Source organism: Arthrobacter sp. AL12 (assembly GCF_029960645.1).
In the GTDB taxonomy this organism is placed as follows: Bacteria; Actinomycetota; Actinomycetes; order Actinomycetales; family Micrococcaceae; genus Arthrobacter.
The window spans coordinates 148452-206122 of sequence record NZ_JASBQY010000005.1; the positions used below are offsets into that span (position 1 = coordinate 148452).

Sequence of the window (57671 nt, forward strand, 5' to 3'; positions counted from 1 at the left end):
GCCAATTGAGCTAAGGAGGAATGAAGCGGATATAAGCCTAGCAAACTCCCTGCCAGGAAGTGAAATTGCCCCTGCGTGACTCGCTGCGGGACGACGCCCCGCGGAACAACACGGCGGGCCGACCGGGCTCGGAGGTCAGGCCTCCGCGCGCAGGGACCGCCTCTGCATCTCCAGCTGCATGAGCTCGCGGTTGAGCCGCTGGAACTCCTCCGGGTCGGCTGTCGCGTCCAGCCGCTGCAACTGTCCCATCTTCTCGGCTTTGACCTTGGTGATCTGCAGCTCGAACAGGCGCGCCAGAATGTCCTTGCAGTAGCGCACGACGCCGTCCGCGGTGCTGGCCGGCAGCGGGACCACCGCCAGCTCGGACACGAGCGGTCGCAGCGGCTCGGGCACCTCCTGCAGCAGCTGTTCCACCCACCGCACCGGATCACCCGCGAACGCCAGCCCGGTGGCCCGGATGGCCTCGTGGATGGCCAGGTACGCCGGCGTCGAGAATCTCGCCTCGGAGAAACGCTGCCAGGTCTCGCCTTCAAGCATCCCGGGCTGCTGGAGGGCAACCTCCAGCGCCTGCCGTTCCATTGCGGCCACGGGGTCGCGCGGGTCGGGACGGTTGAAGGACGGCAGCGTGGCCGACCCGGTCAAGGGAGCCACCCCCGGCGCGGATCCCCCGCCGGTCACCGTTGCGTACCCGGAGCTCTGGCCGCGGCCCTGGTAGGAGCCGGAACCGGCTCCGCCCGACGGCGCCTGGGCGGCACGCTTGGCGGCAGCGCCCACGGCCCGGCTGACTTCCTCGACCGGCATGCCCAGCCAGCCGGACAGTTCCCGGGCGTACGCCGGACGGATGCCGGCGTCGCGGATCTGCGCGACGACCGGGGCGGATTCCCGTAAGGCGGCGATCCGGCCCTCGACCGTGTCCAGGTTGTGCCGTTTCAGCGCGGCACGGATGGCAAATTCGAACAATGGACGGCGGGTGGCGATCAGGTCCCGGACGGCGGCGTCGCCCTTGGACTGACGCAGCTCACAGGGATCCGCGCCGTTGGGCTCCACGGCCACGTAGGTCTGCGCCACGAACCGCTGGTCCTCCTCGAAGGCCCGCAGGGCCGCCTTCTGGCCGGCCGCGTCGCCGTCGAAGGTGAAGATGACTTCGCCGCCGCTGCCGTCGTCGGAGAGCAGGCGGCGGGCAATCTTGATGTGTTCGGTGCCGAAGGCCGTGCCGCAGGTGGCCACCGCGGTGGTGATCCCGGCGAGGTGGCAGGCCATCACGTCGGTGTAGCCCTCCACCACAACGAGCTGACGGTCCTTGGCGATGCTGCGCTTGGCGAGGTCGATCCCGTAGAGCACCTGCGACTTCTTGTAGAGCGCGGTCTCGGGGGTGTTGAGGTACTTGGGGCCTTGGTCGTCCTCGTAGAGTTTGCGGGCACCGAAGCCGATGGTGTCCCCCGCGATGTCGCGGATGGGCCAGATCAGCCGGCCGCGGAACCGGTCGTAGATCCCCCGCCCGCCCTCGGAGAACATTCCCGTGAGTTTGAGTTCGGGATCCGTGTAGCCACGGCCGCGGAGGTGTTTGAGCAGCGAGTCCCAGCCCTGCGGGGCGTAGCCGACGCCGAACTGGTCGGCCGCGGCGCGGTCGAAGCCGCGGTCGTGCAGGAAGGTCCGGCCCTCGGTGGCTCCGGGGGTCAGCAGCTGGGCGCGGAAGAACTCGTCCGCGACCTTGTGGGCATCGATCAGCCGCTGCCGGCGGCCGACGTCCTCGCGGTTCGGTCCGGAGCCGCCGTCCTCGTACCGGAGTTCGAAGCCGATCCGGGCGGCGAGCTTTTCGACGGCCTCGTGGAAGGAGGTGTGGTCCAGTTTTTGGACGAAGGAGATGACGTCGCCGTCCTCGCCGCAGCCGAAGCAGTGGTACCTGCCCACCTGGGGGCGGACGGTGAAAGAGGGCGATCGCTCGTCATGGAAGGGGCACAGTCCCTTGTAGGAGCCCAGCCCCGCCCCCTTGAGGGTCACGTAGCCGTCGACGACTTCCTTGATGTCCGTACGCTGGCGTACTTCGTCGATATCTTGACGTTTGATCAGGCCGGCCACAGTGCCATCCTAGTACCGCGCCCCGACAGGACTGGCGCATAGCAGGGCACTGCGGGCAAGGTCACCAGGGCCGTCACCACAGCGAGGGCAGGCTGCCCACGAGCCGCTCGTACATGGCCAGCGCGGAACCGTCGGTCAACGACGCCACCTGGTCGATCACGACACGCAGCCGCGCGCCGTCGTCCTCCGCGTCGCGCCAGTCGGCGGCGAACATCGGCTCCAGGTGGCGGTCCGCGGTGGCGCTCAGGGCCGTCACGAGGGCGTGCAGGACCTCGCGCTGGCGCTCGTAGATCGGCCGCCGGTGTTCGGTGGTCATCACGAAGGTGGTGGCCAGGCCCTTCATCACGGCGATTTCCATCACGGTTTCTTCCGGCACGATCAGCTCCGCGTTGTAGCGGGTCAGGTTCTCCGGGCCGTAGACAGCGCGGGTGGACGCCAGCGCGCTCTGGCAGAACCTGCCGATCAGCTGGCTGGTCATGTCCTTGAGCGCCGCCATGGACTTGCGGCTGCCGTCGGCCTCGCGCACCCAGACGGCGGTCGCTTCCAGCCGGGCCAGGGCCGCATCAATCGCGGCCGGGTCGTTCTGCGGCAGATACCACTGCTTGGCGTAGCCGACCACCCGGGCCCGGTGGTCCGGATTGTCCATCCAGCGCAGCTGGAAGTGCCCGGCGACGATGGCGTCCTCCACGTCGTGCACGGAGTAGGAGATGTCGTCGGCGAGGTCCATGACCTGCGCTTCGAGGCAGGAGCGGCGCTCCGGGGCGTCCTCGCGGATCCAGTCGAAGATCGGCAGGTCGTCCTCGTAGGCGCCGAACTTGCTGGTCCGCTCCCCGTGGATGACGGGCGCGTTCGCCGCCGACCACGGGTACTTCGCCGCGGCGTCTAGGCTGGCGCGGGTGAGGTTGAGCCCGGCGGGGCTGCCATCCGTGGTGAGGACCTTGGGCTCCAGCCGGGTCAGCAGGCGCAGCGTCTGGGCGTTGCCTTCGAAGCCGCCGATGGCGTGGGCGACCTCGTTCAGGGCCGATTCGCCGTTATGGCCGAACGGCGGGTGGCCGAGGTCGTGGCTGAGGCAGGCGGTGTCCACGACGTCGGGGTCGCAGCCCAGGGCACGGCCCAGCTCGCGGCCCACCTGGGCCACTTCGAGGCTGTGGGTCAGGCGGGTCCGGACAAAGTCGTCGGTGTCGGGTGCCACGACCTGGGTCTTGGCACCGAGCCGGCGCAGCGCCGAGGAGTGCAGCACCCGGGCCCGGTCGCGTTCGAAGTCGGAGCGGTACGTGGACTTGGGCGGTTCCTCCACCCAGCGGGCGGTGTCCCGGGCGACGTACCCGTCGAGCACGGGGGCGGTGGTCCTGGTTTCAGCCACCGGACACGTCCAGTTCCGCGTGGCTGATCTCACGCGACTGGGCGGCGTCCATGTTGCGGTCCAGCAGCCAGTCCTTGGGCAGTGCGGGCTTCTTGGGCGAGCCGGCCCGGCCGCGGGGGCCCTCGGCGTCCCCGCCGGGGTACGGCGAGTCCAGGTCCAGCTGGTCCAGGGTGTCGCGCAGGACCTCCAGGCTGGTCACCATGGCTAGTTTGGTCCGCAGTTCACTGCCGACGACGTAGCCCTTGAAGTACCAGGCCATGTGCTTGCGGATCTCCCGGAGCGCCTTGCCTTCATCGTTGCCGAACGTCTCGACCATCAGTTGCGCGTGGCGGTACACACCTTCCGCCACCTGCCGCAGGGCCGGTTTGTGGCGGGCGTCGCTGCCTTCGAAGGCGGCCATGAGGTCGCCGAACAGCCACGGGCGGCCCTGGCAGCCGCGGCCCACCACAACACCGTCGACGCCGGTCTCGCGGACCATGCGGATGGCATCCTCGGCGGACCAGATGTCGCCGTTGCCGAGCACCGGGATGTCCGGCAGCGCCTCACGCAGCCGGGCAATCGCGGACCAGTCGGCCTGGCCGGAGTAGAACTGGGCGGCGGTGCGGCCGTGGAGCGCGACGGCGGCGACGCCGGAATCGCGGGCGATCCGGCCGGCGTCGAGGTAGGTCAGGTGGTCCTCGTCAATGCCCTTGCGCATCTTGATGGTCAGCGGGACGTTGCCCCGGGAGGCTTCCTTGACCGCGGTCTGCACGATCGAGGTGAACAGATCGATCTTCCAGGGCAGGGCCGAGCCGCCGCCCCGCCGGGTGACCTTGGGCACGGGGCAGCCGAAGTTGAGATCGATGTGGTCCGCCCGGTCCTCCTCGACGAGCATGCGGACGGCCTGGCCGACCGTGACGGGGTCCACACCGTAGAGCTGGACGGACCGGACCTTCTCGTCGTCGTCGTGGGCGATGATGCGCAGGGATTCCGGCGTGCGCTCCACAAGGGCGCGGGAGGTGACCATCTCCGCGACGTACAGGCCGCCGCCGTATTCACGGCAGAGCCGGCGGAACGCGGAGTTGGTGATCCCCGCCATGGGCGCCAGGATCACGGGGGTGTCCACCGTGATGGGGCCCAGCTTCAGGGGCGGGAGTTCCAGCTTGGCGGCGGGAGGGGTAGCTACAACAGTCACCTGTTCATTGTCTCAAAGCCGGGCAAATCGGCCGGATCCGCTCCCGCTATGTGGAAAACCCCGGGTCAGTCCGGTGCGGCAGCGCGCCGCCCGCGGCGCCCTGCCGGCGCCGCTGCGAAGGCACCGTCGGGGGCGGCATCGGTGACCCCAGGCCTGCTCCCGGCGGAACCCCCGGCCCGGGAGCCGGCGTCGTCCGCTGCGCCGGCGGGGGGAACGACGGCGGCGCTGCGGCCCGTTCCCGCGGCCCCGCCGGGGGCCTTGATACCGGTTGCCTTCACCACAAGGACCGCGATCACCGTGGTGACCGGGATCGCCAGGACCAGTCCGACGGAGCCGACCAGGGTCCGGATCACTTCCTCGGAGAGCTCGGCGCTGGTGAGCGCGTCACCGAGCGGCCGCTCGTAGAGCATCACCAGGATCAGCACCGGCAGGGCCGCGCCGGCGTAAGCGAACGCGATGGTGTAGACGGTCGAGGCGATGTGGTCCCGGCCGATCCGCATGGCGGAGGTGAATAGCTGGCGTGCCGAGGTTTCCGGGGCCAGTTCCCACAGTTCCCAGACGGCCGAGGACTGCGTGATGGTGACGTCGTTGAGGACGCCCAGTCCGGAAATGATGAGGCCGCACAGGATGATGCCGGAGATGGAGATATTGCCCGAGATGTTCGCGAGAGTGGCGGAATCGTGGCTGCCGACGCCGGCGAGGTTGGCGGCGTCGGTGGCCCAGGCCGCCAGCAGCGCGGTAATCGCCAGGCCGAACATGGTGCCCAGCAGCGCCGTCGAGGTCCGGGCGGAGAAGCCGTGGGCGAAGTAGAGCACCCCGATCATGATCACCGTGGACCCCACCAGCGCCAGCAGCAGCGGCGGCTTGCCCTCCACCAGCCCCGGGAGCATAAAGGACACCAGCACACCGTAGGCGCCGACGAGCCCGATCAGCGCGCGCAGCCCGCGCCAGCGCGCCACGGCGATCACGACGGCGGCGTAGAGCACCGCGAGGAAAATGATCGGCAGGGTCCGGACAAAGTCGACGAAGACATAGGCCGGCGTGCCCTGCGCTTCGGCGCCCTGGACCTTCGAGAGGTTCAGGTAGCGGATGTTGTCGCCGACCTTGACGCCGTGTGACTTGGCGACGTCGGGGTTGATGACGACCTTGACGGGGTTGCCGCCCTTGTCCGGGACCGTGAACGCAAAAGTGCATTCCGATCCCTGCTGCGGGGCCGCGTCCATCCCGGCCTGTCCCGGCGGGAGGGCGTCCATGCAGCTGCCGGTGACCACGCGCTGGATCTTGCCGGTGTCGAATGTGACGCCCGGCGCGGCCGCGTAGGGGCTCGCGAGCGTGATCCCCTCCTTGCTGCCCGAGGGCCACAGCAGCGCCATCGCCACGAGGGTCAGCAGCGTCAGCGGGATCAGGATGGCGGCCAGGATGAGGTTGGCCCTCTTCCGTGCAACGAGCGACTGGGGTGTCGGATGCGCGTGTCCTTGCGGGGTGTGTGAATGTCCGGCGCCCATCAGCAGTTCAACCTCATGCCGAAGACTTTACGGCGTTTCCCGGCCCGGACCTGACGCATGACGTGCCGGGACGCCTGCCCGGCGCCGGGCGGGCTAGGCGGGCGGGATGTTCTGGTTGACGTGGAAGAGGTTCTGCGGATCGTACTTCGCTTTGACCTCCCGCAGGCGCTGGTAGTTCGGCCCGTAGTTTTCCGCAACCCGGCTGAGGTCGTCGCCGTCCATGAAATTGATGTAGCCGCCGGGAGCCGAATAGGGCCGCAGCGCGGCCGCGTAGCCCCGCACCCAGGCGATGTTTGCCTCGTTCTCTGCGGGGTCCATCCACTGCGCCGCGATCACGGGCGAAAACTTCACGTTCCGGTTGGCGAACGCCGTATCCGTGGCGCCCACCCGCTGGACAGCGCCATCGATGGGGTAGATATGCACCGCGGTTTGCACACTGGGGACCTTAGCGCCGTGTTCGATGTGCGCGGCGATGGCTCCGTCATTGAGCTCCGCCAGGAAATCCGCTTTCCAGTACGCCTGCATGCCGGGGGGCTGCAGCGGGTCGAAAGCTGTGTTCAAGGCGGGGTACGGCATGGGCCCCACCATGGATCCCGCCGGCTGCGCGACGTCCAGGAACGGCTGCCAGCGCGCCGGTCCTTCCGCCGGATCGCCGGTCCACATGCCGACGACGACGCACACCGGCTTGCCATGCCACCCCTCGGGCAGGAACGGCACCGGCGGGCCCTGATGGAAGGCGAGGAAGGCGCCGAACTCCTCCGGGGCGGTGGCCATGTGGTCCCGGTAAAACCGTGCCACCGTCTCCGCATGCTCGATGGGGTAAATGATGATGCCGGCGTGGACCATGTCTACGGGGTGCATCCGGTATTCGAATGACGTCACGACGCCAAAGTTCCCGCCGCCGCCGCGGAGTGCCCAGAACAGGTCCTCGTTGTCGCTTTCGCTGGCGGTAAGGAACTTTCCCTCGGCCGTGACGACGTCGGCCGAGAGGAGGTTGTCGCAACTGAGCCCATATTTGCGGCTTAGGTAGCCGATGCCGCCGCCGAGGGTCAGCCCGGCGATGCCGGTCGAGCCGACAATGCCACCAGGCGTTGCCAGCCCGAAGGCATGCGTCGCGTGGTTGAAGTCGGCCCACGTCGCACCGGCCTCCGCGCGCGCCGTCGCGGCTGCGGGATCGATCCGGACGCCCGTGGTCTTTGAGAAGTCTATGACCAGGGCGTCATCCCACGTCCCAAAGCCGGGCGCGCTGTGTCCTCCTCCGCGGACCGCCAAGTCAAGGGAGTTGTCCCTGGCGAAGTTGACGCAGGAAATGACATCGGCCACCTGGGCCACCTGGGCCACCGCTGCCGGCCTCTTGTCGATCATGCCGTTGAAGACCGCGCGCGCCGCGTCGTAGCCGGCGTCGGCGGACGTGATGACCTGCCCTCGGACTTGCTCGCGCAGGCTATCGAAGCTGATTCCGTTCATTTTTTGTACCGTCGATTTCGTCGTGGTTTCCGACCCGGACGGTCACGTGTGCTCCCAGCCGGCATGGCGCCCGGAGGTTTACGAGCACAGGCTTACTCCTCCGCTTTTGCTCCGTCAAGGGGAATTAGCCGGCACCGGAGTCCCCGTCCGCCCGTTCGGGCGGCGCCCGCGGCACACGCCCGTCCGCCGCCGCCAATCTTTCGGGCCAGCCGCTCCGAATGTTCACTGCGGGCCCTGCGCCCTATGGTTGGAAGTGACGGACAAGATGTGGAGGATTGGCGTGGCCATACGCAAGATCGACGACCGCGAACCTGAGCCGGCGGGCTCCGGGGCGGACGCCAAAGCCGTTTTGAGCATTGCCCGGGCCAGCGGCGAGACCCGGGGTGTCGCCCTGGTGCTGCACGGCGGGCGGTCCAAGAGCTTCGAATCCGTCCGCGGCAGGCACCTGAGTCCCGCCCGGATGCTGCCCTTCGCGCGGGCACTTCAGAGCGGCGGCGCACGCAACGGGCTGGCCGTCTGGACCCTCCGGAACCGGTACCGGGGCTGGAACGGGAAGGACATGTCCCCCGTCCAGGATGCCCGCTGGGCGCTCGCCCACATCAGCCGCGAACATCCCGGCGTTCCCGTTTACCTCCTCGGCCACTCGATGGGCGGACTGACCGCGCTCTGCGTCGCGGACCACCCCCAGGTGGAGGCCGTCGTCGCGCTGGCGCCCTGGCTCGATGCCCAGACCCCGGTGGAGCGCGTGGCCGGCCGCCGGATCCTGATTGTCCACGGCACCAAGGACCGCTGGACCAGCCCCGCGAACTCGCTCGCCTACGCCCGCCGGGCAGACGGCGTTGCCAAGTCAGTTGATTACGTCGCGCTCAAGGGTGCCGGGCACTTTATGTTCCGCCGGGTGGGCCTGTGGAACTCGCTGGCCAACGGCTTCATCCTCGACGCCTTCGACGCCAGTTCCGGCCGGGACCTCGGGCGCGGCGCCGATGCGTTCCGCAGCCTCCTGCCTGCCTCCGGCGCCGGCCTGCCGGTCGTGCTGTGATGCCGGACTTTCCGCTCAGCGTTTTCCCGTTGGGGGCCTTCCTGGCCAGCCTTCCGTGGGTGGCGGCGGGCCTCGTGGTGCTGCTGGCCGGCACCTTCGCCGTCGCCGTCCGCCAGAGCCGGCATTCGATCATCGACACCGTCTGGGGCCTGGGGTTCGTCGTCGTGGCCGCCATCTCCTGGTTCCTCTCGTCCGGACAGGGCGACGGCGGCCGCCGCCTGCTGCTTCTGGCGCTCGTGGCGGTGTGGGGCATCCGCCTCGCCCTCCACATCGGCCTCCGCGCCCGCGGCGGCCACGAGGATCCGCGGTACGTGGACCTGCTCTCCCCGGCCCCCGGGTCCCGCAACGTCTACGCCCTGCGCAAGGTCTACCTGCCACAGGGCCTGATCCTGTTCTTCGTCTCGCTCACCGTCCAGGTGGGGATGTTCAGCACCGGCAGCCTCGGCTGGCTGGCCTGGCTGGGCGTGCTGCTCTGGGTGGTCGGCTTCGTCTTCGAGACCGTTGGCGACCGGCAGTTGGCACAGTTCAAGGCCGATCCGGCCAGGCGCGGCACCGTGCTGGACACCGGGCTCTGGCGCTACACCCGCCACCCGAACTACTTCGGCGATGCCGCCGTCTGGACCGGGCTTTTCCTCGTCGCCGCTGATTCCTGGCCGGGGGCTCTGACTGTCCTCTCCCCGGCCCTGATGATCTGGCTGCTCGCCGGCAAATCCGGCAAGCCGCTCACCGAGAAGGCCATGTCCGCCCGCCCCGGGTACAGGGAATACGTGGAATCCACCTCGGGCTTCCTTCCCCTGCCGCCGCGCCGGCCGCGCGGCCGCGGGCACCGCCCCGGTGCACACCAGCCGGACCGGCACCAGCAGGACGGCCGCTAGAATGCCGTGGCGGCCCCGGCCCAGCGACCGTTTCTACCGCGTCATCGTCCGCACCGGACTGGCGCTGCGGCGGCTGTTCCGGATCCGGGTCATCGTCACCGGACGCGAGCACCTCCCGGCGCAGGAACCCCTCGGCCATGCCCCGCGCGGCTCCTCCCGCCGCGTCGTCCCCGGCCGGGGCGCCGTCGTCGCCATCACACACTTCGGGTACCTCGACTTCGCGTTCGCCGAGCTGCTGCTGTGGTGGCATGCGAGGGCCCAGATGCGCTTCCTGGTCACCCAGGCGGCGGCCGACCACTGGTTTGCCGGGCCCGCAGTCAGCGCCGCCGGGCACGTCGCGGTGGGGTACGACTCGGGGTCCCACGCCTATGACGCCGCCGTCGCCCGGCTCCGGGCCGGCGAGTACATCGCGATCCTGCCCGAGGCCGGCGTGAGCCGCAGCTTCCGGGTGCGGGAATGCAAGACCGGTGCCGTGCGGATGGCCGCCGAGGCCGGGGTGCCCATCATCCCCGTGTCCGTCTGGGGCGCCCACCGGCTGATGACCCGCCGCCACGGCTTCTCCCCGGCCCGCGCCTGGCGCGCCCCCGTCCGGATCCATGTCGGCGAACCGGTGGCCGTTGACCCGGCCCAGGACGCCCGGCAGACCACCGAAGCACTCCGCCGGGCCCTCCAGGCCGGGATCGATGCCTGCATCGCCGACTTTCCCCTCACGCCTTCCCCGGGCGCGTGGTGGATGCCGGCCGACCTCGGCGGCGGAGCACCCACCGACGAGGAACGGCAGCGCCTGGATGAGGCCGAGGGTCCGCGGCGCGCCGGCGGCCGGCGCCGATATGCCCGGTTACCACGGTCGTCCTGACTAAACTCTCCCGGGTACAAAATCGCACTCAATGGAGAGGTACCCCTCTGTGGCAAACACGGTCCTGACGACCAGCGGAATCGGCGAAGAACGCGGTCTCGCCCGGATAGCCCAACGGATGGCGGCGTGGACCGAGAAATGGTTCCCGGACGCCTACATCTTCGCCCTGGCCGGCGTCATCATCATCGCGGTGGCCGCCCTGGCCATCGGCGCCTCGCCCCAGTCCATCGCTGATTCCTTCGGCAACGGGTTCTGGGACCTGACAGCGTTCACCCTGCAGATGGCCATGGTGGTGCTGACCGGCTACGTCGTGGCCACCTCCCCACCCGTGGCCAAACTGATCAACCGGCTGGCCCTCATCCCGGCGACCGCCCGCACCGCCGTGAGCTTCGTGGCGCTGATGTCCATGTCGGTGTCCTTCCTCAACTGGGGCCTCAGCCTCATCTTCGGCGGCCTGCTGGCCCGCGCCATCGCCCGCCGCAAGGACCTGACCGTGGACTACCGCGCGCTCGGCGCCGCGGCCTTCATGGGCCTCGGCGCGGTCTGGGCGCTCGGCCTGTCCTCCTCCGCGGCGCAACTGCAGGCCACCGCGGCCTCGCTGCCGCCGGCCCTGCTGAAGATCACCGGCATCCTGGACTTCGGCACCACCATCTTCACCTGGCAGTCGCTGCTCACGCTGGCCATCCTGATGGCACTGACCACGGTGATCGCGCACTTCTCGGCCCCCGAGGGCGGCTCGATCCGCACCGCGGAGGACCTCGGCGTCGACCTTGACGACGAACCGAGCGAATCGGAGCCGCGCTCCCGCCCGGGCGAATGGCTCGAATACAGCATGATCCTGCCCATCCTCGCCGGCATCCTGACGCTCGGCTGGCTGGTCTCGCAGTTCCTGACCAAGCCCTTCCTCACCGTGGTGAGCAGCCTCAACGGCTACCTGCTGGTCTTCCTCATCCTGGGCCTGGTGCTGCACGGGACCCCGCGGAACTTCCTCCAGGCAGTCACCAAGGCCGTCCCGGCGACGGCCGGCATCCTGGTCCAGTTCCCGCTCTACGCCGCGATGGCCGCGATCCTGACCAAGGCCACCGGCCACGGCGGGATGACCATCTCCACGCATCTGGCCGAATTCTTCACGGAAATCGGCAGCGGCGGTGGCTTCGCCGTCGTCATTGCGCTGTACACGGCCCTGCTGGGCCTGCTGGTCCCCTCCGGCGGCGGCAAGTGGCTCGTGGAGGCACCCTATGTGATGCAGTCCGCCACCGATGTGCAGATGAACCTCGGCTGGACCGTACAGATCTACAACATTGCCGAGGCCCTGCCGAACCTGATCAACCCCTTCTTTATGCTGCCGCTGCTGGCGGTGCTGCGGCTGCGGGCCCGCGACCTGGTCGGCTTCACGTTCCTGCAGTTCGTCTTCCACCTGCCGGTGGTGCTGCTGCTCGTCTGGCTGCTGGGGATGACGTTCGACTTCGTTCCCCCGGTGATGCCCAAGTAGCCGGCGAGGTTTTGCTAACTGCGCCGAACGCAAACTGACCCGCAGCTGTGGCCGCTTTAACGCTTCATAACGGCCACAGCTGCGGGTCAGTTGGGTTAAGGGTGCCTACGCCGGGTCGGAGAGGACCAGGGTCTCGGCGCCCTGGACGCGGGCTTTGCCGCTTTCCAGCAGCGGCTCGACGACGGCGCGCAGCGCCTCCATCGAGTCGTCCAGTTCCAGCAGCACCGGGTGCTGGAACGCAATCAGCGCCAGCAGATCCCGGACGGCGGCCTGCGCCTCCTCCGCGGAGAGTTTCGGCTCGTGGCCCAGGAACACATCGGTGGGCTGGCCTGCCGGGGCAGCGCCCTGCCCTGCTGCCTTGTCCCCTGCTGATCTGTCCCCTGCCGTCTTGTCCCCTGAAGGGTCTTCCGCGGGGGCCAGTTCGGCGTAGCTGATGGCAAACGCCTCAAGCCGGCCCTTCCTGCTGGCCGGCACGCCCTGGCCGAAGGCGCTGGCCTTCGGCGCCCGCAGCACAATGGCACCGTGGGCCCCGCTGAGCTCGTCGAGGAACAGCCGCTGGACCGTGCCGATGCTCAACTCCCCGGGGCTGTCCCAGCCGTGCACGGAGGTGTAGTACCGGCCCACGACGTCGCTGAGTTCCACCGACCCGGTGGCCAGGTCCTCGACCTGCTCGGAGGCGGCAGCCTCGGAACCGTCACCGAAAACCGGCAGGCGGAGGGCGCCGGGTTCGACGACGACGAGCCTGGAGCGCTGGATCGGGGCCAGCCCCGCCGCCTCGGCGAAGGTTGCGCCGGGCGTTCCCGGTTCCACCTTGGTCCGGAGCCGGGAAACGCCCGACGGCGACTGCGCCGCCTCGTGCCGGAGCATGGTCAGCAGCGTGGAGCCGACACCGGTGCGGCGGTGCTGCCGGTCGACCTCGATGTAGGCCCAGAGCCGTTCCGGATGCAGTGATGCCTCGTGGACGACGCCGGCCGCGACCGGGATGGCCACGCCGTCGACGACGTCCTCGGCCACGATGCAGCGGCGCCACGGCTTGTTCCCCGACGGGGCCAGGGTGCCGCGGAACTGCCGGGCCTGCTCGGTTTCGGGCCCGCCCCAGATTTCCAGCAGGGCCAGGTCATCGCCGTCGCGCCATTGACGGTATGCGATCGCCACGGTCAGGCGCCGATCAGCCGTGCGGCCAGATAGCCCTCCACCTTGTCCAGGGACACGCGGTCCTGGCTCATGGTGTCGCGTTCGCGGATCGTGACGGCCTGGTCGTCCAGGGTCTCGAAGTCCACGGTGATGCAGAACGGGGTGCCGATCTCGTCCTGGCGGCGGTAGCGGCGGCCGATGGCGCCGGCGTCGTCGAACTCAATGTTCCAGCTCTTGCGCAGCTGGGCGGCGAGGTCCTTGGCCTTCGGGGACAGGTCCTCATTGCGGCTTAGCGGCAGCACGGCTGCCTTGACCGGGGCCAGGCGCGGATCGAGCTTGAGCACCGTGCGGATGTCGACGCCGCCCTTGGCGTTGGGCGCCTCATCCTCGGTGTAGGCGTCGATCATGAACGCCATGAAGGAGCGGGTGAGGCCGGCCGCCGGCTCAATCACATAGGGGATGTAGCGCTCGTTGGTGACCTGGTTGAAGTAGCTCAGGTCCTGGCCGGAGGCCTTGGAGTGCGTGGACAGGTCGAAGTCCGTGCGGTTGGCGACGCCCTCGAGCTCGCCCCACTCGGAGCCGTGGAACCCGAAACGGTATTCGATGTCCGTGGTGCCCTTGGAGTAGTGGCTGAGCTTTTCCAGCGGGTGTTCGAAGAAGCGCAGGTTTTCTTCCCGGATGCCGAGGCCGGTGTACCAGGACATCCGCTCCTTCATCCAGTACTGGTGCCACTGCTCGTCGGTGCCGGGTTCGACGAAGAACTCCATTTCCATCTGCTCGAACTCACGGGTGCGGAAGATGAAGTTGCCCGGGGTGATCTCGTTGCGGAAGGACTTGCCGATCTGGCCGATCCCGAACGGGGGCTTCTTGCGCGAGGTGGTGAGCACGTTGGAAAAGTTGACGAAGATGCCCTGGGCCGTTTCGGGGCGCAGGTAGTGCAGGCCCTCTTCGCTGGCTACCGGGCCGAGGTAGGTTTTGAGCAGGCCGGAGAATTCCTGGGGTTCGGTCCATTCGCCGCGGGTGCCGCAGTTGGCGCAGGCGATGTCCTTGAGGCCGTTCTCGGCGGGACGGCCTTTCTTCTCCTCGAACTCTTCCTCGAGGTGGTCGGCGCGGTAGCGCTTGTGGCAGGAGAGGCACTCGACCAGCGGGTCGGAGAACACGTCGACGTGGCCGGACGCTTCCCAGACCTGGCGCGGCAGGATGACGGAGGAATCCAGGCCGACGACGTCTTCGCGGCCGCGGACCACGGACTGCCACCACTGGCGCTTGATGTTTTCCTTCAGCTCAGCGCCGAGGGGCCCGTAGTCCCAGGCAGAACGAGAGCCACCATAGATTTCACCGGCCTGGAATACGAACCCCCGGCGCTTGGCGAGGGAAATGATCTGGTCGAGGACGGATTTTGCTGCCATGGGAACTCCACTTTCTACAGGGCCGCTGGGTGCGGTCCGCGGTTTCAGCCCCGGGACCCCGGCTGGTTGCCGGACGGGGCACTACAAAACGCAAATTTTAGGCACGAACCCTGCTCACCGCACCAAGCCCACATCCCGGACGGGGTGCTGGCTGATGGCGGTGCAGGAAGCTGCGCCTCCTAGCCTACCGGCCTGTCGGCTCCCGGCGCCGCCGGCCCAGGGCACCCTTGGGCCAAGGCAGACTGGCGAGCACAATTGCGGCGAGGGTCAGGAGGGTCCCGAGCACGGTGGGCAGCGCCACCACGGTGCCGGGCGCCGGGAACGCCAGGTCCAGTCCCAGCGAGCCCAGCAGCTGGCCCGCGATCATGCCGAGTCCGGTCACCAGCACTCCCAGGCTGCGGACCAGCAGGGCCCCGACGCCGATAAAGACACAGCCCATGGGCCCGCCCAGGTAGTACCACCACTCCCCCGGCAGCGGGTTGCCCGGACCCGCGACGGCGGTCTTGACCAGCCAGGCGGCCCAGAGCATGACCGCGCCGGCGACGAAGTTCATCAGGGTCGCGGCGATGGGCGTGCCGTAATGCACGGCGGCGGTGCCGTTCATGGCCTGCTGGAAGCTCATCAGGAAGCCGGCAAGCACGGGAAGCAGCACCGGAACGACCAGCTCCGCCGCCCCCGGCCCGGCGCCGGAGAAGCGCGGCGATACGGCCCAGGCGACGGCGGCGACGGTCAGGATGCTGCCGATCACCCGGATGCCGGTGATGGATCTCTTGCCAGCCGGGCCGATCCCCATCCGGTCCACGAGCAGCCCGCTGAGGGTCTGCCCGGTCACGGAGGCGACAGTGAACAGGGCAACGCCCAGCAGACCCACCGTGAAGGACTGCGCGAAGACGAAGAACCCGCCGATGCAGCCGGCCAGAACGTAGTACGGCGGGAATTTCCGTTCCCGGACCGCCGGCAGGATCGCCCGAAGCCCGGCCCGGCCCCGTGGCAGCGCCAGTGACACGGCGAACATCAGCACCAGCCCGGTGGTGAAGCTCACCACTGCGGCGGCGATTCCGTCCGCGAGCGCCACGCCGAGCGCGCCGTTGATCCGGCCCTGCACCGGCATGAGCAGCCCCGCTGCCACCGCGAGGGGCAACCCGGCGAGGAACGGAAGCCGCGGCTCGTGCGTCATTGTTGCCACTTTCTGTCAGGCATCATTACTTGTATGAGCAACCCGGAAATTGAAGAGATCCCCATCCGCGACGACATGATCCGGCTGGGCCAGCTCCTTAAGCTGGCCAGCCTGGTCGAAGACGGGGTGGAGGCCGCGGAACTGATCAAGAGCGGGCTCGTGAAGGTCAACGGTGAGATCGACGAGCGCCGCGGCCGCCAGCTCCACCACGGCGACACCGTCACGGTGAACAACCGGACCGTGCGGATCAGCACGCCCGCCGGGGCCTGACCCCGCCGTCGGACACCGGGCGGTTGGCCGACAGACGGCCGGCCGCCCGGCGTCGTACGGCTACTTGGTCAGCACCCCGTGGGTGAGGAACTCGGAGACGTGACCGATTTCCTGCTGGTTAATGCCGTGCCACATCCCGGTGTACAGCACCTTGGTGAGCTTCACGTGCTTGCGTACCCAGCCCATGGTGAACTCGATCTTGTCCGGCGTGATCACCGGATCCTGCTGGTCGCGGCCCCAGAACATCGGCACCGTCCCGTCCAGTTCGGCGTCGTGGAAGCTGGGGTCGCTTCCGGCGTCGACGACAAAACCTGACAGCCCGACGACGGCGGCATAGTCCGCGGGCCGCCGCCGCAGCAAGGTGGTGGCCAGCGCCATGCCCATCGAGAAGCCCAGCAGCGTCACGGAGGTGTGGTGCGGCCGGACCGAATCCAGCCAGTCCTCCACGTACGAGGCGGACTCCTTGACCGCGTCCAGGGAATACTCGATCGATGCGGTCAGCGGAAACCAGGTGAATCCGGCGCCGGATACCATCGGGGCGCGCACCGAGGCCACCGCAAATTCCTGCGGGAGCATGTCCGCCAGGCCCAGGAGATCCTCTTCGTTGGCCCCGTAGCCGTGCAGCAGGAGCAGGAGCGGCTTTCCGGCACGCTCCTCCTCGGGCTTGGACCATAGGACAACGGGGGCGGGGAAGGCAGCGGCTTGAGTCATGGCTCCATTCTTGCAGTTACCCGCAGGTAACAACCTACGGTGGCGTAGCTTTGCAGGAACAGTGCACGATAAGAAGGTGAGCGAAACCGAAGCCATGGAGAACTCTCCAGAGAACGCCTTGACCCACCCCTGGACCCGCTATGTGGCCATGGGAGACTCCTTCACGGAAGGCATCGGCGATCCCGAACCGGCGAATCCGGGGGGTTACCGCGGCTGGGCGGACCGGGTGGCCGAGGAGCTCAGCCGCGGGCATGAGGGCTTTGCCTATGCCAACCTCGCCGTCCGGGGCCGGCTCCTGCAGCAGATCGTGGACCAGCAGCTGGCCCACTGCCTGTCCCTGCGGCCTGACCTGGTGACGCTGTCCGCCGGCGGGAACGACCTGATCCGCCCCGGCGGTGATCCGGACGCCCTGGCCGAGAAGCTGGACTCGGTGGTGCAGATCCTCAGCCTGGCCGGCGCCACGGTGGTCCTGTTCAACGGCCCCGACACCGGTTCCTCCGTGCTGGGCCGGGTGCGCAGCAAAGTCGCCATCTACAACGAGAACCTCCGCACCATCGCGGCCCGCCATGACGCCGTCATCGCGGACATGTGGTCCCTGCGGCAGCTGAACGATCCGCAAATGTGGGATGCGGACCGGCTGCACTTTTCGCCGCTGGGTCATCACACCATCGCGGCCATGGTCCTGGATTCCCTCAACGTCGAACACACCCTGGAGCCGCTCTCCCCCAAGCCGCTGCCGCAGCGCAGCTGGCGGCAGGCACGCTCCGGAGATCTGGTCTGGGCGCGCGAATACTTTGTGCCCTGGGTGGTCCGCCGGCTCCGGCACCGTTCCTCCGGCGACGGCGTCACGGCCAAGCGGCCGCTCCCGGGCCCGGTCTTCGGCCCCGGAATGCCGCTCGGTTCGGGCGAGGGGCGGCCCGGCGCCGAAGAGCCCGCGCGCTACTGACCGGGGTCCTGCCGGGCACGTGGGTGCCCGGGTGCCGGGGGCCCGGGCACTACAGTCCAAGTGCGGGCGTTAAGCTGGGGGAACACTTCCTGAGAGGCCCGGTACCGTGAACAATCTGTTCTTTTGGATCATCGTTTTGTCATTCCTGATCCCGATCGCGATGCGCTATTACAAGAAGTCTGTGCGCGGCCGGAACCAGAACCAGGGTACGCCCGGCGGCCCGGACCAGTTCGGGCAGTTCCCCGGCGACGCTCCCGGCCCGTATCCGGGGCAGCAGAACAAGCAGCCTCGGGACGGTTTTACCCAGCGGGACTATTACGGCGCCTTCGGCCAGCTCGGCGCTCCCCAGCAGCCCGCACCGCCTGCCAACCAGCCGTACCCCGGCCAGCAGTACCCGGGCCAGCCTTACCCCGGCCAGCAGGGCTACCAGTCCCCCGTCCCCTACGAGGACAGCCCGGGGTACCCCGGCAACCAGGCCCGGCCCTTCCCGCAGCAGGACGCGCAGCAGTTCAACGCCCCCCGGCCCAATGCTCCCCAGTCGAACACCCCCCAGTCCAACACCTGGCAGCCCGGCAGCCAGCAGCCGTCGGGCCCCGCGGTGCCCCCGCCGCCGTCGGCCCCGCAGGGCTTCCGGGCCCGCAAGCTCGCGGAACTGGACCAGCGGTACAGCGAAGGCGAGCTATCCATGGAGGACTACATGGCCCAGCGCACGGAGATCATGAAGGGCTGACCCTACTACACAGCAACGCGGGGTCAGTCCGCGCCCAAGATCCGGTACCGGATGGGCGCGGAGTGACCCCGCGTTGTTCGTTTGTTTAAGGCGGACCGGCTCAGCTAGGACCGGGGTGGGTTCCGGGCGGCTGGCCGCTTGGCCTAGTCGACCTGGGGGAAGCCGAGGTCGATCACCGAGGTGGACGGGTCCGGCCAGCGGGTGGTGACGACCTTGCCGCGGGTGTAGAAGCGGATGCTCTCCGGGCCGTACATGTGGGTGTCGCCAAAGAGCGAGTTCTTCCAGCCGCCGAAGGAGAAGGTTCCCACCGGCACCGGGATCGGCACGTTGACGCCCACCATGCCGGCCTCGACGTCGAACTCGAACTGCCGGGCGGCGCCGCCGTCGCGGGTGAAGATCGCCACGCCGTTGCCGAACTCGTTGTCGTTGACGAGCTTGACGGCGTCGGCGTAGGTCTCGACGCGGACCACGGACAGGACCGGGCCGAAGATCTCGTCGTCGTAGACCTTCATGCCGGGCTTGACGTGGTCAACGAGGCTGACACCGATGAAGAAGCCGTCGGAGTCGAACTTCTGCTCCCGGCCGTCCACCACCACGGTGGCGCCTTCCTGGGCCGCGCCGGCGACATAGGAGGCGACCTTGTCGCGGTGCTCGGCGGTGATCAGCGGGCCCATCTGCGACTCCGGGTCGGTCCCGGGGCCGATCTTCAGGGTGCCCATCCGGGTGGTGATGGCCCCAACGAGTTCATCGGCGATGTTCCCGACGGCGACCAGGACACTGACGGCCATGCAGCGCTCGCCGGCGGAGCCGTACGCGGCGGACACGGCAGCGTCGGCGGCCATGTTCAGGTCCGCGTCCGGCAGGACCACCATGTGGTTCTTTGCCCCACCCAGGGCCTGCACCCGCTTGCCGTGGTCGGCGGCGCGCTTGTAGATGGACTGGGCGATCGGCGTCGACCCGACGAAGCTGATGGCCTTGACGTCCGGGTGTTCGAGGAGCACGTCGACGGCTTCCTTGTCGCCGTGGACGACATTGAGGACACCGGCGGGAAGGCCGGCCTCGGCGAAGACCTGCGCGATGAAGAGGGCCGAGGACGGGTCCTTTTCGCTGGGCTTGAGAAGCACGGTGTTGCCGCAGGCCAGGGCGCTGCCGATCATCCACAGCGGCACCATGGCCGGGAAGTTGAACGGCGTGACGCAGGCAACCACACCGACCGGCTGGCGCACGGAGTGGACGTCGACGCCGCTGGCCACCTGCTCGGAGCGCTCGCCCTTGAGGGCGTGGGACAGCCCGGTGGCGAACTCGATGTTCTCCAGGCCGCGGGTGATCTCGCCCTCGGCGTCGGAGAGGACCTTGCCGTGTTCGCTGGTCAGCAGGGCGGCGAGTTCGGGCCGGCGCTGCATCAGCAGTTCGCGGACCTTGAAGAAGATGTTGGTGCGCTTGCCGAGGCTGGTGGCGCGCCAGGCGGGCAGGGCAGCGCGGGCGGCCTGGATGGCCTCCTCGACGCGGGCGGCGGAGGCCAGGGCGACCTCTTTCTCCTGCTCGCCGGTGGCCGGGTTGAAGACGGGGCCGTAGCGCTCGGCGTCGGAAACCAGGGCGCCGTTGATGAAGTGCGGTATGCGTTCCATGGGGGGTCTCTTTCCTGTGGTGCAGGTTCAGGGGCGCAGCCGGCTGCGGGGCAGGTGGCTACTTGGAGGTGTCGAGGGTGCCGTCGACCAGCTTGACGATGGCGGAGCAGTCCATGCCGGCGTTGCCGGAATCGATGAGGCGCTGGAAGAGCTGCTGGACGTGCTCGCCGATTTCCAGCGGGGTGCCGGTGTCCCGTGCCGCGCTGATGGCCAGTCCGATGTCCTTGTTGGCCAGCTCGGTGGTGAAGGTCGGGGCGAAGTCGTTGTTGGAGGCCGCGGTGGGGACCACGCCGGCGACCGGGTACCAGGTGCGCAGGGCCCAGCTGTCACCGGAGGACACGGATGCGATGTCCCAGAAGACCTGCTTGTCCAGCCCCAGCCGGTCCGCCAGCACGGCGCCTTCCGCGGTCGAGGCGAGGTTGATGAAGAGCATGAGGTTGTTGCATATTTTCGCGGCCTGGCCCGTGGTGGCGCCGCCGGTGGGAATGATGTTGGCCGCCATCGGCTTGATGTATTCCGTCGCCTCGGCCACGGCACCTGTCTCGCCGCCGATCATGAAGGTCAGGGTGGCGGCCTTCGCGCCGCTCATCCCGCCGGAGACGGGGGCGTCGACAAAACGGAAGCCGGCGGCAGCGGCGGCGTCGTGCAGGGCCTGGGCGGAGGCGATGTCGATCGTGGAGGAATCCACCAGCAGCGTGCGCGTGTCGGCGTGGGCCAGGACGCCGTCCTCGCCAAGGTAGACGGCGCGGGCGTGCTCGCCCTTGGGGAGCATCGAGAAGACGACGTCGGCGCCGTCGACCGCTTCGGCGATGCTTCCGGCGGGCTTGACGCCGCCGGCGACGGCGGCGGCAACGGCCTCGGCGTTCAGGTCGAATCCGCGGACGTCGTGGCCGGCCTTGACCAGGTTCACCGACATGGACCCGCCCATGTTCCCCAGTCCGATCCAAGCGATTACTGCCATGGCATAAGCTCCTTTGCTATGCGTCCTGCGCGTGATCCGGCTGATCGCCGGATGTTCCGTGTCAAGCATCACACCCTGCTACAGTGCAATCAAGGGAAAAAACTACAGATAGTATGTGCATGGATGCACATACCTGATTCCAGAGGAGTTCTCGTGGACTTGCGGCGGCTTCCAAGTCCGGACGACCTGCTGATCCTGCTGACCGTGGCACGGCTGGGCAGGTTCAATGCGGTGGCGGAGACCCTCGGGACCACGCACACCACCATCTCCCGCCGGATCCTGGCGCTGGACAAACAGCTGGGCGGACGCACGCTGGAGCGGAGCCCGCACGGCTGGGAACTGACGGACCTGGGCCAGGACGCGGTGGCGGCCGCCGAGGCGATCGAGGGTACCCTCGGTGCGCTCACGAACCGGATCGCGCACTCCGAGGATATGCTCTCCGGACTGGTCCGGATCAGCACCCCGGACGGCTTCGGCGCCGAATTCGTCGCACCGGCGCTCGTCCGGCTGCAGCAGGGCCATCCGCAGCTCAATGTCGAGATGCTCAGCGCCACCCGGAAGGTCAGCCAGAACCGGTCCGGGGTGGATCTTGAGGTGGTGGTGGGCAATCTGGACATCAGCAATGCGCAGACCATCTTCCTGTCCAACTACTTCCTCCGGCTGTACGCCAGCCCGCAGTACGCCCGCGACCACGGCCTGCCGGTGACGCTCGACGACGTCCGGCGGCACGGCTTTGTCTCCTACGTGGAGTCGGCGCTGCAGGTCGCCGAACTGGGCCACCGCTCCACCCAGCTTCCCGTGCCGCGCTCCAGTTTCCAGGCCACCAGCATCTTTGCCCAGCTCGAGGCTGTCCGGCGGGGCGCCGGGATCGGCCTGCTGCCGAACTTCCTGGCGGTCGGCGACCCTAGTTTCCTGCCGGTGCTGCCCGACGACTTCCAGCGGCAGCTGCCGATCTGGGCGGTGGCCCGCGCGGAATCGCTGCGCTCGGCCCCCGTGCAGGCCGTCCTCGCAGCGGTCCGGACCGAAATTTCCGACCGCCAGGACGTCCTGGCAGGCTGAGCCGTCCTGGCAGGCTGAGCCGTCCTGGCAGGCTGAGCCGTCCTGGCAGCCTGAGCCGTCCTGGCAGCCTGAGCCGTCCTGGCAGGCTGAGCCGCGCCAACGGCAGGCTGAGCCGTCCTGGCAGGCTGAGCCGTCCTGGCAGGCTGAGCCGCGCCAACGGCAGGCTGAGCCGCGCCAACGGCAGCAGCCCGGCCCCTGCGTTGCGGGGACCGGGCTGTTGCCGGTTCTCATGACCTTCTTGCGGTTACTTCTTGCCTGTTACCTTTTGCTTGCAGCCAAGAGGTCCGCGGTGCCCTGGGCATCGGCGGCGTCGATGTCGTGCAGTGAGACGCCGCGGGTCTCCTTCAGGAAGAACACCGCCACCAAGGTGACCATGCAGGCGCCCAGGAGGTAGATGGCCACGGGCGTGGAGGACTTGAACTGGCTCAACAAGGCGACGGCGATGATCGGGGCCATCGAACCGGCCACGATCGAGGTGACCTGGTAGCCCAGGGAGACCCCGGAGTAGCGCATCCGGGTCGGGAACATCTCGGCCATGATGGCCGGCTGGCCGGCGTACATCAGGGCGTGGAAGAGCAGACCGATCGTGATAGCTGCGAGGATGATGAGGTCGTTTTTGGTGTCCATCATCGGGAAGGCGAAGAAGCCCCAGGTGCCGCCGAGGATGGCGCCGGCCATGTAGACCGGTTTGCGGCCGAAGTGGTCGGACATGCGGCCGACCATCGGTATCACGGCGAAGTGGATTGCGTGCGCCACGAGCAGCAGCAGCAGGATCCGCGAGGTGTCCGTCTGGACGATCACCTTCAGGTACGTGATGGAGAAGGTGACCACGAGGTAGTAGAGGATGTTCTCCGCGAAGCGCAGGCCCATGGCAGTGAAGACGCCGCGGGGGTAGCGGCGGAAGACTTCGGCGACGCCGTAGCCCTTGTTCTCGATGGTGACTTCCTTCTGGGCCTCCAGGAAGATCGGGGCGTCCGTGACCTTGGTCCGGATGTAGTAGCCCACCAGCACGATCACGGCGGAGAGCCAGAAGGCCACGCGCCAGCCCCAGCTGAGGAAGTCGGCGGAAGACAGGGTGGCGGAAAGGGTGAACAGCACGCCGGTGGCGAGCAGGTTGCCCAGCGGAACGGCCGACTGCGGCCACGCGGACCAGAAGCCGCGGGACTTGCTCGGGCTGTGCTCGGCGACGAGGAGGACTGCGCCGCCCCATTCACCGCCCACGGCAAAGCCCTGGGCGAAACGCAGGAACACGAGGAGGGCCGGTGCCCAGTAGCCGATCTGCTGGAAGGTCGGGAGGCAGCCCATCAGGAAGGTGGAGACACCGACCAGGATGATGCTGAGCTGGAGCAGCTGCTTGCGGCCGAACTTGTCGCCGAAATGGCCAAAGACGATGCCGCCGATCGGGCGGGCAACGAAACCAACGGCGTAGGTCAGGAAGGCGGCGATGATGCCGTCCAGTTCCGTGCCGGAGTTGGGGAAAAAGATCTTGCCGAACACAAGGGTGGCGGCCGAGGCGTAGAGGAAGAACTCATACCATTCGACAACGGTGCCGGCCATGGAGGCCGTTACCACCTTCTTCAGTCCGGACGACTTGACGTCTTCCTCTTCCGGGCGCCTCGCGGCGGCGTTGTGTGTACTCATTTCGACTCCTTCGGTGTCTCCGTCGACACCCTATGGACCTCTGGGCAATGGACGCCTGTGATCTGTGACACGCGGCATCATTCTCAACGAGTATGGACGCTCCCGCCCAGAGCCTCAACGGCCATTAGTGCAGAGCGTATCTGCAAAATTGCACAAGTGGCCTCATTCTCCGGTGCTTCCGTCCACGGATTCGCGCAGGAGATCGGCATGGCCGTTGTGCCGCGCATACTCCTCGATCATGTGGCACAGGATCCAGCGGAGGCTGGGTGCCTGGCCGTCGGGCCAGGTACGCCTGGCCAGCGAGTCCAGCCCGCCGCCGGCCAGGGCTTGGGCCACGAGGGAGCGCGAGCGCCCGACAGCGTCCTGCCAGCGTGCACGGAGTTCGGCGGCGGAGTCCCCCGCGGCTGAGTGAAAGTCCCAGTCCGGGTGTGCCTCCCAGTCCACCGTGTTCCATGGCGGCTGCCGGTCCTGTCCGTGCAGCGAGTGGGAGAACCAGCTGTCCTCCACACAGGTCATATGCTTCAGCAGCCCGCCGAGGGTCACGGTGGAGGCGGCGGTTTTCGCGTTGAGGCCTTCGGCATCGAGGCCGGCGCACTTCCACTCGAGGGTTGCCCGTTGGTAGTCGAGGAAGCCTAGGAGCGTGGCGGCCTCGCCGGCTGCGACGGGAGGTTCCGGACGTCCCTGGTCATCGATGATGGTCATGCGCCGTGAGCCTACCGGCGGACTCGCCGCAGAGGAAGCCCGGGGCCGGACGCTCTTCTGCCGGACCGGCGTCGGTCCCGCAGAGGACCAGCCGAAGTGGTCTAGCCGAAGAAGTGCCGCCGGAGCTGGCTGTTGAGCTGGCCGATCTCGGTCAGGAAACCGTCGTGGCCGATCGGCGCCTCGATGGTGTGCACGGCGACGTCGCCCGGCAGGGCAGCGGCGAGCGCGTGGGACTGGGCCGGGAAGTACAGCCGGTCCGAGTCGACGGCCGCCAGCAGGAACTCTGCCGTGGCCGGAGCCAGCGCCTCGGCGAGGGGACCGCGTCCCCGGCTGATGTCATGGCTCATGAGCGCTTCGGTGATGGCGATGTAGCTGTTCGCGTCGAAGCGGCGGACCAGTTTGTTGCCTTGGTGGTCCAGGTAGCTCTCCACCTGGTAGCGGCCCCGCCCGGCGAGGGATCCGGCTTCCAGCGGGGCCTCGGAGTCCTGGGCGTTCCGGCCGAAGCGTCCGTCCAGTTCCGCGGCCGAGCGGTAGGTGATGTGCGCAATCCGCCGGGCCAGGGCCAGGCCGGCCTCGGGTTCCGGCCCTCCGTAGTAGTCCCCGCCGTTGAAGTTGGGGTCCTGCCGGATGGCGAGGGTCTGCGCCTGGGCGAAAGCGATCTGTTCGGCGGTGCTGCTGGCGCCGACCGAAATCACGCCGCAGCGCCGGACCCGGTCCGGGTAGCTGACGGCCCATTCCAGGGCGCGCGCCCCGCCCAGGGAACCGCCGAGCACGGCGTACCAGTTCCGGATGCCCAGGGCGTCCGCGAGCCTGGCTTCGGCCCCGGTCGTGTCCCGCAGCGTGACGAGCGGGAACCGTGAGCCCCAAGGCTTTCCGTCGGGCGCCGGCGTCGAGGGTCCCGTGGAGCCGTAGCAGCCGCCGAGGATGTTGATCGAGACGACGAAGTACCTGTCCGTGTCCACCGGGGCACCGGGGCCGGCGAGCTGCTCCCACCAGCCCGGCTCCTCGCTGGCGCCGCGCGTGACGTGGGTGTCCCCCGTCAGCGCATGCTCGATCAGCACGGCATTGGACCGGTCCGCGTTAAGGGTCCCCCAGGTCTCGTAGCCGAGGGTGACATCCGGCAGCCGGGCGCCGGATTCGAGCTCGAGGTCACCGATCCGGAGGTACCGGACCGTTCCGTCCGGGACAGCGTCCTGGACGGAACCGCCTGGCGCCGCGTCCCCCGGGGCCGGGACATGCGGGTGGGAGGTCTTGCTTACAGGTACACCCTTGCGGGTGACGGCAATCGTCATGTGAGGACCTAACTTCGCGCTTGCCCGCCGTCAGCTGACCGGCGGGCCAGGTCTTCACCCGGGGCACCCCGCCGCAAAAGGAGGGTTGCCGGCCAGCAAGCCGGGGCTGTCGCTGGCACTCATGACCTTCCCTGAGTCTACGAAACGCGGCAGCCCGGTGGCGAAGATTGTGACGAACTTATGACTCGCCGTGCTGTTCCCGGCGTGATCCAGAGTCCCGGCGCCCAGGCCACGGGGGCCGGCACGCCGGGCGTCCGGCGTGTTCACTCGGTTTTGGCCGCGCGGAATCCGGCGTCGAGATCGGCGAGGATGTCATCGATGTGCTCCAGGCCCACGGAAAGCCGGACGAGGCCGGGGTTCACCCCGGCGATGGTCTGCTGTTCCGGGGACAGCTGGCTGTGGGTGGTCGACGCCGGGTGGATGACCAGCGAGCGCACGTCGCCGATGTTGGCCACGTGCGAGTGCAGCTCGAGGGCGTCGACGAAGCGCTTGCCCGCCTCGGCTCCCCCGGCGATGTTGAAGGCGACGACGGCGCCGGTCCCCTTCGGTCCGTACTTGCGGCCGCGCTCGTACCAGGGGCTGGAGGGCAGCCCCGCGTAGGCGACGGATTCGACGTCGTCCCTCGCCTCGAGCCATTCGGCCACCCTAACGGCGTTGGCCACGTGCCGCTCCACGCGCAGGCTCAGGGTCTCGAGGCCCTGGGCGATAAGGAAGGCGTTGAACGGGGAGACCGCCGAGCCGAGGTCGCGCAGCAGCTGGACGCGCGCCTTAAGGATGTAGGAGAGGTTGGCGCCGAGGGCGCCGTCCTTGCCGAGGTCCCGGGCATAGACCAGACCGTTGTAGGTGGGGTCGGGGGTGTTGAAGCCGGGGAAGCGCTCCGGGTCCTTGCCGAAGTCGAAGTTCCCGGAATCCACGATCACGCCCGCGATTGCGGTGCCGTGGCCGCCGAGATATTTGGTGGCGGAGTGCACCACGATGTCCGCACCCCATTCGATCGGGCGGATAAGGTACGGCGTGGAGAGCGTGTTGTCCACGATCAGCGGGACCCCGGCCTCGTGTGCCACCTGCGAGATGCCTTCGATGTCCAACACGTCCTGGCGCGGGTTGGAGACCACTTCGCCGAAGAACAGCTTGGTGTTGGGCTGCACGGCGTCGCGCCACTGGGCCAGATTGTCCGGGTCCTCCACGAACGTCACGGAGATGCCGAACTTCTTCAGGGTGTGCGCCAGCAGGTTGTAGGTGCCGCCGTAGAGGCTGGGGCTGGCCACCACATGGTCGCCGACCTCGGCGACGTTCAGGATCGCGAGAGTTTCCGCGGCCTGCCCGGAGCTCAGAAGCAGGGCCGCGAGTCCGCCCTCCAGGCTGGCAACCCGCTGTTCCACGGCGTCCTGGGTGGGGTTGCCGATCCGGGTGTAGATGGGGGCGAGTTCAGCGAGGGCAAAGCGGTTGGCGGCGCTTTCCGCGCTGGGGAAGACGAACGACGTCGTCTGGTAGATCGGCAGCGACCGGGCGCCGGTGGCACTGTCCGGCTCCTGGCCGGCGTGGATCTGGCGGGTTTCGAAGGACCAGGCTCTGGACATCGGGACACTCCTTAGGGGACCGGGCACATGCTGCACCGGAGCCCCTTGGCCCGGGTCAGCAGTGGCGCCGCGCTTGCCCTCCGGCGAATGCCGGACGGCCAGGTCTTCACCCGGGGCACCCCACCGCGTGACGAGGGTTGCCGGCCAGCAAGCCGGGGCTGTGTGCTGGCACTCATGACCTGACCCCAGTCTAGGAACCGGTTCCGGGCTCTGGATAGCTTTGTGACGAAGATGAAGTCGCTTATCCGGGGGTCCGCATGGGGTCCGTATGGCCCTTCCGCTCCATACTGCGATAAGGCATACTGCCCGGCATAGAGCCCCAAGAGTGACGTCCTACCTCGGTTAGGAGAACCTAAGCTGAGAGGGGCATCACAAAGTGTCAAGATGAGGGCATGCGCATGGATCACGTCTCTTACGCCTGTGAACAAGATGGCCTCGCTGCCACCACCGAACGAATTGCGTCTGCCCTCGGCGTTGAAGCCGTGAAGGGCGGAGTACATCCCAGATTCGGGACCCGCAACATGATTATCCCGCTCGCGGGACACAAGTATGTCGAGGTCGTGGAGGTCCTGAACCACCCCGCGTCCGACAAGGCCCCCTTCGGCCAGGCCGTCCGCGCCCGCTCCGAAGCAGGCGGCGGCTGGATGGGCTGGTGCGTCGAAGTTGACGACCTCGCCCCGTTCGAGGAGCGGCTCGGCCGCGCCGCCGTCAACGGCAACCGCAAGTTCCCGGACGGCCGCGAACTGGTCTGGAAGCAGATCGGCATCCTGGGGCTCATCGCCGACCCCCAGGTCCCCTACATGCTCAAATGGGAAGGCGATCCGGACCTCCACCCGTCCAAGGCCTACGAGAGCGACGTTAAGATGTCCGCCCTCACGATCGCCGGCTCGGCGGAGCGTGTCACCGAATGGCTCGGTGTTCCGGTCGAGAAGCCCCTGGAAGACGTGGCCGTGAACTGGCTCGCCCCCCGCGGGACACCCGGCATCCTCTCCGTCACGTTCGAGACGGCCTCCGGAGCCGTCACCATCTAACGCCTCACCGCTCCACACTTCGGCCGCCATCAGCGGGTGCCAACGACGTCACCCACCGATGGCGGCCGATACTTTTAAGCCCCGCCCCGGGGCTCCGTTTCCAGGGGCAACACGGGGTCAGCCTAGGCCGATGGACTTGCCAAAGAGACTGAAACCGACGAACGCGACGACGTCCAGCACGGCGTGCGCAATCACCAGCGGCATCAGGCGCCGGGTCTTTGTGTAGACGAGCGCGAAGATGACGCCCATGATGGCGTTGCCGATGAACGGCCCGAAGCCCTGGTACAGGTGGTAGCTGCCGCGCAGCATCGAACTGGCAAAGATCGCCAGGGGCAGGCTCCAGCCGAGCTTGGGGAGCCGGTCCAGCAGGTAACCCACCACGATCACCTCCTCCACGATCCCGTGCCGGATCGCGGAGAGGACCAGCACTGGCACCGTCCACCAGTAGGAATCCAGCGCGCTGGGGATGATCGCCGTCGTAATGCCCAGCGCCCGTCCCGCGGCGTAGAGGCCCAGTGACGGGATGCCGATCAGCGCCGCCAGGCCGAATCCCTGCAGCAGGTCCCGGCCGGGGCGGGCGAAATTCAGACCCAGCTTCTGGAACGCCGAGGCGCCGCGGCTGCCGCCTCCAGCCAGGCCGGACGTCCGGTGGTCAGTGAGGAAATAGAGCGCCAGGACCACCGGCACCAGGGCGAAGAAGATGTCCAGCAACTGGTAGGTGAGATCGAAGTATTCGCGGGTGCTTTGCGAGCGGTTCAGGGTGGAGGTGCCCTCCGCCAGCGGGGCCCGGGTCAGCTTGTCCAGCAACTGCACGACCGAGTACACAGCGGACTGCCCCAGGGACAGGCCCAGGACGATCCAGACTTCTAGCCGCAGGCGGCGGCGGGAGGGAACGAGCATGTTCCTATCTTGCCCGGTCTTGGCTTCCCGGCCCTACCGGCGTTCACGCCTATGCTGGGGTTTATGACTGCGCCCGGGAAAATCATCATGATCCGGCACGGCCAGTCCGCGGCCAACGCCGACACCTCGATCTACAACCGGGTGCCCGATTACCGGATTCCGCTGACCGAGCTCGGCGTGGAACAGGCCCGGGCCGCCGGCGAGCAGGTCCGGCGGCTGCTGGACGGCCGCCAGGTGTGCGTGTACGTCTCCCCTTATCTGCGGGCCTACCAGACCCTGGAGGCGCTCAATCTCGGCCCGCTGGTGGAGCGGGTGATCGAGGAGCCGCGGCTGCGGGAGCAGGACTGGGCCAACTTCCAGATCGCCGGGGAGATCGAAGACCAAAAGGAACTCCGGAACGCCTATGGCCACTTCTTCTACCGCTTCCGGGAAGGCGAGTCGGGCTCGGACGTCTATGACCGGATCTCCTCCTTTATGGAGACCCTGTACCGGCACTGGTCCAGGCCCGACTACGCCCCCAACGCACTGTTTGTCACCCACGGGCTCACCATGCGGCTGTTCTGCATGCGCTGGTTCCACTGGTCTGTGGAGTACTTCGAGTCGCTCAACAACCCGGACAACGCCGAGGTCCGCACGCTGTACCGCAGCGGGGAGGGCAAGTACGAGCTGGACAAGCCGTTCAGCCAGTGGGAGGCCCGGCGCGTCGATGAGACGGTGCTGGATGCCCCGCCGATGTTTTTCTAGCCGGCGAGCCAGGAGCATGTGCCGCTCCGACAGTGGGTGGCCGGGAGCCCCGCTGTCGGCCAATTGAGGCGAGGTACTCAGGGTAGATCCTGGCTGTTATCCACCGAATCCTTGCCCCTGAGTCCGTGCTTGAGCGTCGAGTTGCGGCCGCCAATCCGGCTTGCAGACGGCAAGAAAGAGAGTCCAGGCGACGCGATTCTTCGGAACGGAAAACTCACGCGAAACCATTAGCCTCTCCGAATCCACTTTCCGCCTGGCAGGAAACAAAGGTTGCCTCAAATTGTCATACCAGTGGACTACGGTTGGCAGAACTATTGGTTTTATTTTCAGGGGGACGCATGGAATTTTCAGAAAAACTCACAGCGTTGGCAGCAAAGGTGCGCCAGCAGCGCGGAGTGATTGAGACCGAAGAGGCCACAAAGAATGCCTTCGTCATGCCCTTCATTTCCACGATCCTGGGCTACGACGTCTTCAACCCGATGGAGGTTGTACCGGAATTCATTGCGGACGTAGGTCTCAAGAAGGGTGAGAAGGTCGACTACGCCATCGTCAAGGACGGCGAAATCCAAATTCTGATCGAATGCAAGAAGTCGACGGAGCCGGTAAAGATCGAACACGCTTCACAGCTTTTTCGGTACTTCGCCGTGACCAATGCCAGGATCGCAATCCTCACCAACGGTGAGATCTACCAGTTCTTCACAGATCTTGACGCCCCAAACAAAATGGACTCAAAACCGTTCTTGGTCCTGGACCTGAACGACATCGACGACTCACTCATCCCGGAGCTTCGGAAATTGTCCAAGGACGTCTTCGACCTGGACTCCATCATCAGTGCTGCCGGAGAACTAAAGTACATCGGCGAACTCAAGAGGACTCTGGCCGCCCAGTTTCACGAGCCGGAAGACGAATGGGTCAAGTTTCTGACCGCCCGAGTGTACTCCGGGGCCTACACGCAAAAGGTGCGCGAACAATTCAGCACATTGGTGACCAAAGCGACGAAGCAGTTCCTGAACGACCAGGTCAATGAGCGCCTCAAGAAAGCTCTGGCGTCGCCCGGTTTTGCACAAAATGATGAAGCTGCTCTCGCGGCATCGGTCACCAGCGCGCCGGTCGCCGATGCCGATCTTGCCGCAGCAGACGGCATCGTGACGACACTGGAGGAACTAGAGGGCTACCAGATCGTCCGGGCCATCGTGTGCAGCGAGGTCAAACCCTCGCGAGTTGCTCAGCGAGATTCCAAGTCCTACTTCGCGGTTTTGCTGGACGACAACAACCGGAAGCCGATCACGCGACTGCACTTCAACCGCACGCAGAAATACATTGGGATCTTCGGCCCGGACAAAGAGGAAACCAGAGTACCGATCGACTCCCTGGAAGAGATCTACGAGCACACCGAAGCGCTGCGCGCTACAGTCGCAAGCTACTTGTGAGCGCACCGCCCGAATCTGAATTCGCTGGCTCCCCCTGACGGAGGACTGAACCGGATGCCCTCCCGCTCCAGTAGCAAGGCCCGCCGGAATGACGCCGTGCGGGGCCCCGGCTTCCTCAGCCAGACGAAAGCGCCAGACCAATCGAGCAGCCATCGTCTACTTCGCGGCGCCTGGTGCGAGTACGGGCAGCCCGAAGAACTAGCACCGGGATTCGATCCGCATGCCGGACACCTGCCGAGCCGCTCCCCGCCGGATCAGAGGTGTCGAAGATACCGGTCCGGCGCGTCCAGGAACGACCGCAGGTTCGTGACTAGATCCAGATCTTGCCAGTTCCGGTGCCGCAGCCCCCACGGTCCTACTTCCAGAATCTGCGCTCCGGGGAGGGCGGCCAGCACCGGTGAGTGGGTGGAGAGGATGACCTGGGAATCGCCCGTGGCGAGAAGATCCTTCAGGACGGCCAGCAGGGTGAGACACCCCGTGAAGGACAGCGCGGATTCTGGTTCGTCCAGCACCCACAGCCCGGGCCCCGGAACCGGCCGACCGCCAGCTCCAGGAACGATTCGCCGTGGGACATGTCATGGAACGGGATGTCAGGACCGGACAGGCTCGGGTTCTTTTCGAGGTAGGTAAAGAAGCCATGCATGGTTTCCGCACGGAGAAAATAGCCCCGTCGCGTGGCACCGGCGTTCCGGACAAGCTGCAGGTGATCGGCGAGCAGCGATTCCGTTGACCTGGTGGTGTGCCGTGCGCCCGTTGACCCGCCTTCGGCAGACAACCCGTAGGCCAGGGCAATGGCTTCCACGAGAGTGGATTTTCCTGACCCGTTTTCGCCGACCAGGACGGTGGCCGGTGTCAGGTCGAGCCCCTGGTCCAGGATCTGGGCCACAGGAGGCAGCGACGCCGGCCACCGCCGGCGGTCCAGGACGTTGCCGGGATCCTCTGCCAGCCGCCGGACCGGATATTTGTGGAGGGCCATCCGCCCATTCTTGCAGGCAGCCCGTCTGATCCAGGGACATCGTCGCGGCCCCTGGCGCTGGGCGCGCAGCGCACCGTCAGCGGGCGCGGGCCCCCGCCCGCCAGACGGCGTGGGTCAGCGGCATGCCCGGCCGGTAGGCCAGGTGTGAGGCGGACGGCGCGTTGAGCAGGTGCAGGTCCGCGCGGTGGCCGACGGCGATCGAGCCGACGGCGCGTTCGCCGTCGACGTCGGTCCCGGACTCCCGGCCGAGGGCCAGCGCCCCGCCGTACGTCGCGGCACGCACGGCCTCGTGGACGCTGAGGCCCATCTGGAGCACGGCGGTGGTGACGCAGAACGCCATCGAGCTCGTATACGAGGTGCCCGGGTTGCAGTTGGAGGCCAGTGCGAGCTGCACGCCGGCGTCGAGCAGTTCCCGGCCCGGCGCCAGCGGCTGGCGGGTGGAGAGGTCGCAGGCCGGCAGGCATGTCGCCACCGTGCCGCGGCCCGTCCCTGCGTCGCTGTCCCAGCCGGACCAGCTGGCCGCGAGGGCGTCGACGTCGGCGGCGGACAGGTAGTTCACATGGTCCACGCTGGCCGCGCCGAATTCCACCGCGAGATTCACCCCGGGGCCCTCGCCGAGCTGGTTGCCGTGCACGCGCAGGCCCAGCCCGGCGTCGCGGCAGGCCTGGAGCACGCACCGGGACTGGTCCTCGTCGAAGGCGCCGCGCTCACAGAAGACATCGGCCCAGCGCACGAACGGCCGGACGGCGGCGAGCATGGCGCCGCAGACCAGGTCCGTGTACTCCCCGGCGTCCATCCCGGCGGGCACCAGGTGCGCGCCGAGATAGGTGACCTCGTCCACCACGGTGGAGGCGATCCGGGCGCTGCGGGCCTCGTTGTCGATGTCCAGGCCGTAGCCGGTTTTGGTTTCCAGGTAGGTGGTGCCCTGCGAGACGGCCTCGGCCACCCGGCCCAGCGCGAGCCGGGTGAGGTCGAAGTCGCCCGTGCTCCGGGTGGCGTCGGTGGTCACTGCGATCCCGCCGGCGCTGTAGCTCTCCCCCGCCATCCGGGCCTCGAACTCGGCGGTCCGGTCCCCGGCGAAGATGAGGTGCGTGTGCGAATCCACCCAGCCTGGCAGCAGGGCGCGGCCGCCGGCGTCGACGGACTGGTCGGCGGCCGGCGCGTCCACCGCCTGCCCCAGCCAGGCGATCCGTTCGCCCTCGATCACCACGGCCGCGTTCTTCAGGACGCGGTGGTCCCGGTCCTGGGTCATCAGCTCGGCGAGGTTGGTGATCAGGGTGCTCATGAGTCCATTCTTCAGCGCCGGATGGACCAGCGCGTCGCCGCCAGCGCCTCCGCTGTCCGGGATGCCGGACCCGGGGCTGTGTTGCCGCCTGCGGCAGAGGAGGTGCCCTGGCCGGCGAGGATCAGCCCGGCCGCGACTTCGGCGATGCCGGAGGAGGTCTGGAAGCCGTAGCCGCCCTGGCCGGCGAGCCAGAAGAACCCGGGAGCCTCGGCGTCGAACCCCACCACCGGGACGCCGTCGGCCGCTTCCGTCCGCAGCCCGGTCCAGGCCTGGCGGACGCCGCGGATGCCCAGGGTGGTGAGGGTGTTGAGCCGGGCGACGAGTCTTTCGATGTCCCCCGGGTGCGGCTGGGCGTCCTCGGGCCCGCTCGGTTCGTGTTCCGAGGGCGAGATCAGGACCTGGCCGCCGTCGCGGCGGAAGTAGAAGGAGTCGTCGGCGGCGGCCACCATGGGGCTGCTTTCCGGCAGGGGATGCTCGACGTCGACAATCGCCGCGGTGCGCCGGTACGGCTGCAGCTGGACTTTCTCGACGCCGCTGAGCACCGCGAGTTCGTCGGCCCAGGCGCCGGCGGCGTTGACCACGACGGCGGCCTGGAAGCCCTCCTGCCCGGCGCCGAGTTGCCAGCCGGAGCCGAGGCGCTGGGCCGAGTGGACGCGGGCGCCGGTGATGATGTCCACCCCGTTGGCTTCGGCGTGCCGGCGGTGGTCCTCGAGCAGCAGGGGCGCGTTGCAGGCGAAGGAGCCGGTGTCCAGGCCTGCGGCGGAGAAGGAGTCGGGGGCCAGGGCCGGGCAGAGTTCCAGGGCCTCGGCGTGGGTGATCGGCCGCATGTGGCCGCTTGATTGCTCCTTGACGGTGGCCTCGTCGCCGATCAGCATGAAGCTGCGCGGTGAGAGCACCGGTGCGGGCCGGGCGGCGTCCTGGGCCGCGATCAGTTCGAGGGTGCGGTGGGTGAGCTCCTGGACCGCGGGCGGGCCGTAGCTGGGGATCAGCTGCCGGGCCGAGCGGGCCGAGGCGTGGTACGCCAGGGTCTGCTCGGCTTCCACCAGCGCGACGCTGCATTTTCCGGCCAGGGCTGAGGCAAGGGACAAGCCGGCGATACCGCCGCCGACAATCACGACATCGTAATTAGCTGACATGGCTCCATCCTTGCAGACGGAACGGTTGCGGCGCCGTTTGTGGCGCCGCAACGTCGTTTCTGGTCCCGTCCGCCGGGACGGCGAATGCCCGCCGGGCCGTCGACGGCCCACTGAGCCGGTAAGGGCCCAGCTCAGCCGGTACGTCCCCGCTCAGCCGGCGACGGCGGCGCGGCTGCGCACGAAGGCCTGCACGCAGGCCTCCACGTCCTCGGCGCTGTGCGCGGCGGAGAGCTGGACGCGGATCCGGGCCGCGCCCTTGGGGACGACCGGGTAGCTGAACGCCGTGACGAACACGCCGTTGTGGAGCATGGCGTCGGCCACTTTGGCGGCGATCACGGCGTCGCCGAACATGACCGGGACAATGGCGTGCTCGCCCGGGAGCAGTTCGAAGCCCTCCTCGGACATCCGGTTCCGGAACAGCGCGGCGTTGGCGAAAAGCTTGCTGCGCAGCTCGGCGGAGCTCTCCACGAGGTCCAGGGCCGTGAGCGTCGCCGCGACGATGGCCGGGGCCAGCGAGTTGGAGAACAGGTACGGGCGGGCCTTCTGGCGGAGCATCGCGACGACTTCACGTCGGCCGGAGACGTAGCCGCCGGAGGCGCCGCCCAGGGCCTTGCCGAAAGTGCCGGTGTAGATGTCCACACGGTCCGAGACGCCCGCGTGTTCCGGGGTGCCCGCACCGCTGGCGCCCATGAAGCCCACGGCGTGGGAGTCGTCCACCATGACCATGGCGTCGTATTTTTCCGCGAGGTCGCAGATCGCCTCGAGCGGGGCGAGGAAGCCGTCCATCGAGAAGACGCCGTCCGTGACGATGATCTTGCGGCGCGCCGGGTTCTCCTGTGTGGTGGCCTCGATCAGCTTCGATTCGAGGTCGGCCATGTCCTGGTTGGCGTAGCGGAAGCGCTGGGCCTTGCAGAGCCGGATGCCGTCGATGATCGAGGCGTGGTTCAGCGCGTCGGAGATGACGGCGTCCTCCGGGCCGAAGAGTGATTCGAACACCCCGCCGTTGGCGTCGAAGCAGCTGGAGAACAGGATGGTGTCCTCGGTGCCGAGGAACTTCGAGACGCGCTCCTCGAGGGCCAGGTGCAGGTCCTGGGTGCCGCAGATGAACCGGACGCTGGCCATGCCGAAGCCGCGGTCGTCCATCGCGGCCTTGGCGGCGGCGATGATCTCGGGGTGGTCCGCGAGGCCCAGGTAGTTGTTGGCGCAGAAGTTCAGCACGTCCGCGCTGGACCCACCGATCTGGCCGGCTTTGATGTGGTTGGCCTGCGGCGAGTCGATGTGCCGCTCGGTCTTGTACAGGCCGGCGCTGCGGATCTCGTCCAGCTCGTGCTGCAACTGGTCCTTGATGGCTGAATACATGGGTTGTGCTCCTCAGCTGGTGGGGTCGGTGGGCCGAATCGGGGGCGGGTTAGAAGCAGGTCCAGTCGAGGACCACTTTGCCGCCCACGCCGGCTCGGGCGATCTCGAAGCCCTTTTCCCAGTCGGTGGCGGGAAGGGTGTCCGTCACGACGGCGGAGATGTTGGCGCGGAGGACCGGGTTGGAGGAGAGCATGGCGCTCATCGCGTACCAGGTCTCGAACATTTCGCGGCCGTAGATGCCTTTCATGGTCAGCATATGCGTGACCACTTTGCCCCAGTCGATGTCGATCGACTGGCTGGGCAGTCCCAGCATCGCGATCCGGCCGCCGTGGTTCATGTTGTCGATCATCTCAGGCAGCGCCGTGGGGTGTCCCGACATTTCCATTCCGATGTCGAATCCCTCGCGCATGCCCAGTTCGCGCTGGGCGTCCCTGACGCGCATCTTCGAGACGTCGATCGCGAGGTCGACGCCGAGTGTGCGGGCCAGTTCCAGCCGCGGGGCGGAGACGTCGGTGATCGCGATCTTGCGGGCGCCGGCGTGGCGGGCGACGGCGATCGCCATCAGTCCGATCGGCCCGGCTCCGGTGATCAGCACGTCCTCGCCGACGAGGGGGAAGCTCAGCGCAGTGTGGACGGCGTTGCCGAAGGGATCGAAGATGGCGCCGAGTTCCGGCGTCACGGAGCGGTCCTGGTGGACCCACACGTTGGTTTCGGGGATCACAACGTACTCGGCGAAGGCGCCGTCGCGCTGGACGCCGACGCTGACGGTGTTGATGCACATCTGCTTGCGGCCGGCGCGGCAGTTGCGGCAGATGCCGCAGACGATGTGGCCCTCGCCGGAGACACGGTCGCCGGCCTTGACGTCCAGGACGTCCTCGCCGGTCTCGACAACCTCGCCGTAGAACTCGTGACCGGCGATCAGGGGGGCGTTGATGATGCCCTGCGCCCAAGCGTCCCACGACTGGATGTGCAGGTCGGTGCCGCAGATGCCGGTGGTCATGACGCGGATCTTGACGTCGCCGGGTCCGGTTTCCGGTTCGGGACGGTCCACGAGTTCGAATCCTGCGTGGGCGCCGGCCTTGTAGAGAGCCTTCATGGGCCTTCCTGACTGTGCCTTCGTCCGGCACGGGTAGATCCGCTGCCCGGGGCAGCTCGTGTGGGTCAACTCACCCCATTAGAGCCGCTGAAAAGCGTAAGCACAACCGGATTTTTCTCAATCGACGATTTAGCGTTTCCTTGCGCATAGACTGGTCGGCATGGAAATCCACCAGCTGGAGATGCTCCGCGAACTCGGGGCCCTCGGCAGCGTCAAGGCCGTCGCGGAAACCCTGCTCGTGACCCCCTCGGCGGTGTCGCAGCAACTGGCTGCCCTGCAGAAATCCGTCGACGTGCCGCTGACCCGCAAGGAAGGCCGGCACCTGGTCCTGACCGAGGCCGGGCAGGTCCTCGCGGACGCCGGGGCCGCCGTCGTCAGTGCCATGGCGGACGCGCGGACGGCGATCGGCGCGTACCACGGCTCGCCGGTGGCGCCCGTGACCCTCAGCGGGTTCCACAGCGCAGGGCAGGCCCTGTTCGCCCCGCTCGCCCGGCTGCTGGCCGGTCCGGGGCAGCCGCGGATCCTGCTCTCCGACGAGGACGTCGCCCAGCAGGACTTCCCCGCGCTGACGGCCCGGTATGACCTGGTCCTGGCGCACCGGATGGACCACAGTGCGGCCTGGCCCGGGGAGCGGGTGGCGGTGATTCCGCTCGCGCATGAGCCGCTGGATGTCGCGCTGCCGGCCAGGCACCGGCTGGCGGGCCAGCGTGCGGTGACGGCGGACGACGTCGTCGGGGAACCCTGGGTGACCAGCCGCACCGGCTACTCCCCCGCGGACGTGCTCTCCGCCGTCGCGGCCGTCTCCAGCCGGGAACTGAACATCGTGCATCGGATCAATGACTACTCCACGGTGGCGGCGCTGGTGGCGACCGGGGGCGTGGTCGGGCTGCTGCCCCGGTACACGGCGCGGCCGGTGCTGAACCCGGGCATTGTGCTGCGGCCGCTCGAGGGCATCAGCACCCGGCGCCGGATCGACATCCTGGCCCGCCCGGAGAACCTTAAACGCAGATCGGTCATGATGGTCTGCGAAGCACTGCAGACCATCATGACCGAGCTTGTCACTGACCGGCCTTAGGGGGCCTGCCCCACGGCTTTGTCCTTCCAGTGCCCGTTTCCGAGGTGCTTGCCCAATCCTTTGCCCAGTCCCTTGCCCACTCCGTTGCCCGGCCCCTTGCCCGGCAGGCCCGGGGCTCCGGCGATAATGTGCCCGGCGGTGATGCCGGACTCGTCCTTGACGCCTTTGATCCGCACCTGTTCCCCGGTTTTGAGGTCCGCGGCGGCGGCGTCGGTGGGCTTGAGACGCTTGTCCGCGTTGCCTCTCGGGACGGTGCCGTCAGCGGCAGGAGGGGGCAGTTTCGTGATTTCTGTTCCGGCGTTGAGGACGTAGGTCTGGCTGAAGCCGTCCTCGCTCCTGACAGTGATTGACACACTGCTCACGGCCTCGATGGCGCCCTGTTGCGTCAGCCGGGTCTCGAACCCGCCGTCGCTCTTTTTGACAACGTTTTCGCCATGCAGGGGCAGGTCGCGGTTTTTCTGGGGCGCCCGCCCTTCCGCGGGCGAAGTACCGGGCGGCTGGGCCGCCGACGTCGTGGGGGTTGCCAGCGGTGTCGCTGACTGTTCGGTGCCGGCCCAGACCGCAGCCGCCCCGGCCCCGCTGAGCGCAACGACGAATCCGCCCGCCAATACAACACTTCGCCATCCGGTGCGCAGCGGAACTGCCATCGGTTCACCCTTCCCCCTGGGCCCGGCCGGTCACCGGAACCCTTGGGCACCAGCATAGGGCCGGAACGGCTGACTGAACATGGCCCCCCGTTAACCCAAGTAGCTCGCAGCAGGGGCTGTTTTGAGGGTTCAAAACGGCCCCAACCGCGAGCCAGTTGGGCTTGGCGGGACCTAGCCTTCGACGCCGAGGCGCTCCAGGATCAGCTCGCGGACGCGGCCGGCGTCGGCCTGCCCGCGGGTCGCCTTCATCACGCCGCCGACGATCGCACCGATCGCCTGGAGCTTGCCGCCGCGGATCTTGTCCGCGACACCGGGCTGTGCCGCGAGGGCCGCGTCGATGGCCTCGAGCAGGGGTCCGTCGTCGGAGACCACGGCGAGGCCGCGCTTGGCCACGATCTCCGCCGGGGTGCCTTCGCCGGCGAGCACGCCGTCGAGGACCTCGGTGGCCATCTTGTTGTTGATCTTGCCGTCCTCGACCATCGTGTTCAGTTCCACGATGGTCGCCGGTGCGACGCCGAGCTGGCCGGGATCGACGTCGGCGATCTTGGCGCGTCCGACGATTTCGCCCATCCACCATTTGCGGGCCACCGTGGCGGTGGCGCCGGCGGCGATGGTTTCCTCGATCTCATCCATCACGCCGGCGTTGACGACGTCGCGGAATTCCAGGTCGGAGTAGCCCCAGTGGGCCTGCAGCCGCTTCCGGCGGGCGGCCGGCGGCTCGGGCAGCGTGGCCCGGAGCTCCTCCACCCACTCGCGGGAGGCGACGATCGGCACCAGGTCCGGTTCCGGGAAGTAGCGGTAGTCGTCGGCGTCGGACTTGGGCCGGCCCGAGGTCGTGGAGCGGGTGTCCTCGTGCCAGTGGCGGGTCTCCTGGATGACCGGCTCGCCGGAGTCCAGCACGGCGGCGTGCCGGCGGATCTCGTAGTGGACGGCGTGCTCGACGGCGCGCAGCGAGTTGACGTTCTTCGTCTCGGAACGGATGCCGAAGCGTTCGCGGCCGTGCGGGCGGAGCGAGACGTTCGCGTCGCAGCGGACGTTGCCGCGTTCCATCTTGGCATCGGAGACACCGAGGTTCTTGACGATCTCCCGGACCGCGGCGACGTAGGCCTTGGCGAGCTCGGGCGCGCGGCTGCCCGCGCCCTCAATCGGCTTGGTCACGATCTCGACGAGCGGCACGCCGGAGCGGTTGTAGTCCACCAGGGAGTAGTCCGCGCCCTGGATGCGGCCGGTGGCGCCGCCCATGTGGGTCAGCTTGCCGGCGTCTTCCTCCATGTGCGCACGTTCGATTTCGACGCGGAACATGGTGCCGTCGGAGAGCTCGATGTCCAGGTAGCCGTCGTACGCGATCGGCTCGTCGTACTGGGAGGTCTGGAAGTTCTTCGGGGTGTCCGGGTAGAAGTAGTTCTTCCGGGCGAAGCGGCAGGTCTCGGCGATCTTGCAGTTGAGCGCCAGGCCGATCTTGATCGAGGACTCGATCGCGGTCCGGTTCACCACCGGCAGCACGCCGGGCATGCCCAGGTCCACCTCGTTGACGTTGGTGTTGGGCTCGTCGCCGAACACGTTCGGGGCGGAGGAGAACATCTTCGTCTTGGTGTTGAGCTCCACGTGGACCTCGAAGCCCAGGACGGGATCGTACTTCTCCATCGCCTCTTCGAAGCTGAGGGTTGCATCAGACATTAGTGGGAACCTCCGTGGCTCGCGACGGTGTCGTTTAGGGCAGGGTCCGCCAGGGAAGGCGTTCCCGGGGACGGCTCCGTCAGGGAAGGGGCCCTGTCCAGCAGCGGGCCGCCCCACTGGGCTTCGAGCAGGGATTCGAGCACCGCGCCGACGCGGTAGAGCCGGGCGTCCTGGCGGGCCGGGGCCAGCAGCTGGACGCCGACCGGCAGTCCGTCCTCGTCGGCCAGGCCGCCGGGCAGGGACAGGCCGGGGACGCCGGCCATGTTGGCGGGGATGGTGGCGACGTCGTTGAGGTACATCGCCAGCGGGTCGTTGAGTTTCTCGCCGAGCTTGAACGCCGTGGTCGGCGCGGTCGGGGAGATCAGCACGTCGGCCTTGGCGAACGCGGCGTCGAAGTCGCGTTGGATCAGGGTGCGCACCTTCTGGGCCGAGCCGTAGTAGGCGTCGTAGTAGCCGGCACTCAGGGCGTAGGTGCCGAGGATGATGCGGCGCTTGACCTCGTCGCCGAAGCCGGCGGCGCGGGTGGCACCCATGACGCGTTCAATCGTCATCGGGCCGTCCTCGGGCAGGACGCGCAGGCCGTACCGGACGCCGTCGAACTTGGCCAGGTTGGAGGAGGCCTCCGAGGGCATGATCAGGTAGTAGGCGCCCAGGGCGTACTTGAAGTTGGGGCAGGACACCTCCACGATTTCGGCGCCGGCGCTCTTGAGCAGCTCGAGGGATTCGTTGAAGCGGTTCTCTACGCCGGTCTGGTAGCCCTCGCCGTGGAGTTCCTTGATGATGCCGATCCTCATGCCGTGCACGTTGCCGATCGACGCGGCGGCGACGAGGTCCTCCAGCGGGTCCGGCAGCGAGGTGGAGTCGTGCGGATCGTGGCCGCCGATGACCTGGTGCAGCAGGGCGGAGTCCAGCACGGTGCGCGAGACCGGGCCGATCTGGTCCAGCGAGGAGGCCATCGCGATGGCGCCGTAGCGGGACACGCCGCCGTAGGTGGGCTTCACGCCGACGGTGCCGGTGACGGCGCCGGGCTGGCGGATCGAGCCGCCGGTGTCGGTGCCGAGGGCCAGCGGGGCCTCGAAGGCCGCGACGGCGGCGGCGGACCCGCCGCCGGAGCCGCCGGGGATCCGGTCCAGGTCCCAGGGGTTGTGGGTGGGGCCGAAGGCGGAGTGCTCGGTGGAGGAGCCCATCGCGAATTCGTCCAGGTTGGTCTTGCCCAGGATCGGCATCTTCGCGGCGCGGAGGCGCTTGACCACGGTGGCGTCGTAGGGGCTGTGCCAGCCTTCGAGGATTTTCGAGCCGGCCGTGGTGGGCTGGCCGACGGTGACGATCAGGTCCTTGACGGCGATCGGCACACCGGCGAGGGCGTGCAGTTCCTGTGCCGCGGGGCCTCCCGCGGCGCGGATCGCGTCGACCTCGGCGGCGACGGCGAGCGCCTCGTCCGTGTTGACGTGCAGGAAGGCATGGACCTTGCCGTCGACGGCGGCGATGCGGTCCAGGTGAGCCTGGGTGACCTCGACGGCGGAGACCTCGCGGGCGGCCAGTTTGCCGGCGAGCGTCGCGGCGGAGGAGCGGATCAGTTCGTTGTTCTCAGTCATGTTCTTAGCCCTCATCCAGGATTGCCGGGACCTTGAAGCGGCCCTCGTACGCGTCCGGGGCGCCGGAGAGTGCCTGCTCGGCGGTGAAAGTGTGGCCCACGACGTCCTCGCGGAACACGTTCGTCAGCGGGATCGGGTGGGACGTGGCCGGGACGTCCTCACCGGCGGCTTCACTGACGGATTTCACTGATTCGACGATGACGGCGAGTTCGCCGGCCATCCTGTCGAGCTCTTCAGCACTCATCTCGATGTGCGCGAGACGCGCGAGATGCGCGACGTCGTCGCGGTTGATCGCAGCCATGGATCTCCCCTGCAAGTTCGGATTATTTTCCGTCCCAGTCTACGTGGGTTCGCCTGCCGTTACTTCCCGGCGGACACCCTGCGGCAAGGGCATTAACGCCGAGGTGACAGTTCGCGCCGATGTTTTGAGCAAACACCGGCGCGAACTGTCACCTCGCGGGTTTTGTTAGCCGATGCCGATGGCTCCGGTCAGGACTCCGACGGCGAGCATGACCAGGGAGATGACGGCGGTGCGCCAGAGGACCTTCTTGTGGTGGTCGCCCAGGTCCACCTTGGCGAGGGACACGAGCAGCAGGATCGCGGGGACCAGCGGGCTCTGCAGGTGGAACGGCTGGCCGGTGATCGAGGCCCGGGCCATGTCCGCGGCGCTGACGCCGTAGTGGGCCGCGGTCTCGCTGAGGACTGGGAGGACACCGAAGTAGAAGGCGTCGTTGCTCATGAAGAACGTCATCGGGATGCTCAGCACGCCGGTGATGATGGCCATGAACGGGCCCATGTCGGCCGGGATGATCGCCACGAGCCATTCGGACATGGCCTTGACCATGCCGGTGCCGTTCAGGACACCGGTCAGGACGGCTGCGGCCATGACCATGCTGACGACGGCGACGATCGAGGGTGCGTGGGCGATCAGCTGGGCGCTCTGTTCCTTGACCTTCGGGAAGTTGACCAGCAGGGCAATGGCGGAACCCACCATAAAGACATACGGGAGCGGAACAACGTTGGCAACGAGCGTCACCATGACTGCCGCCGTCAGGCCGAGGTTGAACCAGAACAGCTTGGGACGCAGGGTGGAGCGGTTGGGGTCAAGAGCGGTGTCGGCCATGGCCGTATCGCGGTAGTCGACGAGCTCCTCGGTGCGTTCCAGGACGGCGACGGAGGAACCTCCGGTGGCGGGGCTTCCGACGGCGGGGACTCCCCCGGCAGGGGCGGAGCCCTTGCCGCCGAAACCGAAGCGGCCGGTGCCGCTGCCGCCGTCGAACGTACCAGCGGAGTCCCAGATCTCCGGGGCGACGGCGCGGAGCCGGTTGCGCTCCTGCAGGCCCAGGAGCCAGGCGAAGACGAACACGACCACGAGGCCGGCGATCAGCGAGGGAATCATCGGAACGAAGACATCGTTGACGTCGAGCTTCAGCGCGGTTGCGGCACGGGCGGTGGGGCCGCCCCAGGGCAGGATGTTCATGGTGCCGTTCGCGAGGCCCGCCACACAGGTCAGGACCACGGGGCTCATCTTGAGGCGCAGATAGACCGGCAGCATGGCCGCGGTGGTGAGGATGAAGGTGGTGGAGCCGTCGCCGTCGAGCGATACCGCGGCGGCGAGGATGGCCGTGCCAAGGACGACCTTGGCGGGGTCGTTGCCGAGCTTGCGCAGGATGAACCGGACCAGCGGGTCGAAGAGCCCGACGTCGATCATCAGGCCGAAGTAGATGATGGCAAACATCAGCAGGGCTGCCGTGGACGTCATGGACTTCATCGAGTCCATGACCATCGGGCCGATGCCGAGTCCTGCGCCGGCGAAGAGTCCGAAGACTGTGGGGACGATGATGAGCGCCAGCACGGGCGTCAGCTTCTTTGTCATGATCAGCACCATGAATACCGCGATCATGGCGAATCCTAGTAATACCAGCACGGCCGGCTCCTTCTTCAGTGAATCGCACCACCCCGGTGTGATGCGTACTACAGACGTTAGAGTGGCGCGCGTCACGGCTGGGTCTTTGCCGCATTTGATTGGCATACTGCTTATTGGACGCATTTTGCGCATTGTGCTCACACCCGAAGGAGGACCGCCGTGCCCCGTTTAACCGACCGGCCTCCCCTGCGGTTCTCCACCCAGACCCTGCTGCTGCAGCTGGGCGTCGTGGCCCTGGTGGTGCTGCTGACGAGCGCCGTCCACGGCTGGCTCACCTACGACCGGCTGGGGCGCGAGGCGGAGAACCAGGCCCTGACCCTGGCCCGGACCGTGGCTTCGGACCCGGACGTCCGCGCCGAGGTGCAGCAGATCAGCGCCCAGCCCGGCACTCCCCCGGCCGCCGACCTGCTCGCCGGGCCGCTGATGGCCGCCGCCGAGGGTGCCCGCACCCGCACCGGCGCCCTGTTCGTGGTCATCACCGACGAGGCCGGCCTGCGGCTCGCGCACCCCGATCCGGAGCGGCTCGGCGAACGGGTCAGCACGGATCCGACCGAGGCCCTGGCCGGCAAGGAAGTCACGACCCGGAACACCGGCACCCTGGGCCCCTCCGCCGGGGCCAAGGTTCCGGTGTTCGCCCCGGGCTCGGACGCCGTCGTGGGTGAGGTCAGTGTGGGCTACTCCACGGAATCCATCAGCCAGAGCCTCTCCCGGGACATCGTCCCGATCGCACTGATCGCCGCCGGCGCCCTGCTGGTCGGGGTCCTGGCCTCCTTCCTGCTCCGGCGCCGGCTCCAGCGGCTGACCCTGGGCCTGGAACCGGAGGAGATCAGCACCCTGGTCCACGACCAGGTCGCCGTCCTGCAAGGCGTCGACGACGGCGTGATCGGCGTCGCGGCGGACGGCCGGATCAGCGTGTTCAACCCCGCGGCCCAGCGCCTGCTGGGCCAGCCCGATCTCACCGGAACGCCGTGGGCCGACGCCCCGGTCCCCGCCCAGCTGCCTGCCCTGACCCGGGCCGACGCCGCCGAGGGCGACGCGGTGGAACTGGTTGCCGGCGGGCGCGTGCTGGTGGCGAGCGCCCGCAAGGCGCTGCACGGCCGCGAGGACCTGGGCTGGGTGCTGATGCTGCGGGACCGGACCGAACTCCAGCAGCTGACCCGCCAGCTGGACGCCGTGGGCACCATGTCCACCGCGCTGCGGGCCCAGCGGCACGAGTTCGCCAACCAGCTCCACACCATTGCCGGTTTCATGAGCATCGGCCAGCACCAGCAGGCCCGCGACTACCTGGCCCGGCTGGCCGCCACCGGGCCGCTGAAGTTCCCCGTGGACCAGGCCGAGCTGCTCCAGGACCCCTACCTGCAGGCCTTCCTGGGCGCCAAGGGCGTGGAAGCGGACGAACGCGGCGTGACCCTGCGGCTCGGCCCGGAAACCCTGGTCCGGGGCCAGGTCACCGAGCCGCAGGAAGTCACCACGGTTCTGGGCAACCTGATCGACAACGCCGTGAACGCCGCCGTCGCGGGCTCCGCGCCGGAGCGCTGGGTCGAGGTGGAAGTGCTCGACGAGCCAGGCACCGGGGCCGGCGGCGGGACGCTGCTGATCGTCGTCGGGGATTCCGGCGACGGATTGCCGGCCGCGGAGGCGGGCGGTGCGGACGCGGTGTTCGCGGAAGGATTCACGACGTCGGAGCGCCCGGCCCGGGCGGGCGCCGGCCAGGGCCTGGGCCTCGCGCTGGCCCGGCAGCTGGCGCGCCGCCGAGGCGGGGACGTGACGGTGCTGGACCCCGGCTCCGCCGGCGGCCCCGGCGCGGTGTTCATGGCGACCCTGCCGGGGACGACGGCGCTCAATGCGACGGCACCCAACGAAAGGGACACCGATGTCTGAGGATTTCCGGGTGCTGATCGTCGACGACGATTTCCACGTCGCCAAACTGCATGCGGCCTATGTGGATTCGGTGGCGGGATTCCTGGCGCTGCCCCCGGCCGGGTCGGCGTCGCTGGCCCTGCAGGCCATCCACAGCCTGCGCCCGGACCTGGTGCTGCTGGACGTCTACCTGCCGGACGCGTCGGGCCTGGACCTGCTGCACCAGCTGGACGTGGACACGATGATCCTGAGCGCCGCCTCGGACACGGCCTCGCTACGGCTCGCGTTCCGGCGCGGGGCCCTGGGCTATCTGCTCAAGCCGTTCACGGCCGAGTCGCTGTCCCAGCAGCTGCGCTCCTATGCGCGCTACCGGCGGATCCTGGCCCAGCCGGGGAACGTCACGCAGGACACGGTGGAACGGGCCAAGCGCGCGCTGATCCCCGGGGACGTCATCCCCTCGGCCAAGCCGCGGTCCGCCACCGAGGCCGCCGTACTGGAATCGCTGGAGCCGGGTGAACAGTACTCGGCGGCCGAGGTCGCCACCCGGGTGGGCGTCTCCCGGGCCACCGCCCAGCGGTACCTCTCAGCGCTGGCCGACGACGGCGCCGTCGACATCCAGCTGCGCTACGGCACCACCGGCCGTCCCGAGCACCGCTACGGGTTGCCGCCGACGGCAAACCCCTGATCCCCCGTCCGCCACAGCAACGCGGGGTCAGGTACGGCCCGTCCGGGGGTCCCGGACGGGCCGGGAGTGACCCCGCGTTGGAGTCACCTGGTGCTTTTCTGGGCGACGAGTTCGATCTCGACCAGCATCTTGGGATCCAGGAACGGCAGCACGTGGATCAGGGCCGGGTGGGGCGGATCTCGCCGAAGACTTCGCCGCGGGCGCGGCCGGTTTCCTCCCACTGGCTGATGTCCGTCAGGTACAGCTTGGACTGCACCACGTCGGCGTAGTCGAAGCCGGCGTCGGCCAGGACGGTGTCGAGCTTATTCAGGACGCATCGGGTCTGGGTGTGGAAGTCCTGGCCGACCAGGCCGTCCTCGCCGCCGGCGGCCGTGGCGGAGATGTAGAGGGCGTTGTCCACCTGGACCGCCCGGGAGTAGCCGACCTTCTGTTCCCAAACGGAACCGGTGCCGGATGTCGCGCGCATGGAGGTGCCTTTTCGCCGTGAGGCGTGGAGTCGGCACCACTTTAGGGCGGCGGGCGGCGTTGCGGCTGTCCCGGCGGAAAATGTGTCGGGTGAGCTGGGTTCTTGCCTGGCTGTACCCCCGCCACCGAGGCTTTCTACACTCCGGGGGCACATTGGCGCGGACCCGCCGTCAACTACAGCGCCGGCGTCGACAATCACGCCCAAAGTGCCCCCGGATGGAGACTGCACGGCACAGAATGAGGGTTTTGACGGTCAGGTGGTGATGTCGCGGTTCTTGCGGAAGGCGTTGCTGCGGGCGTGCTCGTGGACGCGGCTGAGGGCCTCGATCTGGGACCGGGCGTCGTCTCCGAACTTCTTGAAGGTCGCCGGGTCGAGTCCGAGCTCGGGTGCCAGCTCTTCCAGGGTTTGCCAGCCGCCGAGCTTTCCCAGGATCGCGGCGCGCATCAGCTCGGCCTCCAGCACCATCGTCATCGGGGACCGGTGCACGATGCGCCCGTTCAGCTTGAGCCGGCCGGCGTGCTCGGCCAGCCAGGCGGCGGCCTGGCGGTGCGGGCGACGCCGCACGCCCAGATCCTGGATCAGCCCGGCGAGCACATCGCGTTCCTGGGTGATTTCCGCGCTGACCCGGGACAGCTCGGCGGCCACCGGGGTGTCGGCGAAGGCCTCGGCCATGCGCTGGATCCGGGAGACGCCGGCGGTGGCGCCGGTCAGGTGGTCCGAGAGATACAGTCCGAGGAGCTTCTCGTCGATTGAGCCGGGGATGTGCGGTGCCATGGATCCTCCAGGTTGAGCGTTTTGATTGTCCCAAACCCTACCCCAACGGAAGCGGCGGCCCTCCGGTTCCTGCCGTCCCGGCGGCCGTCCGGCGGCCTACAGTTCCTGGCGGTAGACCAGCAGCCTGATGTCGGTGTCCGGCACGATCCAGTCACGCTCGGGCGCCCGCTGGAAGCCGGTCTTCTGGTAGAGCCCGTGGGCGCTTTCCCAGGTCAGGCCGGTGGTCAGCGCCACGGCATTGATTCCGGGCAGCGACCGGGCATGGTCCAGGATGGCGTGGACCATGGCTTTGCCGGCACCGCTGCGCTGCACGGCAGGGTCCACGACGAGCATCCGGAATTCCAGCTCGTCGGCCTCGGCGATGTCCGCGTAGGGTTCGCCGGCGACGGCGAGCGTCACGGAGCCGACGATGCTTCCCGCGCGTTCGGCCACCCAGATGGTGGCCTGCGCGGCCCGCCGGGCCACGTCCTGGATCTGCCGCATGTACGGGTGGTCGGCGCTCTCAAAGTAGCCTGCGGCCAGGTAGGCGTCCCGGGTGATGCGCGCGATGGCGTCGTAGTCGGCCGGAACTGCGGGGCGGATGAGGATCTGAGGATGCACCTGTCCATGGTACGGGCGGGCTCCCGCACCCGATCACGGAACACCGGTTTCCGTGACTGAACTATCAGAACGGCGCTGCCTGCAGGGGCCGGATGAGAGGCGCCGCCCGCAAAGTCTGGATCAGAGCAGGACTAGAGCGGAAACTTGCCGGAGAGTTCCAGCGTCCCGGCGCAGGTCCAGGCCGGGAGGCGTTCGTCGTCGGAGGGGCCGCCGTCCAGTGGGCTGGTCAGCCGCGGACGGCGCACCCAGCAGCCGGCTTCCTCGGCGATCAGGGCGCCGGCGGCGAAGTCGTGTTCGTTCAGGCCCCGTTCGCCGTAGGCGTCGTGGGTGCCGTCGGCCACGAGGCAGAGGTCCAGGGCGGCGGACCCGAGCCGGCGGACGTCGGCGAAGCCGTCCATGATGCTGGCCAGCCCGGCGGCCTGTTCGGCGCGGACGGCCGGGTCGTAGCTGAATCCGGTGGCCAGGATCTGTCCGGTGCGCCCCGCGACCGGTCCGGACAGCTGGGTCAGCCGGCCGTTTTCCTCGAGCCAGGCGCCCCGCCCGCGGAGGGCGTAGTACCTGCGGCCCAGGGCCGGGGCGTTCACGACGCCGGCCAGCCAGACGCCGTCGGGGTCCGCCACGGCCACGGAGGTGCCGTAGTAGACGATGTTGCGGATAAAGTTGGTGGTCCCGTCGAGCGGGTCGATGGACCAGCGGTAGCCGTTGGGCGACGCCGGCAGGACGGTGCCGCCCTCCTCGCCGGTGATGGTGTCGAACGGCCTCGCCGCGGTGATGACGTCCCGGACGGCGGTTTCCGCGGCGAGGTCGAAGGCGGTCACCCAGTCCCCGGAGTCGCCCTTGTTGCTGACGTCCAGCCCGGCCGTATTCCGTCCGGCCAGCACCGCAGCCCCGGCCGCTGCCGCCTGCTGCGCGAGTTCCAGCAGCGCGGCCGGCAGGGAACCGGCGGACTGTTCGGGGGTTTCGGCTCTCATTCGGTCACGACTTCCTGGTGGTCCTCTTCGGCGTCCTCGACAGCGCGGCCGGCGGCGGCGTCGTTCCGGTCCACGGCGTCTCCTGGTTTCGCGGGGCTTCCTGCCGAAGGACCGGCGGCACCGTCCGCCGGGCCGTTGGCCAGCAGCGCGCGGAAGCCGTCCTCGTCCAGGACCGGGACGCCGAGCTGTTCGGCCTTGTCCAGCTTGGTGCCCGCGTTCTCGCCGGCGACGACGTAGTCCGTCTTTTTCGAGACCGAGCCGGAGGCCTTGCCGCCGCGGATCAGGATGGCTTCCTTCGCCTCGTCCCGGCTGAAGCCCTCCAGGCTGCCGGTCACCACGATGGTCAGTCCCTCCAGGGTCCGGGGCATGGACTCGTCCCGGTCGTCCTCCATCCGGACGCCGTCGGCCGCCCAGGTGTCGACGATCTCGCGGTGCCAGTCCTCGGTGAACCATTCGGTCAGGGCCGCAGCGATCACCGGCCCGACGCCGTCGACGTGGGCGAGCTCCTCCTCGGAGGCCTGCCGGATTTTTTCCATGCTGCCGAAGGCCGTCGCGAGGGCGCGGGAGGCCCGCGGGCCGACGTGCCGGATGGAGAGCGCCACGAGGACCCGCCAGAGCGGCTGGGTCTTGGCTTTTTCCAGTTCGCGGAACAGCTTCTCCGTGGTGGCCGTGGGTTTGGACGGGGTCTTGGCGGTGCCCTTGCTGAAGAAGTACGGCACCAGCTCGAACTCGCCGGTGGCCACGCCCTTGGATCGCTTTTCCCGCCGGATGCGGACATCGGCGAGGTCCGCGGGGGTCAGCCTGAACAGGTTCGCCTCGGTGGTCAGCGGCGGGATCTCCGGCTCGCCCGGCTGGGTCAGGGCGATGGCGGCCTCCCAGCCGAGGGCCTCGATGTCGAAGGCGCCGCGGCCCGCGAGGTGGAACACGCGTTCGCGCAGCTGCGCCGGGCAGGAGCGGGCGTTGGGGCAGCGGATGTCCACGTCCCCCTCCTTGGCGGGGGCCAGCGGAGTGCCGCAGGCAGGGCATTCGGTGGGCATCACGAAGTCCCGGACCGGCGGATCCTGCTGCCCGCGGAGGGCCAGGACCGGCCCGACGATCTCCGGGATGACGTCCCCGGCCTTGCGCAGCACCACGATGTCGCCGATTTTGACCCCCTTGGCCTTGACGACCTCCTGGTTGTGCAGCGTGGCCATCTCCACCGTGGAGCCGGCCACCTTGACGGGTTCCATCACCCCGTAGGGGGTGACCCGGCCGGTGCGGCCCACGTTGACCGCGATGTCCAGCAGCTTGGTGTGCACTTCCTCGGGCGGGTACTTGTAGGCGACGGCCCAGCGCGGAACCCGGGAGGTGTAGCCGAGCGCGCGCTGGGTGGCGAAGTCGTCGACCTTGACCACGATGCCGTCGATTTCGTGGGTGAGGCTGTGGCGCTTGTCGCCGTAACGGGTGATGAATTCCAGCACGTCCTTCAGCCCGGGCAGGACCTCGAAGTAGGGGCTGGTGGGCAAACCCCACCCGGCGAGCCGACGGTAGGTGTCCGACTGGCTGGCCGTGTCGAGTCCTTCGCGGGCGCCGATGCCGTGCACATACATCCGGAGCGGGCGCTTGGCGGTTTCCGCCGGGTCCTTTTGGCGCAGCGAGCCGGCGGCGGCGTTGCGGGGGTTGGCCAGCGGCGCCTTGCCGGCCTCGATCAGGGCCTCGTTGAATTCGGCGAAGGCCTTGGACGGGATGAAGACCTCGCCCCGGACCTCCATCTCGGCCGGGAAACCCTCGCCGCGCAGCTGCTGCGGGATTTCCTTGATGGTCAGGACGTTGTGGGTGATGTCCTCCCCCGTCGTGCCGTCGCCGCGGGTGGCGGCCCGGATCAGCACACCGTCGCGGTAGAGCAGGTTGACGGCCAGGCCGTCGATCTTGAGTTCGGTGAGCCAGGCCGGGGTCCCGTTGCCGAGCCTGGCGATGTTCGCCTCCGCCTTGGTGATCCACGCCTCCAGCTCCTCGAGGGAGAAGACGTCCTCCAGGCTGTACATCCGCTGCAGGTGTTCGACGGCGGCAAAGGCGGCGGACACCTCGCCGCCCACTTCCTGGGTCGGGGAATCGTTGGCCACGAGTTCCGGATGCATGGCCTCGATCGTTTCCAGCCGCCGGTACAGCTCGTCGAACTCGGCGTCCGAAATGATCGGTGCGTCCTCCTGGTAGTACGCGAAGCGGTGCTTGCGTACCTCCTCGACGAGGACCTCGTACTCTTCGCGCACGGCCTCGGAGGGGGTGGATGTGTCGGCGTCTGCTGCAGTGTTCCCTGTGCTCACAGACCTATCCTGCCCTAGATCGCCGACATTGTCCGGTCAGGTAGGCGTGCCCGGGACGCCGGTGCGGGGGGCCTCCGCCAGCGTGGCGGGTTGCCGGCCGTTCTGGCGCGCAAAGTCGCGGGACCGTTGGCTCGACAGGGCGATTATCAGGAGGATGTCCAGCGAGAGTCCTACAAGGTTGGTCGCAAAAGTGACTCCCGGGCCGCCATTGAGGACAGCGATCCATTGGGTCACGATGGCGGCAGAACTCAGGGCCATGGCCCCCAGCCGGGACCGGTTGCCGCCGCGAAGAATGAACCAGGCCAGCATGATCTCGATGATCCCGAAGGCGGCGAGGACCGCAGCGACGGGCGGCAAGAGGGCGTCGGCGTCGATCTCGGCCACGACTGCCGGACTCCCGGCCAGCAGGCCGGCGGCGAGCGCGAGCGCCGCCAGGCCGCGGAGGACGACGAGGACGCCGCCGAACAGCGTCGGTGCCGGCCGGCGGTGCCGGCGGTCCGTCGCCACCGGCACGACCGTCCCTGGCTGGGGCGTGAGCCCGGTGAGATCGACGACAGGCAGGTCGCCGTCGGTCGATATGCTGTCCCCGCCGCCGTTGCGGGAGTGGTAGCCGGTCGAAAAGTCCCGGATCACGCGGACCTCGACGTCGGTTGCGCCCTGTTGCAGGGAAGCCAGCACGTAGTCCCGTTCCTCGTTTATGTTCTCCTCGATTTTGTGCGTGATCTGGAGCGTGAACAGTGACAGCCCCACCGAACGGTCATAGGTGCCGGCGGCGAGCCAGTCGACCTTGACCCCGCCGGGCAGGACCCACCCGGGCGGGCAGCGCCAAAAGCGGATGTGATGGCGCCTTCCCGGGTTCCCGTCGACTTCCTGCTGGTAGGCGAAATCCTGCTGCCGGCCGAAAAGGAACAGCGGGCTGACCGGGGCCTCGTCGTAGCTGCGCCGTGTCAGCGTCGCCAGGACGATCCGTCTGCTGCTCGCCAGATCGACGTCGTCAGCCAAGGTCCAGCCGGCCTGGCGCATGGCCGAGTGGAGTTGCTCCGCTGAGCCGAGCAGCGCCACATTCACGGGGTCTCCGAGCAGCCCGTCGCTGGTGCGGGCCCGGCCGATGAAGTAATCGGGCAGGTAGATACGGGTCAGGATCCGGTGCAGCCGCGGCAGGACCAGATAGGCCAGGGCAGCCCAGAAGATGACCGAGAACCAGAGGCGGTCCCAGCGCAGACTCTCCTCGAAGAGGATCGTGGCGAGCCAGACGGCGGCCATCCCGCTGAAAGCGAAGAACGCGGTGTCCACGACAGTTCCGCTGTCCTGGATACCGCGGGTCGCGTCCTCCCGATTTGTCGCATCGGCCATACACAGACATTACAAGACCCGGGACCATGGCGCGCGGCAGGTGCGGCTAGCCCGGATGCCCTATCACTTGTGGTCCTTCTGGGGGCCGAATAGGGACCAAAAGTGATAGGGCAACGGGGGTTAGTTGCGGTTTTCGGGCGGCAGCGCGACCTGGAGCTTGCGGACCTTGCCGCGGCCCACAATGTAGCCGCGGCCGGGGATGAAGTCCGTGCTGACCCGGCCCAGCGACGTGCTGAGCAGGCTGTCGCCCTCGATGTCGCCCGGGTTGAGCAGCAGGCCCCGGCGGCCGGACTTGAACGGCTGCGCGAGTGACCAGGCCGAGGACCAGGTGGAGGTCTCGGATTCGCCCACCACCCACTGCTCGGCCTTGATCGAGGCGGTGATCAGCCGTTCGATCCCGGATTCCGCTGCCGTGTCGGTGAAGTCGGTCAGCCCCTCGATGAAGATCGCGAGCTTGCCCGGCGTGCCGGTGGAGTAGTCCACCAGCTCATCGATGGCTTCCTCGACGTCGTCCGCGCCCACCATGGAGCGGTCCCAGAGTTTCAGGGACGCCGCGGCGGAGCGCCGGGAGCCGATGTACAGCAGTTCGACGCCTGGGTTGGAACGGCGCAGCGCGTAGGCCAGGGTCACCAGGGCCACGGTGCGCCCGGAGCCGGGCGGGCCTGCCAGCAGCAGCGGGCCCTTGGCCAGGATCTCAGCGGGCTGAAGGGTCTCGTCGTCGACACCGATCACCGGGAGGTCCGGGCTGCCGGCGGGCAGGACGTCGAGGTCGATCTGGTCCGGCAGGCGCTCGATCTGCGGGGCGCGTTCGACCCCCTGTCGCAGCATGGCCTCGGTGAGTTTGTGCACCTCGCGGGCCTGCACGGCCAGGTTGGAGTTGCCGCCGAGCACCGCGAGCTGCACCTCAAGGTTGCCCAGCAGGCCGCGGCCCGGGGGCGAAGCCTGGCCCAGGACGTCCTTGGGCACATCCATCGAAAGGTAGTCGTCCTCGGAGGAGAGGCGCAGCACGAGCCGGCGCTGGATCGAGGCCAGCAGCGACGCCGGTACGGAGTTGGGCCGGTCCCCGCTGACCACCAGATGGATGCCCAGCGGACGGCCGTCTGTGGCCAGCTGCAGGAAGATGTCCCACAGCGCCGAGAGCTTGCTGTATTCGTAGGCCTCGCGGAACGCGGACATGCCGTCCACCAGCACGAAGATCCGTTTTTCCGCCGGCCGTTCCGCGAGGGTCCGGTACTCCACGATGGTCGACGCACGGACTTCCGAATAGCGGGCCGCTCGGTCGTCGGCGAGGTCCCGGAGCCAGCGCAGCAGCCGGCCGACGCGTTCGACGTCGTCACCGTTGATAATCTCCCCGACGTGCGGCAGCTCATCGAGCATCTTCAGCCCCGAGGAGCCGCAGTCGATGCCGTAGACGTTCACCGGCCCGCCGCGCGGGGTGACGGCGGCGGCGATCGCGATGCCGCGCAGGGCCGCGGACTTGCCCGAGCCGCCGGTGCCGTAGATGGCCATGTTGCCGTCCCGGTCCGGCTCGTAGAACACCGTGGGCTGGTCCTGGTGCGCGGGGTCGTCCGCCACGCCGAGGAGCAGCCGTTCGTCCGTGCGGGGGTTCGGCAGCCGGGAGAAGTCGTAGGTGGTGGCGAGTTCGTCCAGCCAGGGCTTGCGCGGCGGGTCGATGGAGAGCACGTCGGCGGCCTTGATGATGTTGGCCGTCATCCGGGCGATGTCGTTCAGGCCCGCGGCCTCTTCCTTCACCGGGGTCTCGGGCGCCGGGGCGGCCCAGGCCGGGCCGGAGCCGAAGGCCATCTCGACGATCTCGATCTGCGGCCGCTGCGGTTTCTCGGTGGTCCAGCCGCCGGCGTAGCCGGTCTGGAATCCCTGGATCCGGCCGGGGCCGGTCTTGGCCGCGCCGCGTCCGGGGATGGACGGGTCGAAGTAGGCAGCCGTCGGCACGCCGAGGATGTCGATCGCGTCATCCACGTCGGCCATCCGCAGCGCCACCCGCAGGTTGGTGTTGGCGCGCAGGCTTTCCTTGATCACGCCGGCCGGGCGCTGGGTGGCCAGGATCAGGTGCAGGCCCAGGGACCGGCCGCGGGCGGCGACGTCCACCACGCCGTCGACGAACTCCGGCACCTCGGTGGCGAGGGCCGCGAACTCGTCCACGATGATGATCAGGTACGGCGGCGCTTCCGGGTCCGCTTCGCGCTGGAGTTCCAGCAGGTCCTTGGCCTTCTTCCGGTTCAGCAGCCGTTCCCGGTGGTGCAGCTCGGCCCGCAGCGAGGTCAGCGCGCGGCGGACCAGGTGCGGGGAAAGGTCGGTGACCAGGCCCACGGTGTGCGGCAGGTGCAGGCAGTCCGCGAACGCGGCGCCGCCCTTGTAGTCGACAAAGAGGAAGCTCACCCGGTCCGGGCTGTAGGCCGCGGCCATGCCCATCACCCAGGACTGCAGGAACTCGGACTTGCCGGCGCCGGTGGTGCCGCCGACGAGGGCGTGCGGGCCCTCGTTCTTGAGGTCGAGGTAGAGCGGTTCGATGCCCTTGGAGCCGACCAGGGCCCGGAGCGTGCCGTTGTCCTTGCGGTTGGGCACGGCGGAGGCCCGGACCGAGTTGTTTTCGGTCCAGCGCTCGGCCACGGCCGCCGGATTGTCCAGGAAGTCCTTGCCGATCAGGGTCGCGTAGGACACGGCACGCGGCAGGTCCGAGTCGTCCTCCAGCGGCTTGCCGACGTCGACGACGGGCGTCAGCATGCGGGCCAGCTGGGCGGCGAGGCCGGCGTCGAGGCTTTCGCAGCTCACCGGGAAGGCGTGCCGGCCGAGCCGGACCTGGCCGGTGGTGGTGCCGTGGTCGCCGTCAACGGCCATGAAGTCCCGGCAGGCTGCCGGCAGCTGCTGCACCGAGGACGCCACCCACATGACGTGCACGCCGGAGTCCGGGCCCCGCTCGAGGACCCGGGTAAGCCGGCCGCGGTCCACCGGGGCGTCGTCCTCGACGACCACCAGCACGGTGGGCAGCAGCGGTGCCGGAAGGTCCGTGCTGAGCGGGTCGACGCCGGGCCGCAGGGCCGGGCGGGGGGTTTGGGAGGCGGCCTCCCGCTGGTCAATCAGGTCCTCCAGCCGGGACAGCAGGGCCGAGCCGCCCGCGGGCCCGGCGGCGAGGTGGTCGCCGCTGAGCGGGCTGTGGCCGGAGCCGACGTGCGGGAGCCACTGCAGCCATTCCCAGCGTTCCTTCGACTGCGCCGAGGTGATGGCGGCCAGGACCACTTCCGCGGGCGAGTGCAGGCCCACGAGCTGCAGGACCATCCCGCGGGCCACGTCGTCGACGAGGCCGCGGGACCCGGCGAGGCCGAAGGACCCGGCGGAGCGCAGCTGCGAGACGATCGGCACGCCCTCGATGTCCCGGAACTGCGTCATGCACTCCTGGATTTCGGCCATGTATTCGGCCTCGGTGTCGTTGCTGTTGGGCTCCTCGAACTGGATCCGCGACGGCGCGGTGCCCAGGCCGAAGCGCAGCCCCAGGAAGCCGGTGTGCTCGGGCCGGTGGGTCCAGAGCAGCGGGCCGAGCTTGTAGATCGAGTCGACCGTGTCGCTGACCGAGGGTGCTTCCTGCAGCCGGACGGAGCGTTCCACGTTCTGCAGCCGGGTGATGTCCGTCCGGAACGCGGCCATGGACTCGAGGAACTGCTTGTGCTGTTCCTTGCGTTCCCGCTTGGCCTGCAGCTTCTGGTCCACGTAATGGCCCACGATGAACAGCGGCATCATCAGCATGAACACGACCGAGAGCACGTTCTGCGTGACGGCGAACAGGATCCCGCCCATCATCAGCGGCGCGAGCAGCATGATGTACGGGAACGCGTGGTGCTCCTGGCGTTTGGGCCCGGCCGGGAGCATCTTTTTCTGCAGCTCGAACCGGGGCACCACGCGCGGCGAGCGGTTGAAGTCGATCAGGGGCGAACTCGGGGCGGAACTGTGGCCGGTGCCGAGCGAGACCACCGAGACAGTGGTGTCGCCCAGGGCCACGGTGTCCGAGGAGTTCAGTGTGGCGCGGGTGACCGGCAGCCCGTCCATCAGCAGCCCGTTGGCTGAATTCGTGTCCACGATCTCCACCGTCTCGCCAACTGTGATCCGGGCGTGCCGCTTGGAGGTCAGCGGGTCCGTGAGCCGGATGTCGACGTCCCGGTCCCGGCCGATGTAGCTGGTGCCCGACGGCAGCGAGAATTCGCGTCCGACGTCGGGCCCGGACAGCACGCGCAGCGTCGCCGCGGCCGGTCCCCGGTTCCCGCCGGGTGTCTCGAACTGCTCGCTGAGCTGGGTCAGCGAGACGATGGAGCCCGGCCGCAGCCCGGATTCGAGCAGGTTGTCCTTGCGGTCCAGGACGCTGCCCTTCATGCCGCCGGCGGCGAAGGCCTCCTCGATGCTCAGGGACAGGGTCGACGGCGGCGGGGTCCCCCGCCGTGCCGGATCGGCCGCCCAGAGCTGGGTGGCGATGTCCGCCACGGTGGCGAGGCCGTCAACGGTGACGGCGAGGTCTTTGGCGTCGGCCGGGTCGCGGCGCAGCGTCAGTCGGATTCTCACGCTTGGTCGGCTCCAGTCAGTTCTTCAGTGTTGGGCGTTGCGGCGGGGTGCTTTCCGGTTCTGTGCTGTTCCAGCAGGTACAAATCCGCGGGGGTCACCAGGTGGGAGGTGACGGCGTGTTCCAC

46 protein-coding genes, 1 tRNA gene, 2 pseudogenes and 2 riboswitches (2 of these 51 cut by a window edge) are annotated in these 57671 nt (G+C 68.4%); of the genes and pseudogenes, 14 read left to right on the forward strand and 35 right to left on the reverse strand.

Annotated features, from left to right (window positions below; all coding sequences use genetic code 11):
* From QK291_RS08190 to QK291_RS08215, 6 genes are all read right to left on the reverse strand, one after another.
* Positions 1–20: transfer RNA gene (locus QK291_RS08190), tRNA-Asn, on the reverse strand; it reaches 153 nt to the left of the window's first position.
* A 115-nt stretch (positions 21–135) separates the two neighbouring features.
* Complete coding sequence (gene dnaG, locus QK291_RS08195) at positions 136–2079, reverse strand: DNA primase (protein ID WP_282380721.1); 1944 nt, start codon at positions 2077–2079, stop codon at positions 136–138.
* Between the two features lie 73 nt (positions 2080–2152).
* Positions 2153–3442, reverse strand: coding sequence for a deoxyguanosinetriphosphate triphosphohydrolase (locus QK291_RS08200; protein ID WP_282380723.1), 1290 nt, complete (start codon positions 3440–3442; stop codon positions 2153–2155).
* Positions 3435–4616, reverse strand: a complete 1182-nt coding sequence (dusB, locus tag QK291_RS08205) for a tRNA dihydrouridine synthase DusB (RefSeq protein WP_282380725.1) — start codon at positions 4614–4616, stop codon at positions 3435–3437. Before dusB ends, QK291_RS08200 begins: the two co-directional genes overlap by 8 nt.
* Positions 4617–4681: 65 nt before the next feature.
* Positions 4682–6121: a YibE/F family protein gene (locus QK291_RS08210; RefSeq protein ID WP_282380727.1), complete on the reverse strand. Its 1440-nt coding sequence runs from the start codon at positions 6119–6121 to the stop codon at positions 4682–4684.
* Positions 6122–6214: 93 nt separating this feature from the next.
* On the reverse strand, positions 6215–7588 hold the full coding sequence (locus QK291_RS08215; protein ID WP_282380730.1) for an FAD-binding oxidoreductase: 1374 nt from the start codon (positions 7586–7588) through the stop codon (positions 6215–6217).
* Positions 7589–7868: 280 nt separating this feature from the next.
* Here QK291_RS08215 and QK291_RS08220 point away from each other — a divergent pair, with 280 nt between their 5' ends.
* Genes QK291_RS08220 through QK291_RS08235 form a run of 4 tightly spaced genes read left to right on the forward strand, consistent with a single transcriptional unit; the run spans position 7869 to position 11850 of the window.
* Positions 7869–8627: an alpha/beta fold hydrolase gene (locus QK291_RS08220; protein ID WP_348994565.1), complete on the forward strand. Its 759-nt coding sequence runs from the start codon at positions 7869–7871 to the stop codon at positions 8625–8627.
* Positions 8627–9502, forward strand: coding sequence for a DUF1295 domain-containing protein (locus QK291_RS08225; protein WP_282380732.1), 876 nt, complete (start codon positions 8627–8629; stop codon positions 9500–9502). Before QK291_RS08220 ends, QK291_RS08225 begins: the two co-directional genes overlap by 1 nt.
* A gap of 1 nt (position 9503) precedes the next feature.
* Positions 9504–10358: a lysophospholipid acyltransferase family protein gene (locus QK291_RS08230; protein ID WP_282380734.1), complete on the forward strand. Its 855-nt coding sequence runs from the start codon at positions 9504–9506 to the stop codon at positions 10356–10358.
* A gap of 49 nt (positions 10359–10407) precedes the next feature.
* Positions 10408–11850 carry a TIGR00366 family protein gene (locus tag QK291_RS08235; RefSeq protein WP_282380736.1) on the forward strand — a complete coding sequence of 481 codons (1443 nt, stop codon included), beginning with the start codon at positions 10408–10410 and terminating at the stop codon, positions 11848–11850.
* A 105-nt stretch (positions 11851–11955) separates the two neighbouring features.
* Here the strand turns inward: QK291_RS08235 and QK291_RS08240 are convergent, their stop codons facing one another.
* The 3 genes from QK291_RS08240 to QK291_RS08250 form a co-directional block, all read right to left on the reverse strand.
* Positions 11956–13005, reverse strand: a complete 1050-nt coding sequence (locus QK291_RS08240) for a GNAT family N-acetyltransferase (RefSeq protein ID WP_282380737.1) — start codon at positions 13003–13005, stop codon at positions 11956–11958.
* Positions 13006–13007: 2 nt separating this feature from the next.
* Positions 13008–14393 (reverse strand): glycine--tRNA ligase, encoded by a 1386-nt coding sequence (locus QK291_RS08245; protein ID WP_282380739.1) that lies wholly within the window; start codon positions 14391–14393, stop codon positions 13008–13010.
* Between the two features lie 184 nt (positions 14394–14577).
* Positions 14578–15570 carry a DMT family transporter gene (locus QK291_RS08250; RefSeq protein WP_282380740.1) on the reverse strand — a complete coding sequence of 331 codons (993 nt, stop codon included), beginning with the start codon at positions 15568–15570 and terminating at the stop codon, positions 14578–14580.
* Positions 15571–15603: 33 nt separating this feature from the next.
* On the opposite strand from QK291_RS08250, the gene QK291_RS08255 reads away from it, so the two are divergent.
* Entirely contained in the window at positions 15604–15840 is a 237-nt protein-coding gene (locus QK291_RS08255; protein WP_282380741.1) for an RNA-binding S4 domain-containing protein, read from the forward strand.
* Positions 15841–15900: 60 nt separating this feature from the next.
* Here QK291_RS08255 and QK291_RS08260 read toward each other — a convergent pair whose 3' ends face one another.
* On the reverse strand, positions 15901–16551 hold the full coding sequence (locus QK291_RS08260; RefSeq protein ID WP_282380742.1) for a phospholipase: 651 nt from the start codon (positions 16549–16551) through the stop codon (positions 15901–15903).
* A 94-nt stretch (positions 16552–16645) separates the two neighbouring features.
* Between QK291_RS08260 and QK291_RS08265 the strand changes: the two genes are divergently transcribed.
* Together QK291_RS08265 and QK291_RS08270 are read left to right on the forward strand one after the other, a co-directional pair.
* Positions 16646–17497 (forward strand): SGNH/GDSL hydrolase family protein, encoded by an 852-nt coding sequence (locus QK291_RS08265; RefSeq protein ID WP_282380847.1) that lies wholly within the window; start codon positions 16646–16648, stop codon positions 17495–17497.
* Positions 17498–17603: 106 nt separating this feature from the next.
* Positions 17604–18227 (forward strand): hypothetical protein, encoded by a 624-nt coding sequence (locus tag QK291_RS08270; protein ID WP_282380743.1) that lies wholly within the window; start codon positions 17604–17606, stop codon positions 18225–18227.
* Positions 18228–18370: 143 nt separating this feature from the next.
* Here the strand turns inward: QK291_RS08270 and QK291_RS08275 are convergent, their stop codons facing one another.
* Both QK291_RS08275 and mmsB read right to left on the reverse strand, forming a co-directional pair.
* The gene (locus QK291_RS08275) at positions 18371–19855 is read right to left on the reverse strand and encodes a CoA-acylating methylmalonate-semialdehyde dehydrogenase (RefSeq protein WP_282380745.1); all 1485 of its coding nucleotides are present in this window, start codon (positions 19853–19855) and stop codon (positions 18371–18373) included.
* Between the two features lie 58 nt (positions 19856–19913).
* A complete protein-coding gene (gene mmsB / locus QK291_RS08280; protein ID WP_282380747.1) occupies positions 19914–20816 on the reverse strand; it encodes a 3-hydroxyisobutyrate dehydrogenase in 903 nt (300 codons plus the stop codon).
* A gap of 159 nt (positions 20817–20975) precedes the next feature.
* On the opposite strand from mmsB, the gene QK291_RS08285 reads away from it, so the two are divergent.
* Entirely contained in the window at positions 20976–21875 is a 900-nt protein-coding gene (locus QK291_RS08285) for a LysR family transcriptional regulator (protein ID WP_282380849.1), read from the forward strand.
* 258 nt (positions 21876–22133) lie between these two features.
* Here the strand turns inward: QK291_RS08285 and QK291_RS08290 are convergent, their stop codons facing one another.
* From QK291_RS08290 to QK291_RS08305, 4 genes are all read right to left on the reverse strand, one after another.
* The gene (locus tag QK291_RS08290) at positions 22134–23516 is read right to left on the reverse strand and encodes an MFS transporter (RefSeq protein ID WP_282380749.1); all 1383 of its coding nucleotides are present in this window, start codon (positions 23514–23516) and stop codon (positions 22134–22136) included.
* Positions 23517–23678: 162 nt separating this feature from the next.
* Positions 23679–24218: a DinB family protein gene (locus tag QK291_RS08295; protein ID WP_282380751.1), complete on the reverse strand. Its 540-nt coding sequence runs from the start codon at positions 24216–24218 to the stop codon at positions 23679–23681.
* A 101-nt stretch (positions 24219–24319) separates the two neighbouring features.
* On the reverse strand, positions 24320–25510 hold the full coding sequence (locus QK291_RS08300) for a homoserine O-acetyltransferase (protein WP_282380753.1): 1191 nt from the start codon (positions 25508–25510) through the stop codon (positions 24320–24322).
* Between the two features lie 11 nt (positions 25511–25521).
* A riboswitch (SAM riboswitch) is annotated at positions 25522–25637 on the reverse strand.
* A 136-nt stretch (positions 25638–25773) separates the two neighbouring features.
* Complete coding sequence (locus QK291_RS08305; protein ID WP_282380755.1) at positions 25774–27090, reverse strand: bifunctional o-acetylhomoserine/o-acetylserine sulfhydrylase; 1317 nt, start codon at positions 27088–27090, stop codon at positions 25774–25776.
* 64 nt (positions 27091–27154) lie between these two features.
* Positions 27155–27270: riboswitch (SAM riboswitch) on the reverse strand.
* Positions 27271–27482: 212 nt separating this feature from the next.
* On the opposite strand from QK291_RS08305, the gene QK291_RS08310 reads away from it, so the two are divergent.
* The gene (locus QK291_RS08310) at positions 27483–28121 is read left to right on the forward strand and encodes a VOC family protein (RefSeq protein ID WP_282380757.1); all 639 of its coding nucleotides are present in this window, start codon (positions 27483–27485) and stop codon (positions 28119–28121) included.
* 117 nt (positions 28122–28238) lie between these two features.
* Here the strand turns inward: QK291_RS08310 and QK291_RS08315 are convergent, their stop codons facing one another.
* On the reverse strand, positions 28239–29021 hold the full coding sequence (locus QK291_RS08315; protein WP_282380759.1) for a CPBP family intramembrane glutamic endopeptidase: 783 nt from the start codon (positions 29019–29021) through the stop codon (positions 28239–28241).
* A gap of 63 nt (positions 29022–29084) precedes the next feature.
* Between QK291_RS08315 and QK291_RS08320 the strand changes: the two genes are divergently transcribed.
* Together QK291_RS08320 and QK291_RS08325 are read left to right on the forward strand one after the other, a co-directional pair.
* Positions 29085–29765 (forward strand): histidine phosphatase family protein, encoded by a 681-nt coding sequence (locus tag QK291_RS08320; protein WP_282380761.1) that lies wholly within the window; start codon positions 29085–29087, stop codon positions 29763–29765.
* A gap of 338 nt (positions 29766–30103) precedes the next feature.
* Entirely contained in the window at positions 30104–31195 is a 1092-nt protein-coding gene (locus tag QK291_RS08325) for a type I restriction endonuclease (protein ID WP_282380764.1), read from the forward strand.
* Between the two features lie 254 nt (positions 31196–31449).
* Here the strand turns inward: QK291_RS08325 and QK291_RS08330 are convergent.
* The 5 genes and pseudogenes from QK291_RS08330 to tdh all read right to left on the reverse strand — a co-directional run bounded on the left by QK291_RS08330 (position 31450) and on the right by tdh (position 37047).
* Positions 31450–32171 (reverse strand): annotated as a pseudogene (locus QK291_RS08330) (AAA family ATPase).
* A 76-nt stretch (positions 32172–32247) separates the two neighbouring features.
* Positions 32248–33456, reverse strand: coding sequence for an amidohydrolase family protein (locus QK291_RS08335; protein WP_282380765.1), 1209 nt, complete (start codon positions 33454–33456; stop codon positions 32248–32250).
* Positions 33457–33467: 11 nt separating this feature from the next.
* Complete coding sequence (locus tag QK291_RS08340) at positions 33468–34592, reverse strand: FAD-dependent oxidoreductase (RefSeq protein ID WP_282380767.1); 1125 nt, start codon at positions 34590–34592, stop codon at positions 33468–33470.
* A gap of 150 nt (positions 34593–34742) precedes the next feature.
* The gene (locus QK291_RS08345; protein ID WP_282380769.1) at positions 34743–35951 is read right to left on the reverse strand and encodes a glycine C-acetyltransferase; all 1209 of its coding nucleotides are present in this window, start codon (positions 35949–35951) and stop codon (positions 34743–34745) included.
* Positions 35952–36000: 49 nt separating this feature from the next.
* The gene (gene tdh / locus QK291_RS08350) at positions 36001–37047 is read right to left on the reverse strand and encodes an L-threonine 3-dehydrogenase (RefSeq protein WP_282380771.1); all 1047 of its coding nucleotides are present in this window, start codon (positions 37045–37047) and stop codon (positions 36001–36003) included.
* 160 nt (positions 37048–37207) lie between these two features.
* Between tdh and QK291_RS08355 the strand changes: the two genes are divergently transcribed.
* The gene (locus tag QK291_RS08355) at positions 37208–38122 is read left to right on the forward strand and encodes a LysR family transcriptional regulator (RefSeq protein ID WP_282380773.1); all 915 of its coding nucleotides are present in this window, start codon (positions 37208–37210) and stop codon (positions 38120–38122) included.
* On the opposite strand, the gene QK291_RS08360 is transcribed toward QK291_RS08355, so the two are convergent.
* From QK291_RS08360 to QK291_RS08380, 5 genes are all read right to left on the reverse strand, one after another.
* Positions 38119–38769, reverse strand: coding sequence for a hypothetical protein (locus QK291_RS08360; RefSeq protein WP_282380774.1), 651 nt, complete (start codon positions 38767–38769; stop codon positions 38119–38121). The two genes, QK291_RS08355 and QK291_RS08360, sit on opposite strands and share 4 nt — an antisense overlap.
* A gap of 171 nt (positions 38770–38940) precedes the next feature.
* Positions 38941–40446 carry an Asp-tRNA(Asn)/Glu-tRNA(Gln) amidotransferase subunit GatB gene (gatB, locus tag QK291_RS08365; RefSeq protein WP_282380775.1) on the reverse strand — a complete coding sequence of 502 codons (1506 nt, stop codon included), beginning with the start codon at positions 40444–40446 and terminating at the stop codon, positions 38941–38943.
* Positions 40446–42041: an Asp-tRNA(Asn)/Glu-tRNA(Gln) amidotransferase subunit GatA gene (gene gatA / locus QK291_RS08370; protein WP_282380776.1), complete on the reverse strand. Its 1596-nt coding sequence runs from the start codon at positions 42039–42041 to the stop codon at positions 40446–40448. Before gatA ends, gatB begins: the two co-directional genes overlap by 1 nt.
* 4 nt (positions 42042–42045) lie before the next feature.
* Entirely contained in the window at positions 42046–42342 is a 297-nt protein-coding gene (gatC, locus tag QK291_RS08375) for an Asp-tRNA(Asn)/Glu-tRNA(Gln) amidotransferase subunit GatC (protein WP_282380778.1), read from the reverse strand.
* A gap of 165 nt (positions 42343–42507) precedes the next feature.
* Positions 42508–43968: a CitMHS family transporter gene (locus QK291_RS08380; RefSeq protein WP_282380780.1), complete on the reverse strand. Its 1461-nt coding sequence runs from the start codon at positions 43966–43968 to the stop codon at positions 42508–42510.
* A gap of 159 nt (positions 43969–44127) precedes the next feature.
* Here QK291_RS08380 and QK291_RS08385 point away from each other — a divergent pair, with 159 nt between their 5' ends.
* Both QK291_RS08385 and QK291_RS08390 read left to right on the forward strand, forming a co-directional pair.
* A complete protein-coding gene (locus QK291_RS08385) occupies positions 44128–45849 on the forward strand; it encodes a sensor histidine kinase (RefSeq protein ID WP_282380782.1) in 1722 nt (573 codons plus the stop codon).
* On the forward strand, positions 45842–46513 hold the full coding sequence (locus tag QK291_RS08390; protein ID WP_282380784.1) for a response regulator: 672 nt from the start codon (positions 45842–45844) through the stop codon (positions 46511–46513). The genes QK291_RS08385 and QK291_RS08390 overlap by 8 nt, the downstream gene beginning before the upstream one ends.
* Positions 46514–46596: 83 nt before the next feature.
* Here the strand turns inward: QK291_RS08390 and QK291_RS08395 are convergent.
* The 8 genes and pseudogenes from QK291_RS08395 to QK291_RS08430 form a co-directional block, all read right to left on the reverse strand.
* Positions 46597–46979, reverse strand: a pseudogene (locus QK291_RS08395) (RidA family protein).
* A 252-nt stretch (positions 46980–47231) separates the two neighbouring features.
* Positions 47232–47753, reverse strand: coding sequence for a hypothetical protein (locus tag QK291_RS08400; protein ID WP_282380786.1), 522 nt, complete (start codon positions 47751–47753; stop codon positions 47232–47234).
* A gap of 96 nt (positions 47754–47849) precedes the next feature.
* On the reverse strand, positions 47850–48353 hold the full coding sequence (locus tag QK291_RS08405) for a GNAT family N-acetyltransferase (RefSeq protein ID WP_282380787.1): 504 nt from the start codon (positions 48351–48353) through the stop codon (positions 47850–47852).
* Between the two features lie 131 nt (positions 48354–48484).
* Positions 48485–49324 (reverse strand): inositol monophosphatase family protein, encoded by an 840-nt coding sequence (locus tag QK291_RS08410; RefSeq protein WP_282380789.1) that lies wholly within the window; start codon positions 49322–49324, stop codon positions 48485–48487.
* A complete protein-coding gene (gene ligA, locus QK291_RS08415) occupies positions 49321–51627 on the reverse strand; it encodes an NAD-dependent DNA ligase LigA (protein WP_282380791.1) in 2307 nt (768 codons plus the stop codon). Before ligA ends, QK291_RS08410 begins: the two co-directional genes overlap by 4 nt.
* 36 nt (positions 51628–51663) lie before the next feature.
* Positions 51664–52980 carry an LssY C-terminal domain-containing protein gene (locus QK291_RS08420; RefSeq protein ID WP_282380792.1) on the reverse strand — a complete coding sequence of 439 codons (1317 nt, stop codon included), beginning with the start codon at positions 52978–52980 and terminating at the stop codon, positions 51664–51666.
* Between the two features lie 120 nt (positions 52981–53100).
* Complete coding sequence (locus tag QK291_RS08425) at positions 53101–57546, reverse strand: FtsK/SpoIIIE domain-containing protein (protein WP_282380794.1); 4446 nt, start codon at positions 57544–57546, stop codon at positions 53101–53103.
* On the reverse strand, positions 57543–57671 hold the 3' end of the coding sequence (locus QK291_RS08430) for a hypothetical protein (protein WP_282380795.1). The gene runs 621 nt beyond the window's last position; the window shows 129 of its 750 coding nt (coding positions 622–750); its start codon lies beyond the right edge, outside the window; the stop codon is at positions 57543–57545. The genes QK291_RS08425 and QK291_RS08430 overlap by 4 nt, the downstream gene beginning before the upstream one ends.

Bases quoted from the DNA above. Each gene is read 5' to 3' on its own strand.
- QK291_RS08275 (WP_282380745.1), bottom strand. From the start codon at position 19,855: ATGGAACGCATACCGCACTTCATCAACGGCGCCCTGGTTTCCGACGCC.
- tdh (WP_282380771.1), bottom strand. From the start codon at position 37,047: ATGAAGGCTCTCTACAAGGCCGGCGCCCACGCAGGATTCGAACTCGTG.
- QK291_RS08245 (WP_282380739.1), bottom strand. From the start codon at position 14,393: ATGGCAGCAAAATCCGTCCTCGACCAGATCATTTCCCTCGCCAAGCGC.
- QK291_RS08345 (WP_282380769.1), bottom strand. From the start codon at position 35,951: ATGTATTCAGCCATCAAGGACCAGTTGCAGCACGAGCTGGACGAGATC.
- QK291_RS08355 (WP_282380773.1), top strand. From the start codon at position 37,208: ATGGAAATCCACCAGCTGGAGATGCTCCGCGAACTCGGGGCCCTCGGC.
- mmsB (WP_282380747.1), bottom strand. From the start codon at position 20,816: ATGGCAGTAATCGCTTGGATCGGACTGGGGAACATGGGCGGGTCCATG.
- QK291_RS08260 (WP_282380742.1), bottom strand. From the start codon at position 16,551: ATGACTCAAGCCGCTGCCTTCCCCGCCCCCGTTGTCCTATGGTCCAAG.
- QK291_RS08325 (WP_282380764.1), top strand. From the start codon at position 30,104: ATGGAATTTTCAGAAAAACTCACAGCGTTGGCAGCAAAGGTGCGCCAG.
- QK291_RS08255 (WP_282380741.1), top strand. From the start codon at position 15,604: ATGAGCAACCCGGAAATTGAAGAGATCCCCATCCGCGACGACATGATC.
- QK291_RS08265 (WP_282380847.1), top strand. From the start codon at position 16,646: ATGGAGAACTCTCCAGAGAACGCCTTGACCCACCCCTGGACCCGCTAT.
- QK291_RS08310 (WP_282380757.1), top strand. From the start codon at position 27,483: ATGCGCATGGATCACGTCTCTTACGCCTGTGAACAAGATGGCCTCGCT.
- QK291_RS08335 (WP_282380765.1), bottom strand. From the start codon at position 33,456: ATGAGCACCCTGATCACCAACCTCGCCGAGCTGATGACCCAGGACCGG.
- QK291_RS08230 (WP_282380734.1), top strand. From the start codon at position 9,504: ATGCCGTGGCGGCCCCGGCCCAGCGACCGTTTCTACCGCGTCATCGTC.
- QK291_RS08400 (WP_282380786.1), bottom strand. From the start codon at position 47,753: ATGGCACCGCACATCCCCGGCTCAATCGACGAGAAGCTCCTCGGACTG.
- QK291_RS08305 (WP_282380755.1), bottom strand. From the start codon at position 27,090: ATGTCCAGAGCCTGGTCCTTCGAAACCCGCCAGATCCACGCCGGCCAG.
- QK291_RS08420 (WP_282380792.1), bottom strand. From the start codon at position 52,980: ATGGCCGATGCGACAAATCGGGAGGACGCGACCCGCGGTATCCAGGAC.
- gatB (WP_282380775.1), bottom strand. From the start codon at position 40,446: ATGTCTGATGCAACCCTCAGCTTCGAAGAGGCGATGGAGAAGTACGAT.
- QK291_RS08360 (WP_282380774.1), bottom strand. From the start codon at position 38,769: ATGGCAGTTCCGCTGCGCACCGGATGGCGAAGTGTTGTATTGGCGGGC.
- QK291_RS08340 (WP_282380767.1), bottom strand. From the start codon at position 34,592: ATGTCAGCTAATTACGATGTCGTGATTGTCGGCGGCGGTATCGCCGGC.
- QK291_RS08390 (WP_282380784.1), top strand. From the start codon at position 45,842: ATGTCTGAGGATTTCCGGGTGCTGATCGTCGACGACGATTTCCACGTC.
- QK291_RS08290 (WP_282380749.1), bottom strand. From the start codon at position 23,516: ATGAGTACACACAACGCCGCCGCGAGGCGCCCGGAAGAGGAAGACGTC.
- QK291_RS08300 (WP_282380753.1), bottom strand. From the start codon at position 25,510: ATGACGATTGCCGTCACCCGCAAGGGTGTACCTGTAAGCAAGACCTCC.
- QK291_RS08215 (WP_282380730.1), bottom strand. From the start codon at position 7,588: ATGAACGGAATCAGCTTCGATAGCCTGCGCGAGCAAGTCCGAGGGCAG.
- gatA (WP_282380776.1), bottom strand. From the start codon at position 42,041: ATGACTGAGAACAACGAACTGATCCGCTCCTCCGCCGCGACGCTCGCC.
- QK291_RS08320 (WP_282380761.1), top strand. From the start codon at position 29,085: ATGACTGCGCCCGGGAAAATCATCATGATCCGGCACGGCCAGTCCGCG.
- QK291_RS08250 (WP_282380740.1), bottom strand. From the start codon at position 15,570: ATGACGCACGAGCCGCGGCTTCCGTTCCTCGCCGGGTTGCCCCTCGCG.
- QK291_RS08225 (WP_282380732.1), top strand. From the start codon at position 8,627: ATGCCGGACTTTCCGCTCAGCGTTTTCCCGTTGGGGGCCTTCCTGGCC.
- QK291_RS08295 (WP_282380751.1), bottom strand. From the start codon at position 24,218: ATGACCATCATCGATGACCAGGGACGTCCGGAACCTCCCGTCGCAGCC.
- QK291_RS08315 (WP_282380759.1), bottom strand. From the start codon at position 29,021: ATGCTCGTTCCCTCCCGCCGCCGCCTGCGGCTAGAAGTCTGGATCGTC.
- gatC (WP_282380778.1), bottom strand. From the start codon at position 42,342: ATGGCTGCGATCAACCGCGACGACGTCGCGCATCTCGCGCGTCTCGCG.
- QK291_RS08210 (WP_282380727.1), bottom strand. From the start codon at position 6,121: ATGGGCGCCGGACATTCACACACCCCGCAAGGACACGCGCATCCGACA.
- QK291_RS08410 (WP_282380789.1), bottom strand. From the start codon at position 49,324: ATGAGAGCCGAAACCCCCGAACAGTCCGCCGGTTCCCTGCCGGCCGCG.